Raw genomic sequence first — 53,629 nt, 5'->3', positions numbered from 1 at the left:
CCAGTGGATACCGTACGCACCAACGGTTCAAAGTGAATGAGGGATTGAACAGTATCCCACGCACGCATAGCGGCATTGGCACGCCCGAGCCATGGAAGACACTTATCCGGGTTGACTGAGAAGTCTCGTGGCCCTGGCATAGTGCGAATCAAGTCTTCTATTTCGAGCGCAAGCTGGTCGGGAGGTAGCTCAGTCATGTGAGGCATAACGTTTGAAGTAATCGGTGCCGGAGCGCGTAGCGCGGAGGGAACCCCAACAGCGCAGCTGTTGGGGCGTCCGGTTGACTGATAGAGGGGTTAGCTCCCATTCTTTGTTACCTTTATACATGCATCTCGCAGGCGTTTTAGCAAACCTTCTTCGGGCCTGGATTCGAACACAAAGCCTACTGAGGTGAATACCTGAGCACGTAATGTCCACAGTGCCGTGCGGTAGCTAGGCGTGAGCATGCCCTTTGCAAAATACTCCAACCACGGTTCTTCTCTTGCAGAGAGCGGAACGAACCACGATGCTTCTTGGCCATGTGTTAACTCAACTGGGAGCGGGCTACTCTGTATTGCTTCGTACATTTGAACAGCAGAGCGTTTTCGGAAAAGGCCAACTTTCCAACCAAGTTGGATGACGCGTATGGGGCGATCCCCGGTATTAACTATCCGAAAGACAGCAAACTCGGGGTAGGGTTTAGAGCTGCCTGGGCCAAGGACAATCCGGTGCCCAACCGAAACTCTTGCTGATGGTTTAGCAGCGCGATTCGCAATGTACAGAGCAACCGATGCTGCCGCAAAAGAACCCGCTGCAGCGAACCAGTTTGCAAAACCATTCAGCATGTCCCAGTAGGACTTGGAGTTTCCAAATAATGACGATTCGTCCATATAAGAGCTAACGTTCAAATTGAGGAGCCTCCGCTTCGCGGCGGTACTGCTCGAATGCAGGGTTAGGCTGATAATTCTGTGTCATTTTTTTCTCCACACTGCCCGGATCTTTGTCAGTTATGAGTAAGCCGCAGGATTTCAGTTTGTTTACTGCGCGCCCGCCCCACTCGACTTCACCACGCTCATCGCCCCCGCGATCAGCGTGCTGATGTCCGCCATGTTGGACGGCACGATCAGGGTGTTGCCGGTCTTGGCGATGCCGGCGAAGGCTTCGACGTATTTTTCGGCGACCTTGAGGTTCACCGCCTGCATGCCGCCGGGCAGTTCGACGGCGCGCGCGACGCGGGCGATGGCTTCGGCGTTGGCGGCGGCAATGGCCTTGATCGCTTCAGCCTCGCCCTGGGCGACGTTGATCGCCGCCTGCATCTCGCCTTCGGATTCCTGGATCGCCGCATTGCGCGCGCCGGTGGCGATGTTGATCTGCTCCTGCATGCGGCCTTCGCTGGATGCGATGAGCGCGCGCTTTTCGCGCTCGGCGGTGATCTGCCGCTGCATGGCGTGGAGAATCTCCTTCGGCGGGGTGAGGTCCTTGATCTCGTAGCGCAGCACCTTGACGCCCCAGTTGGTCGACGCTTCGTTCAGCGCCAGCACGACGCCGCGGTTGATGTCGTCGCGCTCTTCGAAGGTGCGGTCCATTTCCATGCGGCCGATCATCGAGCGCAGGGTGGTCTGCGCCAGCTGCGAGATGGCATCGATGTAGTCGCTCGCGCCGTAGGACGCCATCTTGGGGTCGGTGACCTGGAAGTAGAGGATGCCGTCGACCGCCAGCTGGGTGTTGTCGCGGGTGATGCAGACCTGGCTCGGCACGTCGAGCGGGATTTCCTTCAGCGAATGCTTGTAGGCGACAGTGTCGATGAAGGGGATGACCAGGTTGAGGCCGGGGCCGAGCACGGCGTGGAACTTGCCGAGGCGTTCGACCACCCAGGCGTTTTGCTGCGGGACGACGCGCACGCCCTTGGCGACGACGATAGCGATAACAATCAGAATGACGAGTGCGACAACGTCCATTTATTTTTCTCCCTTTGATTTAAGTATTGCGCTGTCCGGATTTCAGTTGCCCAGGATCAGCGTATTGCCCTTGACGGCACGAATGACCAGCGGGTGCGTGCTATCGACGCCGGCCGACTCGGCCTCGGCATCCCACAGTGCACCGCGGTATTTGACCTGCCCGCGACCGCCCTGCCAGGATTCGACCCATACGGTCTGGCCGATGTCCATGTTCTGTAAAGAGGATTCCGGATGTTCGGTGCTCCGTTTCCAGTGACGCAGTGCCAGGGTGCCCAGCGTGGCGATCACGCCTGCCGTCAGCAACTGTGTAAACAACCCGGCGCCGAGCCAGGCGGCCCCGCCCGCCGCCGCTGCGGCCAGGCCATACACCAGCAGGTAAAACGTGCCGCTGGTGAGCTCCACGCCCACCAGCACCGCCGCCAGAATCCACCACACCACATACGCCTGCATCTTATCTCCTCACAATCACGGGCCGGTTCGCCAGCTCGTCCGGATTATGCCCGGACGGCGGGAAATGCGCTGCCAGCAGCGCGCCGACCTGCTCGACCCCCGCCCGCGCGCCGCGCTCGAATTCGCCCTGCCTGAACGCGGCTTCCATCGTCTGCGCCACCGCCTCCCATGCGGCCGGGGCCACCCGCGCGGCGATGCCGCGATCGGCGACGATTTCGATGTCATGGTCGGCCAGCAGCAGATAGATCAGCACGCCGCTGTTGTGTTCGGTGTCCCATACGCGCAGGTTGGAGAACATCTCGATCGCGCGTTCGCGGCCGCGCATGCCGCGCCAGGCCAGGATGCCGGGCAGGCTGTTCTCGATGGCGAAGCGGACTTCGCCGCCGTGGGTGGTTTCGCTGGCACCGATTGCGGCCTCGATGGCGTCGAGGGTGGCCTGCGGAAACGCGCGCCGCCATGCCCACGGCGGCATGAATGCATGTTTGAGCCAACGTTTGAAATTCACCATGAGCCCGATGCGCCTCCGCCGCCGAATCCACCTCCGCCGCCGCCCCAGGAGCCGCCTCCCAATCCACCTCCCCTGCCGAATCCACCTCCGCCGCCGCTGGACCAGCCGCCGCCGGGGCGGAATCCCCCGGCCACCCCAGCGAACACGAACACGGCAATGAACAGCAACAGCGGGGTGAACCCCAGCAGCATCGCCCCCACTGCCCCGCTGCCGAGCGCGGCGACCCCGCCCGCGGCCGGGCGGCCCATCAGCAGGGAGAGCAGCCAGCCGGCGACCATGCCACCGATGATGAGGATGACGAGGGCGCCATCGTCCCCGTTGCTGCCCGCCTCGCTGGGCGGCGGCAACGGCTCGCCCTCGATCAGCCGCATCAGCTGCTGCACGCCGGCGTCGATGCCGCCGTAATAATCGTCCGCCTTGAAGTGGGGCGTAATGGTTTCGGCGATCACCCGCTTGGCAATCGCGTCGGGAATCGCGCCCTCCAGCCCGTAGCCGACTTCCAGCCGCAGCGTGCGGTCATCCTTGGCGATGATCAGGATCACGCCGTCGTCGATTTTCGCGCGGCCGATTTTCCACTGCTCGGCGACGCGGATGCCGAACTGGGCGATGTCCTCGGGCTGGGTGGTGGGGATGATGAGGACGGCAATCTGGCTGCCCTGTTGCGCTTCGAACGCGGCCAGCTTGCCGTCCAGCGCGGCGACCTGATCGACGCTGAGCGTGGCGGTCAGGTCGGTGACCCGGCGCGACAAGTCTGGCACTGCGACCTGGGCCCAGGCGGACAGCGCAAGACTCGCCAGCAAAAGGCCGAACGCGAACCGCGTCCGGAACAGCCTGTTCATCCGGGACTCAATAGCCGGGCGACAGACTGCCGGATGCGTCACCGCCGCTGGCCGGTGCAGCCGGCGCGGGAGCCGGTGCCGGGGCGGAGGTGCCAAAATCGACCTTGGGCGGCACGGCGATGGCCTGCTCGTTTTCCACCGTGAAGCTCGGCTTGGTCTTGTAGCCGAAAACCATCGCGGTGAGGTTGGACGGGAAGGAGCGCACCGTGACGTTGTAGGTTTTCACCGCGGCGATGTAGCGGTTGCGGGCGACGGTGATGCGGTTCTCGGTGCCTTCGAGCTGCGCCTGCAGGTCGCGGAACAGGCCGTCTGCCTTGAGCTGCGGATAGTTTTCGGCCACCAGCAAGAGGCGTGAGATGGCGCCGGTAAGTTCGCCCTGCGCGGCGATGAATTTCTGGAACGCGGCTTCGTCGTTGATCAGCGCGGGCGTCGCCTGGATCGCCCCGACGCGGGCGCGCGCCTCGGTCACACTGATGAGCACCTCTTTTTCATGGGCCGCGTAGCCCTTCACCACGTTGACCAGGTTCGGCACCAGGTCGGCGCGGCGCTGGTACTGGTTCAGCACCTCGGCCCAGGTGGCCTTGATGTCCTCGTCGGTGCTCTGCAGCGTGTTGTAGCCGCAACCGCTAAGGGTCAACGCCACGAATGTCGCGCTTACCCATTTGAATACATCGGGCCACTTGAACATGTCAGTCTCCTGTGATTATTGTATGAGCTTAGTTTACGCCACGCCCCAGGTGACAAACAGCGGGTCGGACTCGGTCAGCGTGTCGGCGTAGCGGTCGTCCTTGGGGCGCTTGAGGCCGCGCTCGACGTAGGTTTCCACCTTCTTGAAACCGGCCTGCTTGATCAGCATGCCGACCCAGGCCATGCGCTCCATCGGATGCAGCTCGGTCCACAGCTTGATGACCTTGGGCGGGAAGTAGCGGTGCGACAGCGTCACCACGAACATGCCGCCCGGCTTCAGCACCCGCCTGGCCTCGGCGACGATCTTGTGCGGCTGCGTCAGGTACTCGAACGACACCGTGCACACCACCGCGTCGAAGCTGGCGTCGGCAAACGGCAGCCTGGGATCGGCGTTGATGTCCTTGACGATGCGCTCGGCGAGCTGCGGATTGTCGGCCAGTTCCTCGGCGTTCAGCCCCAGTCCCACCGCGGATTGCACCGTGTCCGGCAGGTGCGAACGCCAGCCCGCCATCAGGTCGAGCACCCGCAAGGGGTACGCCGCCAGACGCTCACCCTCCGGGCGGTCTTGGCGCAGCACCCGCGCGTTCTCCGGCAGCACGGTGCGGTACAGCGCCTGGATGCGGCGCGCACACACGGCGTCGACGTGGGTGAGCTTGCGGGCGAGCGCGTAGAACTCGGTATCGGGGAACTCGTCCTCGCGGCTGAACGCGTCCGGCCCCTCGAAGTCGGTCGGCGTTTGCAGCTGCGTTTCCATGCCGCTCCATTCCAGCAGTTGCTCCACCTTGCCGACCGGCTCGGTCGAGACATCGCTCTTGCCGCTGTCAATGCTGAAGATGCGCCCCTGCAGCGGGTGGCTGAAGTTGGCGACAAAGCTTTCGTCGTTCAGCTTCATTACGCGGAACATCGGGCCCGGCGCGTCGGCGGCGTGAAGCAGCTGCGAGGGATAAAAGCGCCCCAGCTTGAGCGGTGCGATGTCGCTACGGAACGCCTCGTTCGGCACCTCGTGCTCGATTTTCGGCCCGACATCGACCTGGGCATCAACCGGCGGCGTGTCGCCCGGCATCCAGATCACCACCTGATGGCGGCCAAGGTCGGAGAAATAATTGACGCGAAAACGCAGCGCGGAATGCAGGAGTTTCATAGGGGTTCAGTTATCCGGATACAAAAGAATCTCACCACAGAGGCACAGAGATATGTCCCGCAGGGATGGTATCCCTTGGGACACAGAGGAAAGGCAAATAGATTGAACGGTTTTCTCCGTGTCTCTGTGGTGAAGGGTTTTACAAGTTCTGCATGGTGCGCCGCGCCAGGCACAAGTCCTCCCACGCGCGCGCCTTTTCGGTCGGCTTGCGCAGCAGGTAGGCAGGGTGATAGGTCACCACCAGCGGCACACCCTGGAATGCGTGCACCCGGCCACGCAGGTGGCCGACCGCTTCGTCGGTATCGAGCAGGCTTTGCGCGGCGACGCGTCCCAGCGCGAGGATGAGCTTGGGCTGGATGAGTTCGATCTGCGCCAGCAGATAGGGCCGGCAAGCTGCCACTTCGTCCGGCTCGGGATTACGATTGCCGGGCGGATGCGATTTCAGCACGTTGGTGAGGTAGACGTTATTGCCGCGTTTCAGGCCGATCGAGACCAGCATGGCGTCGAGCAGCTTGCCTGCCTGACCGACAAAAGGCTCGCCCTGCGCATCTTCCTCCACGCCCGGCGCCTCGCCGATGATCAGCCAGTCGGCGTTGCGGTCGCCCACGCCGAGCACACCCTGGGTGCGGGTGGCGGAGAGTTTGCAGGCGCTGCAATGGGCGACGGCTTCGGCGAGCGTGTCCCAGGTGTAAGCAGGAGCCGAGAGCGGAGAGCCGAGAGTGGAGAGGGGTGAGGCCGGCGTCTCGCGCAGGCGCCATGCCGGTCCGATGCCGAGTTCGTTGAAGACGTCGTCGCGGCTCAGCATGTCAGGTCTTTCTTCATGATGAGCGCGTCCTCGCGGCCGTCGCGCGCCGGGTAGTAGCCGCGCCGCGCCGCCAGGTCGACGAAGCCGCTGCTGTGATACAGCGCAATCGCGGGGGTGTTGGAGGTGCGCACTTCGAGAAACAGGCTTTCGGCCTTGTGGTCGCGGGCACACGTCAGGCAGTGGTCGAGCAGATCGCGCCCGAGGCCGTGGTGCCGCCAGATCGGTGCGATGGTGAGGTTGAGCAGATGCGCTTCGCCCGCCGCCGCCGTCATCGCGTAATACCCGATCACCTCGCCCTCGGCTTCGCGTACCCACATGCTGTAGCCGGCACTCATCGAATCGGCGAAATTGCCCAGGCTCCACGGGTATTCGTAACTCGCCAGCTCGATGCGGTGGATGCGCGGCAGGTCGGCTTCGGCCATCGGGCGCAGGCGGTGCGCGACCTCGTGGACCGGCGTGTCTGGCAGGGCGCTCATGCGGATTTCTTGGCGCGGCGCTCGTCCACCGTCAGTGCCACCTTGTCGCGCAGATAAATCGGCGCGGCGAGCGCAGCGTCCATGCCCTCGCCGCGTTCGAATGCCCGGGCGGCCAGCGGCGCCATCGCCGCGGCGTCGGGCATGAGGGTGTCGTCGATGTGCGCGAGTTGTGATGCCAGACGCGGGCGCAACACTGCGCCCAGCGCGGCAAAGCCATTGCCGGCGCCGACCCACTCGCCGCCAGACGGTACGGCGACCGATTCGGGCAACGCCAGTTGCGGTTCGCTGACGGCACGCCAGCCTGTGCCGTCGCGCTGATAGGCCGCCCAGTAGACCTCGGCCATGCGCGCATCGAGCACGGTCAATACCCGCTCGGCCCCGGTCTGCTCGGCGATCGATTCCAGCGTGGAGATGCCGACCACCGCCAGGTCGGCACCAAACGCCAGACCCTGCGTCACCGCACAGGCGATACGCAGCCCGGTAAAGGAGCCGGGGCCGGCACCGTAGCCGATGCCGTCGAGCTGGCGCAGGCTGATGTCCGATTCGCGCAGCAGTTCGTCCACCATCGGCAGCAGCAGGGAGCTATGCCGCTGTCCGGCCAGCACGCGCTGTGCCTGGATGCGGCCATCCAGCCACAGCGCGGCCGAGCAATATTCGGTGGAGGTATCGAGAACGAGCAATTTCATGAGTGTTCCGAATTGGACATTCGCGACTGGAACATTGCCCCGAAAAGACCTTCGCAGAATAAAAATGACGAAACCGTTTCCAGCCGCGACGGCGCGCGCAGCCGGGTCGGACACCCGGCAAGCGCGGCAACAAAGGATGGGGACGGTTTCGGCATTTTTATGTCGCTAATTTCCAATTCGGAAGACTGATATTTTACCGGTTGCCACGGTAGACGACGCGGTAAATCGCACCGGCATGGTCGTCCGACACCAGCAGGCTGCCGTCGGGCATCACCAGCACGTCGGCCGGACGGCCCCATGCAGACTCGTCCTGCAGCCAGCCGCTGACGAAGGGTTCGTGGCTCACCACGCGGTTGCCCTGCAGCCGCACCATGCTGACACGGTAGCCAACCTTGCTGCTGCGGTTCCACGAGCCGTGTTCAGCGATGAAGACCGCATTGCGGTAGCGCTCGGGAAATTGCGTGCCGGTGTAGAAGCGCATGCCCAGGCTGGCCACGTGCGCACCCAGGTTTTGCACCGGTGGCACAAACTCGGCACAGCGTCGAGTCTGGCCGAACTCGGGATCGGCGATCGTGCCGCCATGACAATACGGGTAACCGAAATGCTGGCCGGACCGGCTCAGGCGATTGAGTTCGTCCGGCGGCACATCATCGCCCATCAGGTCGCGGCCATTGTCGGTGAACCACAGCTCGCCGCTTTGCGGCTGCCAGTCGAAGCCCACGCTGTTGCGCACGCCGCGCGCGACCACCTCGACCTTGCCGCTCGTCACATCGAGCCGGGTAATGTTGGCGTAGCGATCCGGATCAGGCTCGCAGATGTTGCACGGCGCGCCCACCGGCACATACAGCTTGCCGTCGGGGCCGAAGGCGATGAATTTCCAGCCGTGATGGGTGTCGGTGGGATAGGCGCTGCTGACCACCTCGGGGCGCGGTGGTTTGTTCAGGCGCGCCTCGATATCGCGCAGCCGCAGGATGCGGCTCACCGCCGACACGTACAGGTCGCCGTCGCGGAACGCCACGCCCACCGGAAGATTGAGGCCATCGGCAATCACCACCGGCTTGCGCGCGCCCTTGAGCGGAATCGCATAGACCTTGCCAGCACGCATGCTGCCGACAAACAGGGTGTTTTTGCCAAGCGCCATCTGCCGCGCATTGGGCACGCGGGCAAACAGCTCGATCTCGAATCCGGGCGGCAGGCTGAGACTGGCAAGCGGCAAGGCATCCGCAGCCGCCTGCGCCAGCCAGCCGAACGCCATCAGGGTGAATACGATCAGTCGCTTCATGGCTTGCTCCTTTAGGGCTGCAAGGGAATCAGAATCTCGAAACGCACCCGCGACCACGGGTTGCGCACTTCGGCCAGCCGGACGATCCGGGCCACCAGTGTCTGGCCGCCATCCATGAAGCGCGCGACGTCGGCATTCTCGCGGCGCGGCACGTAGCCGATCTTGTGGCCCTGCCATTCCACCCGCACGGCCTTGGCATCATGGGTATTGTCCGGCTCGCGAACCAGGGTGAGCGCATCGCCCACCTGCATCTGCGGCCACAGCGTCTTGCCCGCGTGGTACTGGAACCCGGCCAGCGGCGAATCCTGCAGCAGGATGTGCGCAGCGACCTGGGCGTAGAGCGGTTGCGCCCACACCCAAACCAGACACAGCAACGCCAGCCGACGATTCATCCTAAAAATCCTCACCACAGAGGCACTGAGAAAAGTAAAAAACCAATGGCTTATCGATCGATCAACGAGCCTTCACCCATCAGGTGAGCGCACTGGCACACGCAGCTTGTTGTTTTTCCTCTGTGCTCTCTGTGCCTCTGTGGTTCAACTGCGGTTTTTAGCTTCATGCGATGGCCCGAATTTCAGGGTTAACGCAGCATTCTACTGAGAAAACCGCTGCCATATCCGCGCTGGCGGGCAGGTTTCAGGTTTACTTTTTTGACTCGACAAGCCCACTTCAGCTTGATGTAGGATGAATGCATTCTCAACCGCCCCCACCACCACGCCATGCCGAGAAAAGCTGCTGCCCAGACCAAGCTGTTCGTTTTGGATACCAACGTGCTGATGCACGACCCCACCAGCCTGTTCCGCTTCGAGGAGCACGACATCTACGTGCCGATCGCCACGCTGGAAGAACTCGACATGCACAAGAAGGGCATGACCGAAGTCTCGCGCAACGCCCGCCAGGCCAGCCGCTTTCTCGACGAGATGGTCTCTAAGCTCGACACCATCGAGGAAGGCGTGCCGCTCGCGCCGCACAGCCACAACGCCGCCAGCGGCAAGCTGTTCCTGCAGACCCAGGCGATCACCGGCGACATCCCGCTCTCCCTGCCGACTTCCAAGGTCGACAACCAGATTCTCGGCGTGGTGCTGTTCCTGGCGCGCCACCACCCCAAGCGTCAGGTCATCCTGGTGTCGAAAGACATCAACATGCGCATCAAGGCGCGCACGCTGGGGCTGCCGGCCGAGGACTACTTCAACGACAAGGTGCTGGAAGACACCGACCTGCTATATGCCGGCCTGCGCGAACTGCCCGCCGACTTCTGGGAGACCCACGGCAAGGGCATGGAGTCGTGGCAGGCCAACGGCCATACCTATTACCGCATCACGGGTCCGCTGGTGGCGAGCCTGCTGCCGAACGAATTCGTCTACCAGGAAGGCCCCAACCCGCTCTACGCCAAGGTATTGAAGGTCGAGGGCAAGCAGGCGGAAATGATCACGGTGCGCGACTTCAGCCACACCCGAAACAACGTGTGGGGCATCGTCGCGCGCAACCGCGAGCAGAACTTCGCGCTCAACGTGCTGATGGATCCCGAGATCGATTTCGTCACCCTGCTCGGCCAGGCCGGCACCGGCAAGACCCTGCTCACGCTCGCCGCCGCGCTGGCGCAGGTGCTGGACAAGAAGCTTTACAGCGAAATCATCATGACCCGCGTCACCGTGCCGGTGGGCGAGGACATCGGCTTCCTGCCCGGCACCGAAGAGGAGAAAATGACGCCGTGGATGGGCGCGCTGGAAGACAACCTCGACGTGCTGAACAAGAGCGACGACGAGGCCGGCGACTGGGGGCGCGCGGCGACGCAGGACCTGGTCCGCAGCCGGATCAAGGTCAAGTCACTGAACTTCATGCGCGGGCGCACCTTCCTCAACAAGTTCCTGATCATCGACGAAGCGCAAAACCTCACGCCCAAGCAGATGAAGACGCTGATCACGCGCGCCGGGCCCGGCACCAAGGTGGTGTGCCTGGGCAACATCTCGCAGATCGACACGCCCTACCTCACCGAGGGCAGCTCCGGCCTCACCTACGTGGTCGACCACTTCAAGGGCTGGCCGCACAATGGTCACGTTACGCTACAGCGGGGTGAACGTTCGCGTCTGGCAGACTATGCTGCAGAAGTACTGTAAGCCAAACATCTCTAAGAGACGCGCCATGACCACCCTGATTTCAACGCGCTGTATCATTCTGGCCGCCGGCCTCACCCTGGCCCTGCCCGCCCACGCCGTCGACTGGAACGAAATGCTGCGTGGCGTGCTTGGCAAGCCTGCCAGCCAGCCAGCCGCCAGCGGCGCCGATGCGCTCTCCAACGCCGACATCAATGCCGGACTGAAGGAGGCGCTCACCCGCGGGGCGGATGCCGCAGTCGCCCAGCTGGGGCAGAAGGACGGCTTCTTCGGTAACCCCGCGCTGAAAATCCCGCTGCCGCCCAGCCTGCAGAAGGCCGAAAAAGCCATGCGCATGCTCGGCATGGGGCGGCAGGCCGACGAGCTGGTGCTGTCGATGAACCGCGCCGCCGAAGCTGCCGTGCCGGAGGCTAAAACCCTGCTGGTCGATGCGGTGAGGGCAATGACGCTGGAAGACGCCCGCGGCATCCTGACCGGCGGCCAGACTTCGGCCACCGACTTCTTCCGCAGGAAAACCGAATCCACACTCACCGAACGCTTCGGCCCCATCGTCAAGGCGACCACCGACAAGGTCGGGCTGGCACAGCAGTACAACCAGTACGCCGGCGCGGCCGCGCAGTTCAACCTGATCGACAAGAAGCAGGCCAGCGTCGAGCAGTACGTCACCCAGCAGGCGCTCGACCGGCTCTACACCGTGATCGGCGAAAATGAAGCCGCAATCCGCGCCAACCCCATGCAGGCCGGCAGCGATCTGCTGAAAAAAGTGTTTGGTGCCGTCACCGGAAAATAGCCGTCACGCCGCGCATGAGAACCGCCCTTAGCGCCCTCCTCGCCGGACTGCTGCTCGCCCTGCCTGCGCAGGCCTGGGAAATCGGCGAATTCAAACATGGCATGAGCCGCACCGAGGTCGAACAGGCGCTCAAGACCTGGAATTTCGGCAAGACCCTGTCGGTCGGCATCGATGGCCTGCTTGTTTACGATCCCCCCGACCACCCCGCCGGCCGCCGCTTCCTGTTCACCTTCTGCAACGACAAGCTGGTGGCATTCGACCAGGAAGTCGAACCGGATTTCCGCCACTTCGTCATCATCGCGTCGAACTATTCGAACCTGTACGGCAATCCGCTCAAGGTCATTCCCTACACCAGCGTCATCGCCAACGGCGAAAAAAACCTGCTGGCGATGTTCTGGCGCAAAGGCGCCGACTACATGGGGGTCAAATACGTGCTGTATCCCACCAGCGAGCAACTCTCGATGACCTGGCAGATCAGCAATAACTGCTGGCAGGCGCCGCGCTAGTGGGGTGTTGCATGCTTGACGGCACAAATAAAATGGATGGTTTTTTGGTCAGAGCAAGGCGCAGCGATACTCAAAGTATCGCGAGGATTTGCAACGCGGCGCTGACCAAAAAGACGCCCTTTTATGTGCCGGATGGCGCGCGGGGGGGCCGGGTATCTTGATGAGAAGATTCGGACGCTGCGCCTGCGCATACAGTTGCACTGCCGCCTGAAGACTACCGGCCGTGTCATCCGCCAGCAAGGGCGACACCTCCAGCGACACCCAACCGTCAACCCCGCCAGTGGCGTCGTGAACCGGGCGAAACAGATCGGCGGCCTGGATCAGGTCCTCCAGCGCCAGTTCGAAAAAGAGTGCTTCGCCCGACTTGCCGGCAAGCGCCTTTTGGCGAATGGCATCATCGTAGAAATCAGCATCTTTGATGGCGTGCTCAAAGATAGTGGGATTGGAGGTCAGCCCTGTCACGGAAAGCTCGCTGATATAGCGGGCCAGTGTGCCGCTCGTCAGCAGCCCGCGTGTGATATTGTCGAGCCAGAGGCTTTGCCCGAGATGGTGCCGTTGTTGTGTGGCTTTCATCGTTCCTCCTATTTAGCGCGCTCAGCCTCGGGGGCGTCGAGCAAGGTCGGTAAATCATAGTTAACCAGTTCGCCAATGCGCTCGCTGAACCTCTCAAGTAAGTAATCTTAAGTGATTGATATGTATGAGTGTTATTTTTACTTACTTCGGCGCGATTTGCGGCTGCGGGCCGATTACTACGCTAACCATTCCCGTGACTACCAGTAACTCTCTACGCTGATATTCCCCGGTTCGCGTCGGCGATGTTTTTTAAGGCCGCGCTCGATAAGCAGTTGTTGTATCTCGTCCACCATTTGCGGATTACCACACAGCATGATCTGGCTTTGCGCTGCACTGAATTTGATGCCGGCGCGAGTTTCCAGTTGTCCATTTTCGATGGCTTGCGGAATGCGGCCGGGGAGGGCAAAATCGGTCGGCTCCCGACTGACAAACGGAATAAATACAAACTTGTCCGTATGCGTTTCCGCGAATTCACTGATTGTGTCTCGATACATTAGTTCGCTCACCAAACGCGCCGCATGCACCAACACGATACGCTCGAAGCGCTGCCATGGCTCCGCTGTTTTCAGGATGGAAAGAAATGGCCCGATGCCAGTGCCGCTGGCGATTAGCCACAGGTGGGAACCGCTTATTACTTCGCGCAGGATCAGAAAACCGCTGGCGTGAGGTGCGACAAGAATGGAATCCCCCGCATTCAAGGCAGCCAGCCGCTTGCTCAGTGGCCCGCCCGGTACCACGGAAAAGCAGAATTCGAGAGGTCGTTCGCCCGGTGCATTGACCAGCGAGTAAGGCCGGCCGACAGCTTCGGCCCCAACCTCCAGTCCGAGCTTGATGAATTGACCGGCTTCGAACGGCGCGATATCCGCATCAACCTGGAGCGAAACAAGCCGTTGACTCCAGGTTGTTTTGCCAACGACGTGACCTTCCACCCATTGCACCATGACAACTCCAATCCGATGACAACCAAATTTCACAGCCTGGTCAAATCTGCAAGAAATGCATAAATCAAGCATGCGCTACCCGGGTTTCTCTGACAGTGGGTAGCGACACTCATGATTCATTCTCTCGCCTATCGTTTAGTTCAGCGCCGGCATACTGTCGCGCCTCATCTCGAAAGTCGGCGCTGCGACTACGTAGGGCTCTGCGTCAGCCTGCTAGCGCTCCAGCAGATCAAATTTATCTTTCACCTTGGCCCATTCGTCCGCATCGAATGGAGGGGGTTTCTTCTCGATGATCGGCTGCCAGTTCCAGGCTCTTGCCAGCTCCACATTGAGCGCAATAAAGCGTACCTGGCCTTTCGGAACGTCCTCGTCAGCAAAAATCGCATCCACTGGGCATTCCACAACACACAACGTGCAGTCGATGCAATCATCCGGGTCAATGGTCAGGAAATTGGCGGCGAAGCGCTGCCGGCATTGCTCCGAGCAGAAGGCATAGTGAAGCCCCTCGTATATTGTTTCGAACTGCGCCGGGGCGACCTCCATCCCGCAGACCGGATCCTTGACCGTGGCACTCATCGATTCTCCTTGGCTAACGCCGTTCGCCTCATCCCAATAAACCCTGGTAACGCACGCCGGTATTCAGATTCAGGTCCGCCCGGATCTGCTTCGAAGGCTGCGCCGTCAGGCGCTTGCTGATCTCGCTATCGGGGTCTTTCAGGTCCCCGAACAGAATCGCCTGGTGCCCCTCACGCAGGCAGGCCTCGGCACAGGCGGTGATGCCGTCGCCGCGATCCACCTTGTGAACGCACAGGGTGCAGGACTCGACCGTACCCTTGCCCCGCGGCGCGTAGGGTTTCTGGTCATGGGCATCTTCGTGCAGGAACGAGCGCGCCTTGTAGGGACAGGCCATCATGCAGTAGCGGCAGCCGATGCAGGTGTGCTTGTTCACGAGCACGATGCCGTCGGCGCGCCGGAAGGACGCCCCGGTCGGACAAACGTCCACGCAGGGCGGAAATTCGCAGTGCTGACACATGACCGGGAATGCTTGCGTGTGCCCGTACTGCTCATCCGTGACGGTCACCTTGCGAATCCACTGCGCATCGGTCCTGGGCCGCCCGTGGCCGTAGACGCCGTTTTCCACGAAACAGGCATCGACACAGGCGGTGCAGCCGTCAGCGCACTGGTTTACATCAATCAACAGCCCCCAGCGTTGCAGGCTGGAGGCCGCTTCCTCGGGGGCGCGCGCCCGGGCGAGTTCGATCAAACGCAAACCGGGCCCCAGGGCGGTGGCGGCTGCGGCCGCACCGGCTAGGCCCAGAAAATCACGTCGGTTCAGGCTCATGGTGTTGGCTCCTTGGCAGCATTGTCGGTAACAGGCGCTTGATGGAGATTTTCTTGCGCCGCTTTTCTTGCGCCGCGATTCATCGGATGTACGCCTCCGTCGCGTAGCGGCGCATCATGCGGTGGCTGTTGAAGTACGACGCATTCTTGCTGATCGCGCCCTTCATCACTTTGATCCAGCCGCCGGGGTCACCGCTGTAGCCGTAGTAAAGCGGCAACACCACCTGTTCGAGCTTGTCGTACAGGGCGCGCGCGTCGCCGTCGTCCGCGCCCACGGCATTGCCGATCGCCCAGCCGGTCACGCCCTCGATGCAGCCCTCGACCCACCAGCCGTCGAGCACGCTCAGATTCGGCACGCCGTTGAACGCCGCCTTCATGCCGCTGGTGCCGGAGGCCTCGAACGGACGCAGCGGTGTGTTGAGCCAGAGGTCGACGCCGGCCACCAGCGCCTGGGCGATATCCATGTCGTAGTCGGGCAGATAGACAACCGGCACAACGCCTTCGAGTGCGCGCGCCTGGGCGTGCAACTGTTCGATCAGCCGTTTGCCGCCCTCGTCGTGCGGATGGGCCTTGCCGGCGAGCACGATCTGGAACGCGTGCTGCCGGGCGACGGCCTTCAGGCGTTCGAGGTCGGCGAACAACAGGTCGGGACGCTTGTACGCGGTCATGCGCCGCGCGAACCCGAGGATCGGCACCTCCGGTTGCAAGGCAACACCGGTACGCGCGCGCACCTGCTCGATGAGCGTTTGCTTGGCCTGCAGATGTGCATCCCAGATGGCGTCGTCGGGGATGCAGCAGTCGACGCGCACGAGCTGCTCGGGCTCGTGACACCAGCTCGGAAGGTAATGGTCGTAGAGCTTGCGGAAGGGCTCGCTGGTCCAGGTGAACGGGGGTACGCCGTTGGTGACGGCGTGCACGCGGTAGCCGGGGAACATCGTATTCGAGATTTCGGCATGGCGCTTGGCCACGCCGTTCACGTATTCGCTCAGGTTAAGCGCGAGCCGCGTCATGTTGAGGCTATCCTCGCCCGCGAGATGCTTGAGCGTCGCAAGTTCGACGGTGGTGCCGAGCATGCGCTGCGCCAGCGCGTAGGAGAAACGGTCGTGGCCGGCCTCGACCGGCGTATGCGTGGTGAAGTTGCACAGCGCGCGCACCCGCGGGAGGTCGTAGGGCAGTTCACCGGGACGCAGGTCCCCGGGCGGATAAGCATAACGCCGCAGCAGTTCGAGGCCGAGCAGCGCGGAATGCCCTTCGTTCATGTGGTACTGGCGGATTCTGAAACCGAGTGCCTGCAGCAGGCGCACCCCGCCGATGCCGAGCACGATTTCCTGCTTGAACCGGTAGACGTCGTCGCCGCCGTATAGGTAATGGGTGATCTCGCGGTCCTCGGGCTGGTTCTCGTCCAGATCGGTGTCGAGCAGCAGCACCGGCTGGCGCCCGCCCAGGTAGCCATCGAGCACATATAGCCACGCGCCGATCCATACCGCCCGACCTTCGATATTTACGGCGATCTTGGCATCCAGGGGCTTGGCCCACTTGCGTGGCTCCCACACGGCCGCTTGCTCGACCTGCCGGCCCTGGGCGTCGATCGCCTGGCGGAAATAGCCGGCACGGCTCACCAGGCTCACCGCCACCAGCGGCAGCACGAGGTCGGCGGCCGAACGCACGGTATCGCCGGCCAGCACGCCCAAACCGCCGGAGTAGGTCGGGATCTCGTTGCGCAGCGCGATCTCCATGGAAAAATAGGCGATGCGTGGTTCGTGGATGAAATCATCAAGCATGATCCCCCGGGGGATCGCAAGTTCTTCGTCGCTGCGTCGCTCCCCGCTCAGCGCGCTCACGCGGTCCCCCTTGGCACTATAGGCCATTGCCATGCGGGCTCTTTGCGACCTCGGATAGCCCCGTGGTTTCGTTCATGACCGGACTTCCTGAAGCCCGAATGCCTCATGGTCGCCATTACGCCCGACAGGCCTAACAGGCCGGCCTCCTCGTTAAGCAAGCGTTCGAGCCGGTCGAGCGACAGGCCTTCGGCGCGCGCGGTTTCCGCTCCGAACAGCGCGCGCCCGAAGCCGCTGGCCGCACCGGCTTCATGGCTCGGCCTCCACACGCACGATTCCTGGCTGCGCGGCGATGTTGTCGAGCGCGTAAGCCAGTTCGCCCGGGGCCTCGGCGTGCACGGTAAAGAGCGGCTGACCCTGCTCAACGACCGTACCGAGCGGGACATGCAGTTCGAGTCCCGCGGCCGGGGCGCGCGGCGCGCCGGCGAGTTTCGCCACGCGCGCCAGCCAGCGATTGTCGATTCCCGTCACGCGCCCGCACTGCGCGGCCGTCACCGCGTGCGTATGCGCCGCTACCGGCGGCTCGCGCAGACCGCCCTGGGCCGCGCAGATGGCCTCGAATTTTTTCCATGCGCGGCCGTCATCCAGGAATTCCCGCGCCAGGTGCACGCCCGCGCCCGGCGCAACCCCCGGCGCGAATTCAAGCACTGCGCCCGCGATCCGCAGCGCGCGCTCGCGCAGGTCCACCGGCGCGTCGGCTTCGCGGCGCAGTACCGCGAGTACGTCGCGCGCCTCGAGCGCCGGGCCGATGCCGCGGCCCACGGGTTGAGCACCGTCGGTGACGACCGTCTGCACGGTGAGGCCGATGATGCGGCCAATTTCCACCAGGCGATGGCTCAGCGTCTGCGCAGCGTCGCGGCTGCGCACCTTGGCGGTATCGCCCACCGGGATATCGATGACGACATGGCTCGATCCGGCCGCCGCCTTCTCCGACAGTACCGAGGCGACCAGCTGGCCCTCGCTGTCGAGATCCAGCCGGTCGCCGGCGCAGGCGGCGAGGAAGGCCGAGAGGTGAATGTCCGCATAGCGCCCCGCGGCAACGTCGCGCATGATCGCGCGCATGTCGGCGTCGCCGAGCCGCTTGCCGTACACCTTGGCGCGCACCCGGCTCAGCGACTCCAGCACCGGCGGGTGGGACAGGGCCACCGCATCGCCTGCGCGCGCACCCAGGAGCCGCCACGCCGCCTCCGAGAGGCCCGCCTCGTCCGGCGCCAGCAGATCGCCGGTGACGACATTCAGCGTAGCGATGATGGAATGGTTGTTGAGAGTCACCTGCACGCGCGACTGCGCCTCGAAGCCCTCGGCGCGGCACACGTGACAATCGCTGCGCATATAGATCACGGGCTCCTGGTAGGTGTCGATGCCCAGGCGCTTGAGGCGCAGCGCGTGGAACGACGTTCGATGCACGTTATCGTTCATAAGCACCACCTCACCTGCGTCATGGATCATGGTCTATTCCTTTGGAGATCGTGCCCTGGTTTTAGCCCGTAGTATCCCGGTGCTGGACGTCTGGCCTCGGAAAAAACGCCGGCACGCGCGCCGCGTAGCGCGCATATGCCTCGCCGAACTCGGCCGCCACCTCGCGCGCCTCGCGCCGCGCCAGGCGCACGTACATGAACACCAGCACCGGGAACATGGCGAGCGTCAGGATCGTCGGCCACTGCACCAGAAAACCCAGCATGATGAGCACGAACCCCGCGTACTGCGGATGACGGATATAGGCATAAGGCCCGGTTACCGCCAGGGTGTGGCTGGTTTGTGCCGCGAACAGCACCTTCCAGGCCGAGGATAGCAGCCAAAAACCGCCGCCGATGAAGACGAAGCTCAGCAGGTGAAACGGGCCGAAGTGCGGGTTGGCGCGCCAGCCGAACAAGATTTCCAGCAGATGGCCGGCATCGTGCGACAAGAAATCCACGCCCGGATAGCGGCTCTGCAACCAGCCGGAGAGCAGATAAATCGTCAGCGGAAAACCGTACATCTCGGTGAACAGCGCAACGAGGAATGCCGAGAATGCGCCGAACGAGCGCCAGTCGCGCGTCGTTACCGGCTTGGAGAAGCTGAACGCGAACAGGATGAATACGGCGGAGTTGACCAGTACCAACAGCCATAAGCCATACGCGGGCGCAGTGCCGTTCATGTCTTGTCTCCTGCGCTGTCATGGGAATGCCGGTGCTCGCCCTTGCCGCCATGACCGCGATGCATGAAAAAATGCAGCGGCAGACAGGCAAGCAGCAGCAGGAAGGGCAGGGCACCGAACAGGTGGGCACGGTGCTCGGTCAGCAGAAAAAAAGCTGCGATGGCGAAAAAAGCCAGCACGGCCAGGTTGACCTGGACAGTGCCAGCCTGGCGATGCGGAACGGAATCATGGCGTTTCATGGCGTCACCTTTTCGCATAGAAGTCAGGCGCGCGCATGCTGGTAGTCGAATTCGGTTTCGATTACGTCCGCCACCCCGGGCAATTCGATCCGCACCTGGATGCGGTAAGGGTTGTTGGTGGCCGGCATGTTGAAGTAATTGCCATAGGTGATCGTGTCCACGATGAGCATGGGTTCGAGTTTTTTCTGCGTCCCGGCGCGGTTGATTTCATATACTCGCGCACTCACTTTCGCGCCGCCGATGCGCTTGCCGCTGGCGGCGTCGAACAAACTCACCAGCACGTGATACTGGTGCTTGCCGGCCGGCACGCCACCGTGCATTTCCGCTTCGATGTGGGGTTTGGGGTGGCCCAGAATCATCTCGGCCGGAATCACGCCGAGATAAATGGCCACGCCATGCACCACCTTGTGCGTGGCGCTATCGGCCGCGAATGCGGTGCTCGCCAGTAAAGTGGCGATGCTTACCACGGCTATGCGCAACAGCACTTTGAGATAACTGGTCTTAGCTTCGGCCGGACTATCATCCTTAACGCTCGCTTCGCTCACGTTAGCCTTCACTGAAACTCCGCTTCGCTCCGTTTTCATGATGTTTTCTCCTCAGGTTTGATTGCAGTCCAAAACGCCAGAATGCCGGCGCGCCGGCCATTGCCTTGCACCGGATCGAAACCCGCTTCCCGGAAATAGTCCGGGAGTGTTCCGTGGAAGTTGTCTGCGGTCGTGGGCATGAACAAGAACGGCCAGGCCACCAGCCACCACAAGGGATTCGCGGGGCGGTAGAAATCCGCCACGATGAAGCGGCCGCCCGGCTTGAGCACGCGATACACCTCGCGCAAGCCCTGCCGTTTCAAGTCGGGCGGCAGGTGGTGCAGCATGAGGCTGGCCAGGACGACATCGAAACGTGCGTTCTCGAAAGGCAATTGTTCGATCGCGGCGACCTTGAATGCGGCGCGGCTGCCGAGCCGTTGCGCGTTTTCCTTCGCTACGCGAATCATGTCCTGTCCAGGGTCGATGCCGACAGCCGAGGCCGCCGGACCGGCGGCCTCGCCCGCGCGGCGCGTGAGCACCCCGGTGCCGCAGCCCACATCGAGGATGGCTTCGCCCGCCCGTATCGCAGCCACTTGCAGCGTTTGGCCGCGGAAGCCTTGGCCCAGGCCAACCGCGCGGCAATACACGTCGTAGAACGGCGCGGCCCAATTCATGGTCATGCCGCGGGTATGCACCGCCGGTTCGTCCGATTTTTGGCGGATGATGAACAAGCCCCACAGTAACAGCGCTGGGCACACCAGCAGGAATGCGGCAAGCAGGGCGCTCCACCAGGTGAGTCCAAACAACATGAACACCGCCGCCGCGAGTGCTATCGCGAGCCAGGGGCAGAGCCAGGACCAGCGATTCATGGCTGCTCCTTCAAAACGGGCGTGTTGTCGTGCGGCCGGATTTCGCACACCGCCGGCGCGACGATTCTGCGCGCGATGAGAAAGATCGACAGCAGCAGCAGCGCAATGCTCAGCAGCCCCAGCTCCCCGCCGCGCAAGGGCAGCAGCGCCAGCGCGCCCGTTGCGCCGAAAAAGGACAGGATGGTGATGAGGAGAAAGGAGCCGCAGGCGGCGCACCCCGCCGCGATCGCCCCGCTCGCGGCGCCGCCCAGGCCGGCCGCGATTTCTCCGCGCGGCAGTTGCGCGCGCCGGCGCCGCAGGAAATAAGCAATCATGGCGATATCGACGCCGAACAGCAGCGGAACCGCCACTGCGGAAAACGCGGCGACCGCGTCGAAGTTGGTGAAGAGCCCGCCGAGCAGGCTCGCCAGCAGTTGCGCCTTGACCGCGAACGCCGCCTCCGGCGTGGCGAACACCGCCCCGAGCAGGCGGTAGTTGGGCAGCCACAACTGCGCGACGAAGGCGGCAAGACCGATCAGCGCCGCCAGCCCGAGATACGCCGGCCGCGCGAATACCTCTTTGGCGGCGTCGACGATGGTGCGGATGAGATGCGGCTTGTTCATGGCGCTCATTTTCGCTGCTGCAAGGCGATGTCGACCACCAGTTTCACCGTGGCGTACGGCTGCGCGCCGAGGATGGCGAAGAGGCGCCCGTTCGGCGCGATCACCACGGTGTACGGCGTGCCCGTCGCACCCGCGACGAGCGCGTCGTCCACGTCCTCAGCCACGCGCTGGGCGTGTTTGCCGCTTTGCAAGCAGGACTCGAATTGCGCGCGGTTGAGGCCGACGTGCGCCGCGATGCGCGGCAGCTCCGCCGGGTCGAGCTTGTCGTTGGAGGGCGTGATTTCGTACAAGCGGTCGAGATAGGTCCAGAACTTATCGTTGCCGCCCAACTCCGCGGCGCACTCGGTGGCTTCCGCCTCCTTGCGCGCCTTGGGATGGATGGCGTCAATGGGGAAATGGCGGAACACCCAAGCGACCTTGCCCGGATATTCCGCCACGATGCGTTGCAGCGTCGGGTGGAAACGTTTGCACAAAGGGCATTCGGTGTCGCCGAACTCGACGATCTTGACCGGCGCGTTCGGATCGCCGCGAATATGGTCGCGCGACGTGACCGGCCGGATGAATTCGGCGCTGCCCGGCGCTGCCGCCGGCTGGTTCGCCTGGGCGGCGGCGTTGCCCGCGGCCAGCGTACCGCCGACCAGGAGGGCGGCCGCGGCCCAGCCGAGAAGCGATAAGATTAAACGGTGGAACATTTTCTCTCACCCCGTTCTTGTGGCCCTGGCCTGCCGACGCGCTCCGACTTCAACGCCGCGGCCTTGTCCACCGTCATATTACATACCCGGCCACTCCGCATCCCAGCCACGGGAGCCAGTCTCGCCGGCGCATCATCCGCGCTCCGCCGCAATGGCTATTGCGCGCCCCCTTCGCGCAGCGCTTCGATAATCCGGTTTTCTATCTTGCGCCCGATCTCCTTGGCTTTCGGGTGTGGGTCCTTGGCCAGCAGATAAGTTGGACGGACGGTAATGATGTTTACCACGCCCGGTTTGTTTTTCATGGTGTAGGCCGAGAGCTTGAACGGGCAGAGGATGGACCAGTCCATGTTGAGATTGAATACCTCCTGGTTGAACACCAGCGAGCAGAAATGGACGGAAGTCGCGTCCTTGAACCCGATGGTGTTCCATTTATCCTCGCCGAAAATCTGCTTGTTGTTTTCCAGTCCCTTGGCAAGATTTTCCTCGCCGGTAATGAGGAACTGCTTGGCCTCCAGGCTGGCTTTAAGATTGGCCAGCACTGTCGCGAACTCGCCCTTGACCTGGTGCTTCCAAAACGCGGGGTTCTCCGCCGCGCGTACTGTCAGCGGGAACAGCGCAGCCAGAATCGTGAACACCGCCACCATCCGAATCGGAATCGCTTTCATGTGCGTCTCCTCCAAAAGGTTGTTGAACAACCGTGCCCACAGGCTCGGCTGGGGGGAGTGAAATACTTTCAACTCCCTGTTCAAACCATAGACGACAATCCATCCCCTGACCATGTATGGGCCAAAACCCTTGCGCCCAGTGGCGCGACCATTACTGGCGACCGTGTTGCTGCGCTACCGTCAACCAGGGGCACAGCCCAGACCGCCGGTTCATCATGCCGCCTCCACTTGCGCCAATTTCGCGCGCTTCAGCAGCGCCGAATTGACGATCACCGACAGTGAACTCAAGGCCATCGCCGCAGCCGCGATGATCGGGTTCAAAAATCCCAGGGCCGCCACCGGGATACCGATGCTGTTGTAGATGAAGGCCCAGAACAGGTTCTGCTTGATCTTGCGCATGGTGGCGCGCGACAGGCGAATGGCCAGCACCACGTCGCGCACGTCGTTCTTGATCAGGATGATGCCGCCGGTCTCCTTCGCCACATCGGAGCCGGAACCGATGGCGATGCCAATGTCAGCCACCGCCAGCGCCGGCGCGTCGTTGACGCCGTCGCCCACCATGGCGACCGACTTGCCTTGTTGCTGCAGCTCCTGAATGATGCGCGCCTTGTCGCCCGGCAGCACTTCCGCGATCACTTGCGCGATGCCGAGTTGCGCGGCGATGGCGTGCGCGGTGCGCTGGTTGTCGCCGGTCAGCAGAATCACCTCGATGCCTTCTTGCTGCAGCGCGGACACCGCCTCCTGCGCCTCCGGTTTCAGCGTGTCAGCGACGGCGATGATACCGCGCAGCGCGCCGTCCCAGCCCACCAGCATGGCAGTCTTGCCTTCCGTTTCCAGGCGTGCCATGGCGACTTCGACAGCAGATACATCAATGTTCTCGCGCGCGAACAGGCGGCGGTTTCCCATCAGCACTTGCCGGCCCTCGGCCTGGCCGAGAATACCGTGGCCGGGAATCGCTTCAAAACCTGCCACCTCGGACAGCGTCATTTCTCGATGTTTCGCGGCTCTTACGATGGCCTCACCCAAGGGATGCTCGGAACCGGCCTCGACTGCGGCGGCGAGGCGCAAGATGTCGGCTTCAGTCGCATCGCCGAGCGCAACGATATCAGTGACGTTGGGCTCGCCCCGGGTCAGCGTGCCGGTCTTGTCGAATACCACAGTGGTGAGCTTTTCCGCGCGCTCCAGCACTTCGGCGCCACGGATCAATATCCCGGCCTCGGCCCCCTTGCCCACGCCTACCATCAGTGCTGCCGGGGTGGCGACGCCCAGCGCGCACGGGCAGGAAATAATCAGCACCGCGATGAAGGCGAGCAGTCCTTGCGGGAAGTTGCCGACTGCCCACCAACCGAAAAAGGCCAGGAAAGCGACTGCCACCACCGCCGGGACGAAATAGGCGGTCACCTTATCGGCAAGGCGCTGCACGGCTGCGGTGCTGGCCTGCGCGTCTTCCACCATTTTGATGATCTGGGCCAGCGCCGTCTCGGCCCCCACCCGCGTCGTCTTGAAACGGAACAAGCCGGTGCGATTGATGGTGCCGCCGATCACAGCAGCGCCCGCTGCCTTTTCCACCGGCATGGATTCGCCGGTGAGCATCGATTCGTCCACCGAGGAGCTGCCCTCCAGCACTTGGCCGTCGGTGGGAATTTTCTCGCCGGGGCGCACCACCACGGTCTCATCCACCATCACCGACTCGGCCGGCACTTCCATCTCGACGCCCTCGCGGATGACGCGTGCGACAGCGGGCCGGAGGTCGAGCAGTTTCCTCACCGCGGCCGAGGAGCGTTTCTTGATGATCTCCTCCATGTATTTTCCCATCAGCACGAAAGCGATGATGACGGCGGAGACTTCGAAGTACACCGCGCGCTCATCCACCTCGACCGGCAACACTTCGGGGAAAAACACCACCGCCACGCTATAGAAATAGGCCACCGAGGTGCCCATCGCGATCAGGAAATCCATGTTGATGCGGCGGCTGCGGATGGCGTTCCACGCGCCCTTATAGAAGCTCCAGCCGCCGATGAACTGCACCGGCGTCACCAGAATAAACAGCCACATGCCCCAAGTGAACCACGGCAGCGCCGAAACCGGCGCCCAGCTGACGATGGTGGCGCCGGTGGCCAGCGTCAGGAACGCCCCGGCACGCAGGATGGCGAGCACCAGCACGCCGGTGAGCGCGATCATGACGCGCGTCTTCATCGATTTGAGTTCTTGCTCGGGCGACTCGAAAGTGCGCTGGCAGCCAGTACTGCAAAAATAATAGGCACGGCCGGCGCGCTCCGATTTCAGGGCGGTGGCCTTGTCCACCATCATGCCGCAAATGGGGTCCTTGGCCATGGCCTTGCCTGTTTTCGGCGCTGGAGCTGCGGACGGCTCATGGCCATGATCGTGGCCGTGAGCCGCCTCCGTTGCGGTTTTGCCGCTAGCGGCGTAGTGAGCCGGATGGGCTTCGAATTCATGTTGGCAGCGGGGCGAGCAGAAATAATAGGTTTTGCCCGCATGCACGACACTACCCGCCGCCGCGCGCTCGTCCACCGTCATTCCGCATACCGGATCCGTTGCCATGATCGTTCCCTTCGCCTTTACATTTGGGCGGTTAGCCATGCTGGCCTACGTAGACATCAGGCTCAACGGCGGCGAGCCGCTGGACCGCATCCAGCAAGGTTCGCCCTGTACAGCGAGGACGTCTGCGTCCCGGCTGATTCAACCAGGCCATATCATGGTGGCGCGCCCATCCACCCATAACCGTGCCAGGCGCGTACTATGTCCTGGCGCTGGCTATCGGTCAGCAGGCCATCGATTTTTTGCTGCAGGTTAATCGCCGCGTCGAGTTGCTGGCGCTGCAGATCAAGCGCGGTCCGCGAGGCGGTACGAATCGCGTTCCAGTCGCGCTTCCCGGTTGCATACAGATCGCTTAGCCGGGCCTGCGCTTCCCAGCGCTGCTGCATCAGGCTGCGATTGCGTTCCGCCGAGTCGCGCCACAGCTGGCTGATCTTTTGTTCCTGCTCCGGCGTCAAGTTGGGCAGCTGCCAGGGCATCGTGGCGGAACCGCCACCCGGCATGCCGAACTCCATGCCTGCGCCCATCCCCTGCATCCCCACGCAATACTGGCCCGTCATCGCGTAAGGCATACCCATGCCCCAACCCTGGCCTGACGCCGCGCCCCCCATCAGGCCCGGCCCCATGGCGTAGCCGCCGAAAGCGCCGTCCGATCGATGATGGCTGTCCCAGACTCCCATCCGGCCCCGGCCCTGCCACGGCCCATAGTCCATGCCGCCCGATCCCGAGCCCAAGGCAAGGAATCCCGTCACGACGATGAGAATTGCCCATAAGGCAACCCAGAATCCATTCTTTCGATTCATCGCTTTTCCTTTCTCACGACATGCAACGATGCCCGTGCGGTATTCATGCCACACGGGTGACTTGGCTACTGCGTCAAATCGCGCTTACGTTTCTGAAAGTCCTGATCGTCGATGTCGCCGCGCGCATAACGCTCCTTGAGGATGTCCAGTGCCTTGCTGCCACCACTGATTCGGCCACCCGCCTCGGAAGACGTACCCATCCATTTCACCAGCGCAACAATGCCGACGACGATGAGTACCCACCACAAAATCATGAATATCCAGCCGAAGCCACCGGCCATGCCGTAACCGCTCATCATCGCTTTGTCTCCTCTTAACTGTACGCAAAACCCGGCTGAAACTGCGCCGCCGGACGCACCCCGTTCACTTCTTCTTGGGCGTGGTGTTGGGTGACATCTCGTCCATCTGCTTGCGCATCTGATCCATGCGCTTCTGGGTGTCGGCGTCCATCATCATGCCCTTGCCCATCATGCCGGACATATCGTCCATCATGGTCGCCATCATGCGCATGCGCTCGCCCATCTGCTTTTGTTGCGCCGCGCTCAGGTTGCCTTTGGACATTTCCCCGGACATGCCCATCACCTGATCGGCCATGTCGTTCGTCATCGTGGACATCTGCTGCGTCCCGGAACCCGGGCCACCCTTTTTAGCGTCCATCATGCCCGAGCCCATTTGGGCGTTGGCCGGAAGCGCCAGCGCGAAAACACTGGCCGCGACCAGGGAAGACAACAACGCGGATAAAGTGAAATGCTGTTTCATGTTCATGATTCTTCCTTTCGGTTTTAGAAAATGACCAACCATACGCTCCCAGTGGGAGACACTTAGCGGGATCCCGAAAGCGCAATCATCGAACTTTCGGGGTCTCCACCAACCACTTCGCCGGCGCATCCGATTCTCAGGATCGCTACGGCAGCACCGCCATCTGGTGCCCCTCGCCCGCCGGCAGCTTAATGGTGCCGGTGAGCTTCAAGCTTTTCTGGTCCACCACCCAGATCACGGGATCGCTGCGGCTGGAAACATACACCTTGCCGGTACCGCGGATGGTGTTCAGGTGGTACGGCGCGGGTGACAGCGCGAGCACGCGCTGCGTGCCGCTGCGCGGATCGAGCGCCACCAGCTTGTTGTCGCTGACGCTGCTCACGAACAGCGTCTTGCCGTCGTCGCCGAGGTCGAGACCGTGCAGGTTCGCGCCGATCTTGTGGGCGCCGACGACCTTGCCACTCTCCACCGACACCGCCGAGACCGTGCCGGCGCGCGGGTTGAGCGCGTACAGGGTCTGCTCGTCGGCCGACAGCACCACGTGCTCGGGCACTGGTCCGCCGTCGAGCGTGCGCGTCACGCGCCACGTGGCGAGATCGATCTGGCTCACGCTGCCGTTGCCACTGTTGCTCACATAGGCGCGCTTGCCGTCGCGCGTGATGGCGGTGTAGTTCGGCGCCGGCCCGGTTTCGACGGTTTTGATCACCTGGTTGGACTGCAGGTCCACCACGCTGATGCCGCCGCGCGTCGGATGCGTCGAGATCACGTAACGGCCGTCGGGCGTGATCGCCTGATGGTGCGTCCAGCCGGACACCGGGATGGTGAGCATCACGTGGCCGTGGCCGGGGTGCACCAGGAACAGCCTGCTGTTGGGTGCGTTCGACGGACTGTCCGCCGGCAGCGGTGTCTCCAGCATGCTGCCGGCGACGAGATATTCGCCGTCCGGCGTCGCCACCAGGCCGTGCGGGTTGTCGACGCCCGGGTAGCTTTTGGTGATGCGGCTGGTCGCGGCGTCCACCGCGATCACCTGGTTGCCGCTGCCGAGCGCGATGTACACGGTCGGCGCGGCCATGGCCGACGCCGCGCCGAGGAACAGCGCGGCGGTCGTGGCCCGTGCAATGGAAAATGCTGTTTTCATGTCAACGTTCTCCCGTTTCGTTGTCTTCGTTCAGGAACCGGACGACCGCGATGCGGCACATGCGCCGCGTCATTTGCCGGACTTGCCGAACAGGTACTTGATCAGCACGGCTGATCACGAGGATGAGCACGATCCAGAACAGGATGCCCATCCAGCCGAACTCTTCGTTCTTCGTTCCCCATGATGCGCGCCCTCAGTTACTCTTGAAGAGCGCCCGCAGTTCATCTTCGGTTGGCTGGCGGCGGAACACCACTTCCTCATCTACGACAAGGTTGGGGGAGTGCCGGATGTTATATCGTTGCACGATTTCCGGATGGTCCTCTACAAACAACACTTCGTAGACGATAGCCAAATCTTTGAGCTCGCGTTCAAGGTTGTGGCGGTGGCTGCAACCGCGTGTAGCAATAATCCTGACGTTCATGACTTGATCTCCTATAGGGTAAGGACTTCACTTATCCGACTTGCTCGTCATCGTCGATTCCCTGATTGCCGCTGTCGAGCGTATGTAGACCATGGGTACTGCGATGGCTATCGATGCGGCGAGCGTAATGGCAAACAAGCTACCGATCGTTGTTCGGTGCCGCTTCATCAATCGCCGGACTTGCCGAACAGGTACTTGATCAGCGCGGCAAGCGCGAGGATGAGTACGATCCAGAACAGGATGCCCATCCAGCCCATGCCCCAACCCCAACCATTCATGCCGTCATTCCACATTTTCCCACCCCCATACCGTAGTCGAAGTGCACATCACGAAAAGCGCGACGCCCCAGAGTGGCAACCAGTCGACACTTTTCAGGGTATCCATATCCTGATGCCACCTCACCGCAGTTTTTTGCTCCAGAACCCCCACGCGATTCCATAGAGCGCGCCGAGCACAAAACCGGCGGCGGTGAACAGCACGAATCCCGCCAGGAAAGCGATGGGGCTGCCGGAGATCGGCCACGGGCTGGCCGGCGCAAGCGCGGCGAGCAGCCCGAAGGGTGGAAACAGCGCATCGAAAATGGCGCAGAGGATATATGTCACACCCAGAGTCGTCGCCAGCGAAAACGCATGCACTTTCCAGGAATCAGTCATGCCACACCCCCTTAAATTTATTGGTTCCATAGAAGTGCCATTTGCCTGGACACCTGGCAGCGGCCCCGCCGCCGGCTCCAGATATTGGCCTGCAGATTCATTGCAGGCCAAGCGGTCACGGCCTCACTCCGCCAGATCGGCACGCCGTTTCAGAAACTCATCACGGTCGATTTCGCCGCGTGCATAGCGTGCTTCCAGGATGTCCAGGGCGGTACGCTCGGGTTTCCCATTCCGGCCGCGGATGCCGTAGAGAATGACAAGTGCGACCAGCAGGATCGGAACAAGCCAGATCAGGATCATCCACCCCCCCATGCCGAAATGTTCAAAACCATACATATCCCGCCCCTTTTGTCTGGAATACCTGACAACGCACCACGCACTTACGCGCCGACGGGTTGCCCCGCCGGTGCACTTTCTCCTGCTTGTTTATAGCTCAGTTATTGAGCGCCGAACCATAGGCGCCCCCATTCCCTTTGCCGGACGCATGGCTATCGCCGGGCTTGTGGGGAACAGCCGCTCGCCCGCCTGAATATTGAGCAGGATCGAACCGTATGCGTCGCCTTCACCCCTTTCCGGGTCATGCCTGTCCCCCTCAACGTGGGGGAAATGACTGGCATGCACGTTGGTAATGCTCTGTTTCTGATCTGGGTCATTGTCCTGGTGATAAGCCCAGGCCGGGGCAACCAGCAGGACCAGGGTAGTGAACGTAATGATGGCTTTCATGACTTGCTCCTTCTCTTCAGTTAAGTAAACACGACGGCCATCACCTGTCCGGTTTTACTGGCCGCCCTGGGGTTTGCCCATATTGGTCTGCATCATCATCTGCATCATGTCCATGCGCTTTTCCATCATCTCCATGCGCTTGGCCATCATGTCGTCGCCGCCCGACATGCCCATGCCGCCCTGGCCCCCCATCATGCCCATGCCGCCGCCCATCATTCCATCTTTCATCATCGGACAGTCCATCATGCCGCCGCCGGTCATGCTTTTTCCCGCCATCATGTTTTCCTGCATGGTCTGCATATGCTCCTGCATCAGCTTCTGGCGCTGGGCCGGGTCTTTGGACTTTGCCATCTGTTCCAACTGACTTTGCATTCGCTTGGTATTGGCCTGCATCTTTTGAATCGTCTGATCGGCGGCGGGCGCTATCGCGCCGGCTTTTTGATCGGGGTGGTGCGCCTCAACCGCGAGTACGGGCTGCATAGCCAGAGCGGACAGCATCAGGGCGGCAAATAGTGTGTGGCGTTTCATGGTTGACTCCTTTGCGTGGGAAAAATGAATGAGTATTACGGTTTGACGATTTCGAGTGTGGTCACGGTGAACACGCCATTCACCCGGTCTGCGAGGAACCGTATGTTGTCGCCCGGTTTGACCTGGTCGAGCCAGTTGGCATCCTGGACCCGGAAAACCATGGTCATGCCGGGCATCTCCAGGTTTGCCAGGGGGCCATGCTTGAGGGTGAGCTTGCCTTGGGTCTTGTCGACTTTTTTCACCAGACCTTCGGCAAGCGTAGAGGAATGATCTGCAGCCGCGACATGGCGTGCGTGCTGCATATCGGCCCAGGCAGGCAGTCCGAGGGTCAGGCTCAAACCAAGCGCCAAGGCATTCAGCATAGGTCTCATCTTCATTCCTTTCAATATTGGGCGTAGGTCCGGGTGGACCCGTCCTGGTTCACGAGAAAAACGTCATAGGGATCCATGCGTCCGCCAGCTTCCATGCCGGGCGAACCGACCGGCATGGCCGGTACGACCAGCCCGCGGGCACGCGGTTTATCCTTGAGCAGGCGCGTGATTTCCTTCGCCGGGACGTGGCCTTCGATCACGTACCCGTTGACCTCCGCGGTATGGCAGGAGCCGTAGCCGGGCGGTACGCCGAGGCGGACTTTGTGCTGCGTCACGTTGTCTGTGTCGTGACTTCTGACAGTAAATCCATTCGTTTTGAGGTGGTCGATCCACTTATTGCAGCACCCGCATGTCGGGCTCTTGTAGACATCGATCACCGGGGTTGTCGGGGCGGCCCAGGATGCCTGGGCAAGACCAAGGACGAGAAGGCTGGCAACAAATTTCTTCATACGGGGCCTTTGTTCAGGATTAGGGTCAGTATGGAATGGGGTTCGCACATCAACCTGACAGATGGATTACATTTGTGTCATCTTCGATCCAGATAGGGATGCTGCCGTCACTCGACCATCACCTTGCCCATCATGCCGGCCTCCATATGGCCGGGCACCAGGCAGGCAAAGTCCACTGTCCCCGGCTTATCGAACTGCCAGACGATGCCGCCGCGCTGGCCGGCCTTCAGCGTGATCATGTTGGGCTCGGCATGCTGCATGCCGGGCATCTTGCGCATCATTTCAGCGTGCGCCTTGAGCTCGTCCAGACTGCCGATCACCATTTCATGCGGAATCTTGCCGGCATTCTTGACGAAGAAGCGGACGGTCTCGCCGGCCTTGACGCTGATATTGTCCGGCGTGAATCGCATGGCGTCGTCCATGGTGACTTCAATGGTGCGGCTCACTTTGGCCGGGTCGCCCGGCTTGCCCGTCATCGACGCAGGTGCTGCCTTCTCCATGGCGGACATGTCATGGCCGCCTGGCATCATCTGGTGGCCATCCATGCCGTGCCCGCCGGCGTGGTCCCCCGCCGCCAGGGCAACAGCCGGCAGCACGCCAAGAATCAGAATTGACAGTGTCTTCAGTTTCATAATGTTGCTCCTAATGGGTTGAGTGATTCGATCGTCGTTGCAATACATCAGAACCAGAAACGCACGCCGGCAACCCAGCGTGTTTCATCTGTTTTTTCGCCTGCGATACGGGCCAGGTCGGCGGTCTTGCCGAATTTTCCGGCGCGCTCCACGCCAACATAGGGTGCGAACTGGCGCGTGAATTCGTATCTCAGGCGCAGGCCCGCCGCACCGCCGGAAAGGCCACTGCCAATGCCCAGGGCCTCGTCACTTTTGCCATAGACGTTGATTTCAAGACGCGGCTGCAGGATCAGACGTTGCGTGAGCAGCAACTCGTACTCCGCACCCAGGCGTAGCGCAGTTCTTCCGTTGTCGCCGACATAGGCGGCTGCATCGACTTCGAACCAGTAGGGTGCGAGACCCTGAACGCCGAAGGCCAGCCAGCTGCGATCCGGCCCCACGCCGCTGTCGTATCGCATACCCAGTTGCGTATCCCAGAAAGTGGCGATGGCATGGCCCCATAGCAATTCGGTCCGGGCCTCTTGCAATTTACCCTGGGCAACCTCGCCCTCGGCCTTGACGACCAGGCGGTCGTAATCCCGGCCGAACCAGGCTTGGGCATCATAGGACGTGCTATTGCCATCACGGGTGTAGCTTCGTTCCAGCCGATCGATAAGGAGCGCGCCGAAGTTGTGCTCGTCGGACAGGCGCAGGACTCGTGGCCCGGGGAGTGCATACGGCCCCGATTCAAGCGTGTAACCGCCCGAATAGGCATGCGGGTCACGCGCATCGGGCGGAGCCGATCCACCCTGCATGTCCATTTCGCCATGATCCATGCCGGTCGTACCCTGCTGCGCTACAGACTGGCTGCCGTGATCCATGCCCAGCATTTCAGCGGCGGTTTCCGTCTTTTCCGGTTTCATACCGGGCATCGCACTGGAATCCATACCGCTGTGGTCCATTGCTGGCATCGCATCCTGGGCCGCCTTGGGCTTGACTGCGTCAGGAGACGTAACATCCTGATGCTGAGCATGATCCATCGTCTCGGCGGCCGGACGGGTCTGCGCCCAGGCGGGCGTCATGCCCAGGCCGATGATCGCCATTGCCAGAACGTTCATTCGCTTGTTTGTCATCTTCATATTCCTCTCGATTCCGTCGGCGCTTACGCCACCACCACTTCGCGGAACATGCCCGCATCCATGTGCAGCATCAGATGGCAATGCCAGGCCCAGCGTCCCAGTGCATCGGCGGTGACGAGGAAGCTGATGCGTTGCGCCGGCTGCACGGGAATGGTGTGGCGGCGTGTCTGGAAGCCCCCACCGTCTTGCTCCAGTTCGCTCCACATCCCATGCAGGTGCATGGGATGGGTCATCATGGTGTCGTTGTGGAGAATGACCCGCAGCCGTTCGCCATAGCGGAAGTGCACCGGGGTGGACCGGCCGAACTCAAGACCGTCGAGCGACCACGCGTAGCGCTCCATGTTGCCGGTTAGATGAAGTTCGACCTCGCGCTCGGGTCCACGCGGATCGAGCGGGCCATCGACGGTGCGAAGATCGGACAGCGTCAACACGCGGCGCCCATTGTTGCGCAGGCCAATCCCGGGGTCGTCCAGATTGGTGCGCGCCATGTCCACCCGCATATCGGTGCTGGGGCCGTACTCGGTTTTCGCGTGGCGCGCCTGCGTACTCGGCCTGGCCTGTTTGCCATCCATGGCCATCCCGGCGGGCATGGCGTGCTTGCTGTGGTCCATCGCCATGCCGCCGTGGTTCATGCCGCTCATGCCAGCCGTCCCATTCATGCCGCCGGAACTGCCGTGATCCATGCCGGCCATGCCGGCCATCCCGCCCATGCCCCCCATCGCGCCCATCATGTCGGTCATGGTCAGCCATTCAGCAGGATCAACTTCGGGCACGGGCGCATCGAGTCCCGCGCGAACGGCCAGGGTGCCGCGTGCGAAGCCCGTGCGATCCATCGCCTGGGCAAACACCGTGTAGGCCTCGTCCGTCGGCACCACCATCACATCGTAGGTTTCACCCGGCCCAAATCTGAATTCGTCGACCGTGACCGGCTCGATGTTCTGGCCGTCCGCCTGCACCACGGTGAGCTTGAGCCCCGGAATCCGCACGTCATAAAAGGTATTGGCCGCGCCGTTGATAAAGCGCAGCCGAACCCGCTCGCCAGGACGGAACAGCCCGGTCCAGTTGCCGGCGGGTGTCGTGCCATTCATCAGATAAGTGAGCGTCGCGGCCGAGAGATCGGCCAGGTCGGTCGGACTCATGCGCATTTCGTTCCACATCTTGCGCGTGTCGATCGCGGCCTTGAGGCCATTGCGCGACACGTCGCGGAAGAAGTCCGCCGCAGTAGGCTGATTAAAGTTGTAGTAATCGCCCTGCACCTTCAATTTGGACAAGACACGCATCGGATTTTCATCGGTCCAGTCCGACAGCTGGATCACGTAGTCGCGGTCGGCCCGATTCGTCTCGCCAGCGGCCGGCTCGATGACGATGGCGCCGTACATCCCGGTCTGTTCCTGCATGCCGGAATGCGAGTGGTACCAGTAGGTGCCGCTCTGCTCGACCTTGAACCGGTAGGTGAAGGTTTCTCCCGGCGCGATGCCCTTGAAGCTGATGCCCGGCACGCCGTCCATCTGGAACGGCAGGATGATGCCGTGCCAGTGAATGGACGTATCCTCGCGCAGCCTGTTGGTCACGCGGATCGTGACCGTATCACCTTCGCGCCAGCGCAGCGTGGGCGCCGGGATCGAGCCATTGATGGTGGTGGCCATGCGCGGTTTGCCGGTGAAATTGACCGGCGATTCGGCGATGACAAGATCGAACTCGGTGCCGCTGAGCATCGGTGCGCCGCGGTTGACCGCTTCAGTGCCGCTTGCCCAGCCCGGCTTGACGACCGACGACAGGCCGAGCAGAACGCCACCCGCCGCAAGCCCCTGAACGAACCGGCGACGCGGCAAATCCGGAACCGGCAAATAAAGAGAAGAATAAGGTTTCATGCGGGACTGCCCTCCATAAAATATGATGTTCTGCCTGAATCAATCGGTCTTTGCCGGGGCGAACCAGTTTTGCTGTCGGTCTGCACCCATGCGCCGTGTTCTTTGCACGCCTGACGACATCCTGCATTTTTGCTGCGGACATGAAGCTGACAGGCAGATTACAAATCTGCAATGTGCGCCTCGGCAACGCGCGCTGTGGCAGGATGTGTGCATCCAGCCGAGTATTCCCACCATGGAAATATTGATCGTCGAAGACGAACCCAAGACGGGCGCATATCTGAAGCAGGGCCTCACCGAGGCCGGTTTCATTACGGACCTGGCGCGCGAGGGATGGAACCGGGCCACTTCTGACGAATACCGTTTTATTCCTGCGCCCGGACAGGAAGCCTACGCAATTATTTTTAGTGAGAAGGGGCGGTTGAGGAAGAGGATGGCGCCTTCTGCATGGGGGTGAAACGGCCCTGTAGCGCCGTCTGGCCGGCCAATGCGATGGAAACTACGGCTTTCATATCTGGCGCAAGCTCGAATTTGCCCGAGCCTTTCATCTGGTTATCGCCAGCAGGCATGAGCTTCACACTGGCCTTGCTCTTGCCGGAAAGCAGCGTTGCGGTTCCCGTTGCGCCGCGCGTATCAAATTTTTTGCCGCCGTGGTCCGTGACATAGACGCTCACCTCGTTGGCTTTCACCACCAGTTCATAGTGGTACTGCTGCACCATGCGCAACTGGCCGCCGTGCGGTGCGGGTTGGGTGTCGAGATATTCGTCGGTATGGGCAAACGCACCTTGCGAGAAGAGCATAGTCAAGGCGAGGACGGAAGGTTTCAGGTATTTCATTTTGTGGCTCCTTGGATAAGGTTAAAAAATAGCTGCTATTTTTGATTCTTCTGATTTCGCTCATTTATTGAGCCAGATCAGAAGTTTTCCTTGCTGCCTTGTGCCAGCAGTTTCATCATCGGTTTTTCGCCCCACAGGTAAAACATCACCGGTGTAAGCAAAGTGTCCAGTAGCGTGGAGCTCACCAGCCCGCCGAAAATCACCACCGCCACCGGATGCAGAATCTCCTTGCCCGGATCGCCGCCGGACAGCATCAGCGGAATCAGGGCGAAGGCTGCCACCAGCGCGGTCATCAACACCGGCGTCAGGCGTTCCAGACTGCCGCGGATGATCATTTTCTTGCCGAATACCTCGCCTTCGTGCGCCACCAGGTTGATGTAATGACTGATCTTCAGGATGCCGTTGCGCGTGCTGATGCCGGCCAGGGTGATGAAGCCGATCAGGCTTGCCACCGACAGCGCGCCGCCGGAGAGCCAGAGCGCAATGACGCTGCCCACCAATGCCAGCGGAATATTGCCCATGATCATCAGCGACAGCACGGTGGATTTGTAGCGGCTGTACAAGACCAGGAAGATCATGGCCAATGACACCAGCGACAGCCCCGAAATCAGTTGGCTGGCTTCTTCCTGCGCCTGGAACTGGCCTTCCAGCTTGGTGAAATAGCCTTCCGGCAGCGGATATTTCGCGAGCTCGGCGCGGATGTCGCGGATGATCTGCGCCATGTCGGTGCCGTCACTGTTGCCCATCAGCACCATGCGGCGGCGGCTGTTTTCGCGCAGGATCTGGTTGGGGCCATCGCTGTCCTCGATTTCCGCGATGAGGCGCAGCGGGATGCGTCCGCTCGGCGTTTCCACCAAGAGCTTGCTCAAGCCTTGCGCGCTGCGGTCGGTATCTGCAAGGCGGATCACCACATCGAAGCGGCGGTTGCCTTCGATCACCTGCGCCGCGGTGGCGCCGTTGGAAAGCGTCTCCAGGGCGGTGTTGATGGCCGCCGGGGTGACGCCATACTGCCCGGCCTTGGCGTAATCGACACGGATTTGCAGTTGCGGGATGCGCACCTGTTTTTCCAGTTGCAAATCCACCAGGCCGGGGATGTTGGCGAGCCGGGTTTGCAACTCCGCCGCCAGGCCGCGCAGCGTGTCCACGTCGTCGCCGAAAATTTTCAGCACGATCTGCGCGCGTACTCCGGACAGCATGTGGTCGAGCCGGTGCGAAATGGGCTGGCCGGTGTTGACCGAGGCGGGAAGCGGTGCGAGGCGGTCGCGAATATCCTGCAAAACGGCCTCGCGGGAGCGGGCGGATTTTTTCAGGTCCGCGTCGATCTCGCTGTAATGCACGCCTTCCGCATGCTCGTCCAGCTCGGCGCGGCCGGTGCGCCGCCCCACCTGGGTCACTTCCGGCACTTGCAGTATCAGCTGTTCCGCCAGGGTGCCGATGCGGTTGGCTTCCGGCAAGGAGGTGCCCGGATTCATGACGGCCGTGATGGTGAGCGTGCCTTCGTTAAACGCAGGCAGGAAGGAACGGGCGAAGAACGGCACGGCGGCTGCCGCGAGCGCCACTGCGAGCAACCCTCCGCCGAGCACCAGCTTGCTGTGGTCAAACGACCATTGCAGCAGGCCCGTATCCCACTGCTTGAGCTTTTTGACGACCGGGCTGTCGTCGTGCTCCAGGCGCTTCATTTTCGGCAGCAGGTAATAGCACAGCACCGGCGTCAACGTTACCGACACCAGCATGCTGGCGAGGATGGACACGATGTAGGCGACACCCAGCGGCGCGAACAGCTTGCCCTCGATGCCGGAAAGGACGAACAGCGGCACGAACACCAGCACGATGATGAGGGTGGCATAGACGATGGCGGAACGCACTTCCAGCGTGGCGGCGGCGATGACTTCCAGCACGGATGTCTTGCCGCCTTCCGCCCGATTCTGCTTCAAACGCCGAAATACGTTCTCCACCCCCACCACCGCATCGTCCACCAGTTCGCCGATGGCAATCGCCAGCCCCCCCAGCGTCATGGTGTTGATCGACAGCCCGAAGTATTTGAACACCAGCACTGTGATCAGGATGGAGACGGGAATCGCGGTGAGCGAAATGAAGGTGGTTCGGAAATTGAGCAGAAACAGGAACAGCACCACCGCCACCATGATGGCGCCGTCGCGCAAGGCCTCTTCCACGTTGCTCACCGAGCTTTCGATGAAATTCGCCTGCTTGAACAGAATATCTTTCGCCGCGATCCCGGCGGGCATGTTCTTGTTCAGCTCCGCGAGCGCCGCCTCGATTTCGCGCGTGAGTTTTACCGTGTCCGCTCCAGGCTGCTTCTGCACCGACAGGATCACCGCGGGCTTGCCCATGAAGCTCGCGTCGCCGCGCTTCAGGCGGGCAGCGAAGTCCACCTTGGCGACTTGCTTGAGCAGAATCGGTGTCCCTTCACGGTAGTCGATCACCAGGTCCTGCAAATTTTCCAGTTTGGTGGTGCGCCCGATATTGCGGATCAAATATTCTTGCGCCTGGGACTCCAGGAAACCGCCGCTGGTGTTGGTAGCGAAATTCGCCAGCGCCTTTTCCATTTGTTCCAGGGTGATACCCAGGCGGTCGAGGTTGACCGGATCGGGCGTCACCCGGTATTGCTTCACCTCGCCGCCGATGGGAATCACCTGCGATACGCCCGTGATCGTGAGCAGCCGCGGACGCACCACCCAGTCCGCCAGTTCGCGCACCTGCATCGGGCTCGCCTTGTCGGGGTCGGCGGTCATCGCGATCAACATGATCTCGCCCATGATGGAACTGATCGGCCCCATCTGTGGCGTGATGCCGGCGGGAATTTGCTCTTTCACCAGGGAGAGGCGCTCCGCGATCTGCTGGCGGTTGCGGTAAATGTCGGTGCCCCAGTCGAACTCCACGTATACGATGGAAAGACCGATGCCGGAAACCGAGCGTACCCGCGTCACCCCCGGTATGCCGTTCATCGCCGTCTCGACGGGGAAACTGATGAGTTGCTCCACTTCCTCCGGCGCCATGCCTGCGGCCTCGGTCATCAGCGTCACGGTGGGTTTGTTGAGGTCTGGAAACACGTCCACCGGCAGTTGCTTCAGGGTGAGCATGCCGTACACCAGCAGCAGGAGCGACGCCGCGACGACAAACAGGCGCTGGCTCAGGCTGGATTGAATGATTGCTTTAAACATGTCTGCCCCTAGCGTATCTGTGTCAGCAATGCCGCGCCCTGCGTCACCACCCGGTCGCCATCCTGCAGCCCCTCCAGCACCGCGATCGTATTGGCGTCCACCGCTTGCACTTTCACCTTTTTCGGCACGAAGCGTTCGGCTGAGGCATGCACCCACACGATCGTTTCCCCGCTGCTGTTTTTCATGACGCTGCCTTGCGGCACGGGGATGCCGCGGATGGCTTGCCTGGTTTGCACAAACACCTTAACCGGTTGGCCCACACTTAATATTGGTAGAGGTGGTTTGACAGCGAACTGCATGGGCAGCGCCTGTTCGCGCAGTTGATAGCTTTGGCCGATGAACGCCAGCGTCAGCGGCTGATTGCCCGCGGTCATGCCGGCGGCGCCCGCCACTTGGCCGGACAGCGCGGTATCGTAGGCGATGGCTTCCACCCAGAGCCTGGCCGGGTCGACGATTTCAAACAATACTTCGCGCGCTTCCACCACTTGGCCCGCGACCACACCGGCCTGGCTGATCACGCCGGAAACCGGCGCACGCAGGGCTTCGCGCTGGAACAAACTGTCCGCCACCGCCGCACGGCGCGCCCTGAGGCTTGCCGCTTCGGCCCGCGCCGCGTCGATTTCCTTTTGCGGCAGGCTGCCCACCAGTTGCTCCAAGCGCTTTGCGCGCCGTTCGGCAAGCCCCAGATTGCTCGCCAGTTCGGCCAGTTGCGCCTGCTGATTACCCTTCTCGATGCTGCTGGCGGCGGGTTCGATGTAAGCCAGGATTTGCCCCTTGCTCACCTTCATGCCCATGGCGGGAAAGCCCCCGCCGGGCGCGGCAATCCGCCCGGATTGGCTGGACTGCACGCGCCCGCTGAAATTCGGGTCGACACTGATATGGCCGTTGAGCTCCACCGTTTTGGCGATGTCGCGCGGCTCGCCCAGCACGGTGCGGATGCCGAGCAGCCGCTGCACGGGCTTGGGCGCGAAAATGCTGCCGTCCGGCAGCCGCACGGGAGCAGCACCTGCGGCAGGGTTGCCGCTGTTTGCCGGGCCTGCTGGCACCCCACTCACCACCGGGGTTTTGGGTTTCTCGCTATGATCCTCGTCGCCGTGGGCGAAGCCGGGATTGCTGTGTCCGCCGAGCAGGAAAGCCGCAAACACGGGCAACACCAGGGCTGCTGCACCCTTGCGGCGGCGCATGCGTTTGAACAGCACAAGCAGCGCGATGACCCCTGCGATGCCGACCGCCGCCCATTTTCCGTAGGCAAGCCAGGAACGCCCGTCGGTTTCCGGCTTCAAGTCGGATACTAGCAAGGTGCCTATCAGCAAATCCTGCAGGCCGTTTGCTTCCACGCTCACCACAATTTCATGCTTGCCGGGCTGCTTCAGCCAATCCGCAGCGGCTGTGTAACTGCCGTCCTTTGTAGCCAGCATCTGAAGCTTGCGCCCATTGCTTTCCAGTTCGATTTTCGCGTTGAGAATAGGCTCGTTGGTGGCGTAACGGTCGGCATAGAGGGTGAGTTTGCCGTCACCGAGTATGCCCAACAGCTCCACGTCCGGCGATTTCAATTCCAGCCGCTCCCCGCTTGTGGCAGTTGCGGCAACCGGCACGCTCACCTCGGGGCCGTGGCTGTGGTCATCGCCGCCGCCGGCAAAGGCGAACAGCGGCACAAGTGAAAACAGCAACGCCAGCGCCCATGCCCTAAAATTAGGCAGTAAATTGAATAGGTTCACGGTAAGACTCCTTGGGCTTGATTGAGGCGGGCGCGGGACAGCGCCTGCGCGATTTCTTGTTGGTTGTAAGCCTGCTCCGCCTCAAAGGCTGCCGTTCTGGCGCGTAACAAGGTGAACAGGCCGGATTCGCCGAGGCTGAATGATTTCTGGATCAGATCGAGGTTTTCCCCTGAGGCAGTGCGTTGCTGCCGCGTCAGATCCAGTAATTGATCGGCGGCTTGCAAGGCCTGATCGGCTTGCTGTCGCTGGTATTCCAGCGTAAGCCGGGTGCGGGTATATTCGCTTTGCGCGCTGGTGAGGGCGGTTTGGGCGGCGCTCGTGAGCGGCAGGTTGCGTGCATCGGTAGCCAAAGGCAAGCGCAACGCGAGCGCCACGGTGCTGGCGTAGGGATCGTTCAGGTTGCCGCGCGCCCGGCGCGTGCTGAGTTCAAGCTCCGGATTGTCGCGGCGCGATTGGCTGGCCACACGCACCTGCGCCTGCGCAACCTCGATCGCTAGTCGCGCTTCTTCCATTAAGGGATGGTCGTCCGACAACGGCTTCGATTGCGCGCTTTCTGCGCTGTCGTCCGGTAATACGGTGGTGCCGGTGAGCGTGGCATAGGCTTGCTGTGCCTGGAGCAGCCGGTTGCGGTTTTGCAAAACGGCGGCCTGGGCGGTGCGCCATTCATTTTGCGCCAGATTCAAATCGGTCTTGGCTAACTCCCCTGCCCGTACCCGCTTGGCGACATCCTCCGCGAGCTTTTTCGCGGTAAGTGTGCGCGCTTCATCGAGCCGGATTTGCGCCTCCACCTGGCGCACCTGCCAAATGGCTTCGCGCAGTTCCCCGGCCAGTCTCAAACGCAGTGCAAGGATGTTGGCTTCCAGGCCGCCCCGGCCGGCTTTAGCCTGGCGTTGCCGCGCGTCGCGCTGGCCAGGCAGCCAGATGGGCAAAGCAATACCGGCCTCCCACTCGCGCACGCCAGCATTGCTGTTCAACTGGTCGTTGCGGTGGCCCAGGATGACGACGGGGGCACCGGGCACCAGGCTGTTCGCAGCGACGCCTTGGGCAATACTTTCCGCGCGCTTGGCCTCCAGCGTTTGCGCTTGGGGGTTCTTTTCCCAGGCTTGATCCAGCGCTGTGCGCAGACTGGCAGCGTAAACGGGTTGTATGAGCAGCAAGCCAACAAAAATCAACAGGGTGTGACGCATGATGTCCTCGAATGTTCAGGTTAAGTCGTAAGGGAACCCGGAAGCCTGGCGAATGTAGCCCCACAGTTGTCGTCATGGTTGCCCTCGTTCACCAATACGGCACCCAGGCGACGCTCGTTTGACTGCATCCTGCAAGGTCGCGCCCAACATGAATCTGACAAGTGGATTACAAATCTGTAATGCGCGCATCCACAAGGCGCGAGCTGTGGCAGGATGCTTCCATCCAGCCCGGTATTCCAGCCATGAAAATCCTGATCGTTGAAGACGAACCCAAAACAGGGGACTACCTGAAGCAAGGTCTTACCGAGGCCGGTTTCGTCACGGATCTGGCGCGCGATGGCTGGGACGGGCTGGAACTCGCCAAGGCGGGCCACTACGACCTGATGATTCTGGATGTGATGTTGCCGGGGCTGAATGGCTGGCAGGTGCTCGAAGGCGTGCGCCGGGCTGGACTCGACATGCCGGTGCTGTTTCTCACCGCGCGCGATCAGGTGGAAGACCGCGTCAAGGGGCTGGAATTGGGGGCCGACGATTACCTGGTGAAACCCTTCGCCTTTGCAGAACTGCTGGCCCGGGTGCGCAGCCTGGTGCGCCGCGGGCATGCCGGTCTGGAACCCGCCGTCCTCAAGGCGGCCGACCTGGAGCTGGACCTGCTGCGGCGAAGGGCCATGCGGGCGGGCCGCAAGATCGAACTGACGGCCAAGGAGTTCACTCTGCTGGAACTGTTTCTGCGCCGCAAGGGAGAAGTACTGCCCCGCAGCCTGATCGCCTCGCAGGTCTGGGACATGAATTTCGACTCCGATACCAACGTCATCGATGTGGCGGTGCGCCGGCTGCGGCTCAAGATCGACGAGGGCTTTGAGTCCAAGCTCATCCACACCGTGCGGGGGATGGGTTACGTGCTGGAAACCCTCCCGGAAAACGCGAAACCATGAAACCCCTGTCACTGACAGCCCGGATCAGCCTGCTTTTCGCGGTGGCCGCATCCCTGGTCCTGCTGACGACGGGCTATTTTCTGACGCAAGTGGTGGAGACTCATTTTGAGCAGGAGGATCGGTTCGAACTCAATGGCAAGCTGGAGCTCATCCAGAGCCTGTTCAGGCATGCCTCAAGCAGTCAAGAGCTGGACCATCTGCCCCAGCAACTGGACAACGCCCTAGTTGGGCATCATGGGCTCGCCGTCGTCGTGACGGAGGCAACGGGGAATATCTGGTTCGCCACGTCGGGCGCGGATTTCCCACGCACGCTGCTGCAAGCCTGCCAAACCAAACCAGCAGCGTGTAAGTACGGGACCTTGCATCAGTGGAAGCAAAACGGCGTAAGCCACCGGGGCATGGCCGTATCGATCACCGCAGGCAGTGGCAAGCCATACACCGTAGCTGTGGCGCAGGACATCAAGCACCACGAGCTTTTCATGGACACGTTCCGCTCGGTGCTGGGAATCGCCATCGCTTTGGCCGCCCTGGCCACCGCCGGCCTGGGCTGGATGGCCACCCGCTGGGGCCTCTCCCCCTTGCGTCAGGTCACCCACATGGTGGCCGGCATGTCCGCCGAACACCTGGCAGACCGCCTGCCGGCGACCGGCCTGCCGACGGAACTCAAGCCTCTCGCCGATGCCTTCAACGCCATGCTGGCCCGCCTGGACGATTCCTTCCGGCGGCTCTCCGAGTTCTCTTCCGACATTGCGCACGAACTGCGCACCCCCATTTCCAACCTCATGACCCAGACCCAGGTCGCGCTTTCCAGCGCGCGCGACAAGAACGAATACAAGGAAGTGCTCTACTCGAGCCTGGAAGAATATGAGCGCATGGCCCAGATGGTTGGCGACATGCTCTACCTTGCCCAGGCCGACAACTGCCTGCTCAAGCCGGGCGTGGAAAAAGTCAATCTGGCCAATGAAATACAGGATTTGTTTGATTACTTTGAAGCCTGGGCGGAAGAGCGCGCCGTTACGCTGGCCCAGACGGGATCGGCTACCGTATCCGGCGACCGGCTGATGTTGCGGCGCGCGCTCAGCAACCTCATATCGAACGCCATCCGGCACACGCCGAGAGGCCAAATCGTGCAGGTATCCCTGGCCGGGCCAGGGGATAAAGCCACCGTTTCTGTCGAGAACCCGGGCAGGGAAATCCCGGCAGAACACCTCCCCCGACTGTTCGACCGTTTCTACCGTATCGACCCCTCGCGTCAACGCCAGGGCGATGGCGCGGGACTCGGGCTTGCCATCGTCAAGTCCATCGTTGACGCGCATGGCGGCATAATTGCCGTGACGTCCGATGAGCAGAAAACGCGCTTCCAACTCACATTGCCTGCGTTGGCGGAATGATGTGAACGCCCGCATATGACCGCCCTCCTGGACGCGGCGATCAAGCCGTGTAGTGCTTTGTAAATAGCGGATATGGGTCGCGTGCGGCTTTTTGTATCGGGCAAGGTGCGACAACGAGCCATCGTCGCTCTATAGCGAGGCGGCGCAACGCTGCCAGGTGCAAAAAAACGCCGCGAACAAGTCCGAATATTTGCGACGCACTACACCGGGGGCTTGCGTATCCGTTGCGGCGCACCCTGGGCACAGTGCCCCAGCGCAATCACCAGCGCGGGCGTTTCGCCTGGCGGAACGGCCAGGACAGAAGCGAGATTTTCCGCGTCGAATCCCCCGATCGGACAACTGCCGAGCCCCAGGTGTGCCGCCTGCAACAGCATGTGCGCTGCGGCAAAATTGCACTGGCCCTGCGCCCAGTTCCCCACCGATTCGGCACAGTAGAACGCGCGATAAGCTTCATCGATCGGTGCCAGGTCCTGGCCGCGCGCTTCCGCCTCCAAACGCGCGCGCACGTAATCCGAATCCGGATCGAGTGCCGCGACCAGCGCCACGATCACGATGAATGCGGCAGCCGTCGCCGCGGTCGGCTGGTCGTAACAAGCTCGCGCCACAGCTGCCCGGCCCGCTTCATCCTGAACGGTGATGAAACGCCACGGCTCCAGGCCAAAGGCCGAAGGCGCCAGCCGGCCCGCTTCCAGCAGCAAGGCCAGCGTGTTTGCAGAGACGGCTTGCCCCACAACAAACTGGTGGCAGGCATAGCGTTGTTGAATTGCGTCGAGCAGGGCAGTCATCTGGGGGCGCCTTGGATGAGCGACCCTTCCACCATAGTGCATCACCCCGGATTGCGTCGCTCAAGCCGGCAGCAACGAAAGCCATGCCCCAACCGGGGCGTCTTTACACCAACAGGCCCTGGCGCGCGAACAGCCACAGCTGCTGCCACGTCAGTTCCTTTACCCGCTGCAGCTGCACCTCCAGCCCGGATTGCGCCAGCGTGGCCTGCATGGTTGCCGCGAGTTCATCGACTGTTTGGCTGCCATCCATCGCACTCAACAGCATGCGTCCGGCCGGGTCCAGGTCCATTGCCACATGGCGCTCGCCGCTCACCACCCAGCCCGGCGAACGCGCCTGCTGTTGCGCCAGGGCATTCGCGCACGGACGCTCGCCCGGCTCGGCGGCAAATGACCCGGCCCAAACGGTCGGCATCACGCCATGGGCCATCGTCAGCTGAAACAGCGCTTGGCGGAACACGGCTTCATCCATCTGCGCGCCGGCTTCGTGTTCGGCCAGCACTTCGCGGGCGGCAGACAGCAGCGCCGCGTAGTCGAGTGCGCCGGGATAGGCGGCCGACAAGGCCATGGCCGCCGCTTTCATTGCCGGCTGCGCAATCGGAAAGGTATTGCCCGCCGGGTTGACGAAACCCTGTTCGGTGGCGGCCTCCAGATCGATTTCTTCGTCGCTGCGCAAGTCAGCATGGAACGACAGCCCGCTCAAGGCCTCGGCCTGCGGCGGCTGGGCGCAGGGGGCGTCGTCGCACGCAATCAGCGCGCGACGAAAGCGGATGGCGAACGCATCGTCGAGCGCGGCTTCGGCGTCCAGCCAGCGCCCGGCCATGCCCTCGGGCATCAGGCCCCAGGCGTTTTCGAGTTCGACCACGGCGCGGCGCGGACCGGCCTCGCCAACATAGCGCAGGCCATGCGTATCGAGTTGGGCGGCGAATTCGGCAAACGCCATCGGCGCATTGAGATCGGCGAGGTATTCGTGGAACAGGTAGGACGGCGCAGCCGACTTGAGATAGGCGATTTCCTTCAGCAAGACCGGATCGCGCCATTCGGCTTGCAGTTCGTCCAGCACGCGCAGCGCCTGTTGAAAACGCGCGGGCGCCGGAAGGTTGGCCGCGGTGCGCTCGATCAGCGCGGTGCGCAGCGGCTGCAGGGCTTGCCAGCCGGCCGCGACGTTGAAGCTGATGTAGGCAATCCCCTGCGGTGAAAGATGACGGCGACAGACATCGAGCAGCGCCTGCCGCACCGACGGCGGCACCCAGGAATACACACCGTGCGCGATGATGTAATCGAATTCGCCCAGATCGCCCGGCAGCGCGGCGAGATCGCCATGCTGGATACGCACGTTGGGCAGCCCCAGCGCCTGGATGAAAGCGGCGCCCGTCTCGGCCTGCACGCGCGACAACTCCACCCCCACACAGTCTGACCCGGGCCAGCGCCACGCCAGCGGAATCAGGTTGCCGCCCTGCGCGCAGCCCAGTTCGAGGATGCGCGCGCGGGACGGATCGGGTGCGTCAAAGCCATGCAGCCTGGCAACCGCAGCCAGAAAATCCGGCTGGGTTTCGGGCAGCGGCAGGCTGTCGTAGGGGAGTTCGTCGTAGCTGGCGAGGGTATCCATGACGGCAATTGTCCCAGCGAATGGGAGGCCGTGGTTGTAAAGCCGACAAGTCGGCAGCCATCACGCACTGGCGCCGCCATGGCAGGGATTCGTGCAGTTGAAAATACCATGGCCCGTATTGCGCAGCACGCTGCGCAATACGGGCCATGGTATTGGGTGAATCGAAATCCCTCAGGCAAATCCAGAAGCACGAATCAGGACGGATTCACCACGGCTCGACGAGCCGCGCGATGACGAAAAAAACTAGTGTCCGCGCGTCCCCGGCTTGCCCGCAAACAAGGCGGCTGGCGGACGCGGCTTGCGCGGCTGGGCAGCGGTGCTCGGCGCGGCGGCGCGGCTGGCTGCGGGCTTGGCACTGCCTGCTGCGGAGCGGCCCTGCGGCGCACGGCCGGACGCGTTGCGATTGCCCGCGCCCTGCCCTTGACGCGGGCCACTACGGCCTTGCGGCGGACGCGGCGGACGCTCGTCGGACATCAGATCGGCCTTGGCCGGCGGAACGAAGCCGGGTTCGATTTCGACGCGCACGATCGCGCGCTTGATCAGCTTTTCGATGTCGCGCAGGTAGCTCATTTCCTCGTCATCCACCAGCGACAGCGCCGAGCCGGTGGTGCCGGCGCGGCCGGTGCGGCCGATGCGGTGGACGTAGTCTTCCGGCACGTTGGGCAGTTCGAAGTTCACCACCTGCGGCAACTGGTCGATGTCGATGCCGCGGGCGGCGATGTCGGTCGCCACCAGCACGCGCACGCTGCCGTCCTTGAAGCTCGCCAGCGCCTTGGTGCGCGCCGACTGGCTCTTGTTGCCGTGGATCGCGGCGGCGCCGATGCCGTCCTTCACCAGCTTCTCGGCGAGCTTGTTGGCGCCGTGCTTGGTGCGGGTGAACACCAGCACCTGCTGCCAGTCATGGTGCTTGATCAGGTGCGCCAGCAAATCGCGCTTGTGCGCCTGCGGCACCCGGTGCATCGACTGCTCGATGATCTCCACCGTGGTGTTGCGACGCGCGACTTCGACGCTCTTCGGGTTGTTCAGCAGGCCGTTGGCCAGGGTGCGGATCTCGTCGGAGAAAGTCGCCGAGAACAGCAGGGTCTGGCGCTGCTTGGGCAGCACGGCGAGCACTTTCTTGATGTCGCGGATGAAGCCCATATCAAGCATGCGGTCGGCTTCGTCGAGCACCAGGATTTCGACGCCGGACAGGTCCACCGTCTTCTGCCCCATGTGATCGAGCAGACGGCCCGGCGTCGACACCAGGATGTCGACGCGCGACTTCAGCGCCTTGAACTGCGGGTTGATGTTGACGCCGCCGAACATCACCATCGAGGTGAGCGACAGGTATTTGCCGTAGGTTTTGACCGATTCCTCGACCTGCGCGGCGAGTTCGCGCGTCGGCACCAGAATCAGGCAGCGCGGACGGCCCGGCTTGGAGGCCTGCACTGCGCGCGTCGACAGTTGATGCAGGATCGGCAGCGTGAAGCCGGCGGTCTTGCCGGTGCCGGTCTGCGCGGCGGCGAGCAGATCGCCGCCCGCCAGCACCTGCGGAATTGCCTGTGCCTGAATCGGGGTGGGCGTGGTGTAGCCGGCATCGGCAATCGCACGCATGATGGGTTCGGCCAGGCCAAGCTCGTTAAAGCCTGGGCCGGCAAGGGTTGTTTCAGTAGTCATGTAGGTTTTCCTGCGACGGCCTGTTGCGCTTGTGGCAACACCAATCGAGGCAGACGAATAGGGGATCGTGAGATCGGGGTAAGAGAACCGCGCATCGATTGGCAGGATGCGGGAGGCCGCACTATACCGGCGATGCTCCGGGGCGGCAACGCTTTTCTCTGCGACACAGGCTCAAGCGAAGTCAGGCGAGCCCCCCCGTCCATGTCCGAGCGGGCGGCCCGCACGCCGCCGCCTGACCATGCCGCCTAAATGAACAGGCAGATGTCCGTTTCGCCCGCAAACTCGAAAAACGTCGCCGCGCCGCCGTACTCGATACCATCCATGAACTCGCGCTGGTCGAAGCCGAACAGCTCGACCGTCATCTGGCAGCCGATCATCTTCACATCGGCCTCGACGCATAGTTCGCGCAGCTCGGGAATCGAAGCCACACCGTTGTTGGCAATCGTCTGTTTCATCAGCGAGGTGGCAAGATTTTCATACCCCGGCACCAGCGACTGCAACGCATTCGGGATATTCCAGTTGATCCCCTTGAACCAGCGAGGGCCGAACGGCATTTTCATCGGCATGCCGGGGTTGCCCAGCGGGCTAACCTTGAGCCCGGACAAATCCTTTTTCAGCAGTTGCAGGCCGTAGAAGGTGAAAAACATCTGCACCTCGTAACCCAGCGCGGCGGCGGTGGAGGCGAGGATGAAGGGCGGATAAGCCCAGTCCAGCGTGCCTTTGGTGGCGATGATCGCCATTTTCTTGGTTTCCATGATGTCCCTCCTGTTCCTTGGGTGGATGACGACTCAATGCTTGCGCATCAGGAAGATGAACTGCCCCCCGTTTTCGGCGGTGGACAACAGTTCGTTGCCGGTCTGCTTGGCAAACGCCTGCATGTCCTTGACCGAGCCAGGGTCGGTGGAACTCACTTTCAAAATCTGCCCGCTTTCCAGTTCACCCAGGGATTTTTTGGTGCGCAAAATAGGCAACGGACAGTTGAGGCCGCGTGCATCCAGTTCTTTATCGAAGTTCATGCTGATCTCCTAAAAAACGGCTGATTCTTTTACGCGCCCAGCCGTGTATTGCGCGTTTGTCGTATGTCAGCGATCAATCCGTCCACGTCCGGCCGGCAAACATGGCGTCTACCGGGGTATGGAACAGGTGGTTGGCGTAATTGCTCAGGGTTTTCACTGCAATCGCCAATACGACTTCCAGAATCTGGCGTTCGCTGTAACCCGCGGCGAGGAAGGCGCTCACGTCAGTCTTGCCGGGCAGTCCACGCTTCGTCACCATGGCGCGGGTGAAGTCATGCAGGGCGGCCAGCCTGGCATCCGGGATCGGCCGGCCATCGCGGATGGCATTGGTAACGGCGTCAGCAACACCGGACATCTTGTCGGCGATGAAACTGTGCGCAGCGACACAATAGGTGCAACCGTTTTCGCGGCTGACCGCCAGCAGCACCACCTCCTGCTCGGCCGGCGTAAAGCCGGACAAGGCCCGAAATCGCTCATAGCCATGCACATAGGTATCGAGCAGCCCGGGCGAGTTGGCCATCACGCCATACATGTTGGGTACGAAGCCAAAACCGGCCTGCGCAGCACGCATCCGGTCGGCGGCGATCATGTCGGCATTGGCTTCGGTGAGGGGTGGGAGGGACAGTTTGTATTCCGCTTGCATCATGACTCCTTGATTAGTGGACCTGACGGTCCATTATTGGTCGAACAAAAGGTCGAATCCTTACTGCAACGCCTTCAAAGTCAGTTCGATGATCCCTTTAAGGCTCTCTTCGCCTGCACCGGCCTTGATCATCGTCTTCAGGCCGCTCATGCTGCTGACCAGATACGTGGCCAGCATTACTGCATTGCGCTCCGGCGGGATATCGCCTTCTTGCTGGGCACGCTCGACCGCAGCCAGCAATACGCCATGAAAGCGGTTCAGGCCATGCGACACCGCCTCGGCAATCTGTGGGTTGCGGCGGGCGAATTCGTTGGCGGTATTCAATACCAGGCATCCACGCACCTCGCACACCCCGCGCGCCTCATCCAGTACGCCCTCCAGAAACTGCCGGACAAATCCCAGTCCGCTGGGTGAAGCCAGCAAGGCATCACGCAGGGCCCCGATCATGTAATCGCCGTAACGCGCCATGCAGCGCTCGAACAAGGCCTGCTTGCCGCCAAACGCCTGGTACAGGCTGCTCTTGGATATCTGCATGGCTTCGAGCAGATCCTGCATCGAAGTATTTTCATAGCCATTGCGCCAGAAAACCTGCATCGCCGCATCGAGCGCGGCGTCAGGATCGAATTCGAGCGGTCGACCAGGAGATGGCTTCATATTTTTATATATGAACCGGTTGGTTCACAATGTCAACCGCAAAGGCTCAATCCTTTGCTCCTGAACATGATCTATTTCCAAGTACCAGTCCGAATACGACGCTCCGCGCCCCTGGGGTATTGATGCCAGGCAAACCTCTGTAGCTGCGTCCGCTATTGGATCGCGGCTGCCCTGGCAGGCGGAATCAGCCAGGCAAGCATCAGTGTGGTTATGGCAAGACGTGACATACGTTTCTCTCCTGTTTTGACAATCCAATTGGTCGATTCAACAACCCGATCCTGACAACCACCCCATCAACATTTTTCAAACCGGGAATCCATGGGGTGCCGGGTATGGCGCGTGTAAGGAAACAAACAGAAAACCGACTCTATTATTATGTACCGTCTGGTTCATTATTCTGCATAGTTTTATTTCGACAGTCACACGATCAGGAGACAGCATTGAGCGACACGACCAGCGAAAGTCCGGAAACATGGCTCGAACAGCATGGCAGCGCGCTGTATCGCTTTGCAATGCTGCGCCTGCGCGACGCCAACAAGGCGGAGGAAGTGGTACAGGACACGCTGGTCGCCGCCCTGCAGGCGCACGCGCGATTCAACGGCGGGGCGTCGGTGCGGACCTGGCTCATCGGCATCCTCAAGCACAAGATCATGGATCAGTTTCGTCACGAAGCACGCGAAGCGCCCCTGGAATCTCCCGATCTTGTATCAGCCGACAACGACTTGTTTGCCGATGAGGATTTCTTCGACGCCAACGGCAGTTGGCGTGAAAAAGTCTCCGATTGGGGCAATCCTGAAGATTCGCTGGCGCGCAGTCAGTTGATCGCCATCCTGCAACGCTGCCTGGATGCGCTTCCCGAACGCCTCGGGAGATTGTTCATGCTGCGCGAGGTCATGGAGGAGTCCACCGAAACCATCTGTCAGGAAATGGAAATCTCGCCGACGAACGTGTGGACGATGCTGTATCGGGCCCGCATGGGGCTCCGGCAGTGTCTCGACCAGAACGGAGCCGGGCGCGCCCGGAACTAATGCGATGTTGACATGCAAGGACGCAAGCCACCTGGTCTCGCAAGGCCAGGATCGACCTTTGAGTTTTCGCGAACGCTGGGGACTGCGCATCCACCTGTGGATGTGCGTCAACTGCCGACGTTTCGAACGCCAGATTGCACTGATGCGGCGCTTGCTGCGTCTGTCAGACCGGCGTGCCGAAGCCAAAGCCACGGACCAGGCGCTTTCGGCCGAGGCGCGTGAGCGCATCAACCGGGCGCTTGCCGAACAGCAGCGTCAACACAGCAAGCCATCCGCCTGATCGGGAATATCGCCGTAAACGCACCGCGGCCACGCTTTTGAAACCGGCTGCACGGGCAAACCACTGACTCAAACTTTAGGAGAACCATCATGAACTCAAGCAAAATCACCCTCACCCTCGCATTGACCGCCGCCATCGGCGCAGCCGGCATCGCTCACGCTGCCGGCAACCCGTTTGCCCTGAACGCGCTCTCGCAAGGCTACATGGTCGCCGCCGCCGACAAGGCCCAGGACGGCAAGTGCGGCGCCAGTAAGAATGCCAAGGTCCAAGATGGACAATGTGGCGGTGCCAAAGATGCCAAGGCCAAGGACACCAAGGCCAAGGATGGCAAGTGCGGCGAAGGCAAATGCGGCGCCACTAAAAAGGACGCCATGGCCAAGGATGGCAATAAGTAAGTGATGACCATGGCCTGGAGTTAATGCTTCAGGCCATTTTTCACTCCGCTTCCCCTTCAACCATTAGGCTTTCACCATGAATTCAATCATTCATCTTTATGCGGGGCTCACCGGTCTACTCAATCAGGCCGGCAGCTACCTTGGCCTGCTGGGCTTGCGATTGCTGCTGGCCTGGGAGTTCTGGGAATCCGGTGTCGAGAAATTCAACGGCGACAACTGGTTCGCGGATATTTATAGCGCCTTTCCCTTCCCGTTCAACCTGGTACCGGTTGACATCTCGTGGTTCATGTCCACCTGGTTCGAGCTGATCGGTGCCATTGCGCTGGTGATCGGTCTGGGCACCCGCTTCTTCAGCCTGTCGCTCATCATTCTGACGATCGTCGCCTGGGCCAGCGTGCACGCGGGCAACGGCTACAACGTGTGCGACAACGGGTTCAAGCTGCCGTTGATGTACCTGGTGATGTTCATGCCGCTATTACTGAGCGGGCCCGGCAAGCTAAGCCTGGACCACTGGCTGGCGCGCCGATTCATGGCGCACTGAAGTTTGCGACTCATGCCGCAAACCACTGCTGCTTGGTGCAGCCCACTGCGCGCGCAACAGACACGACCCCTGATCGTTCAAGGGTCGTGCTCCGGGTCGTCATCACCCTCAACGGTCAAGATTTCTACCAACCGCTTTTCAGCGACGGCTTACTGCGATGCACCGACGTCATACAAGATCGAGCCGTACAGATCGCCCTCCCCTTTCTCCAGGCCGGACGTGCCAACGACAAACCCCGTTTCGTCAATATCAGGGTTGGGGAAAGCACTGTTTGGCGCGCCAAAAACCTATAGGCGTGGCCGCGTGTCCGAGAGCGAGAGGCTGGTGCCAACATAGCCAGGACGCTCCATCTCATGCAAAACGCCGTCTTCCGTATCAGGGTCGATCCACTGATCGACAGCGAAGTCGAGCAGGCCGGCACACGCCGCCAGGCGTGGCCCGATCAGCGCGATGTCTACCGCGACCTGTGCTCTCTCAACGTTCCCGGATACCAGGCCGATCCGGTGCCGATGATCGGCCTCGGCCAGACCCGGGTGGGCCTGAACGTGAGGGCGGTAGGCTATCCAGGCGGCGCGCCTGCCGTCAGCGAAGGCAGGATCATCGGCCTGCACACCTGTGAATGCGACGGCGGCAAGGTGATCCAGACTTCGGCGCCATTCGACCGCGGCGCCAGCGGCGGCGGCCTGTTCGACCAGGAAGGCCGTCGGCATCCTCTCCTTCAAGTCGACAAACGGCGGCAATTTCCACTTCGCCCTGCCAGTGGGCTGGCTGCGGCACATGGCGGATCACCCGATCAAAGCCGTCGGCGACGGCAGCACTTTCTGGGAAAAACCCGGCACAGAAAGCAGCTACTTCCTTGCCGCCTGCGACCTCGGCGCGAACAAGCGCTGGCGTCCGCTGTCCCGTCTGGCCAGCGAATGGTGCACGCAGGAGCCCAACAATCCAGAAGCCTAGTTCTACTGTGTTATTAAACATTCATGACCTGATTTGCTGATCTCCCGCAGCATGGACATTGCAGCAAGCCTTTTGCGATGGCAGCTGCGAGGCGGAAGCGCAATGTGGGGATCGAATTCTGGACGTGGCGTTGCATCGGTCGTGGCCCCGCGCGGGCGGAA

General features: G+C 62.0%; 63 protein-coding genes and 2 pseudogenes. 13 read left to right on the top strand and 52 right to left on the bottom strand.

The genetic code is table 11. The features are described 5' to 3' along the window. Nucleotides 1–296: 296 nt before the first annotated feature. The 10 genes from ABW22_RS17375 to tsaB form a co-directional block, all read right to left on the bottom strand. Nucleotides 297–869 (bottom strand): hypothetical protein, encoded by a 573-nt coding sequence (locus ABW22_RS17375; protein ID WP_157648634.1) that lies wholly within the window; start codon nt 867–869, stop codon nt 297–299. Nucleotides 870–1,016: 147 nt separating this feature from the next. Next, nucleotides 1,017–1,937, bottom strand: coding sequence for an SPFH domain-containing protein (locus ABW22_RS12620; protein ID WP_059757220.1), 921 nt, complete (start codon nt 1,935–1,937; stop codon nt 1,017–1,019). Between the two features lie 42 nt (nt 1,938–1,979). Beyond that, on the bottom strand, nt 1,980–2,387 hold the full coding sequence (locus ABW22_RS12615; protein ID WP_059757217.1) for an NfeD family protein: 408 nt from the start codon (nt 2,385–2,387) through the stop codon (nt 1,980–1,982). A gap of 1 nt (nt 2,388) precedes the next feature. After that, nucleotides 2,389–2,895 carry a TPM domain-containing protein gene (locus tag ABW22_RS12610; protein WP_088178788.1) on the bottom strand — a complete coding sequence of 169 codons (507 nt, stop codon included), beginning with the start codon at nt 2,893–2,895 and terminating at the stop codon, nt 2,389–2,391. Beyond that, nucleotides 2,889–3,734, bottom strand: coding sequence for a TPM domain-containing protein (locus tag ABW22_RS12605; RefSeq protein WP_059757213.1), 846 nt, complete (start codon nt 3,732–3,734; stop codon nt 2,889–2,891). The genes ABW22_RS12610 and ABW22_RS12605 overlap by 7 nt, the downstream gene beginning before the upstream one ends. A gap of 7 nt (nt 3,735–3,741) precedes the next feature. After that, a complete protein-coding gene (locus ABW22_RS12600; protein ID WP_059757211.1) occupies nt 3,742–4,422 on the bottom strand; it encodes a LemA family protein in 681 nt (226 codons plus the stop codon). A 33-nt stretch (nt 4,423–4,455) separates the two neighbouring features. Beyond that, nucleotides 4,456–5,562, bottom strand: a complete 1,107-nt coding sequence (locus ABW22_RS12595; RefSeq protein WP_059757208.1) for a class I SAM-dependent methyltransferase — start codon at nt 5,560–5,562, stop codon at nt 4,456–4,458. A gap of 139 nt (nt 5,563–5,701) precedes the next feature. Next, nucleotides 5,702–6,367, bottom strand: coding sequence for a uracil-DNA glycosylase (locus tag ABW22_RS12590; RefSeq protein ID WP_059757205.1), 666 nt, complete (start codon nt 6,365–6,367; stop codon nt 5,702–5,704). Then, the gene (gene rimI / locus ABW22_RS12585) at nt 6,361–6,843 is read right to left on the bottom strand and encodes a ribosomal protein S18-alanine N-acetyltransferase (protein ID WP_059757202.1); all 483 of its coding nucleotides are present in this window, start codon (nt 6,841–6,843) and stop codon (nt 6,361–6,363) included. The genes ABW22_RS12590 and rimI overlap by 7 nt, the downstream gene beginning before the upstream one ends. After that, nucleotides 6,840–7,529: a tRNA (adenosine(37)-N6)-threonylcarbamoyltransferase complex dimerization subunit type 1 TsaB gene (gene tsaB, locus ABW22_RS12580; protein ID WP_059757200.1), complete on the bottom strand. Its 690-nt coding sequence runs from the start codon at nt 7,527–7,529 to the stop codon at nt 6,840–6,842. Before tsaB ends, rimI begins: the two co-directional genes overlap by 4 nt. Before the next feature lie 12 nt (nt 7,530–7,541). Here tsaB and ABW22_RS17370 point away from each other — a divergent pair, with 12 nt between their 5' ends. Beyond that, nucleotides 7,542–7,718: a hypothetical protein gene (locus ABW22_RS17370; protein WP_157648633.1), complete on the top strand. Its 177-nt coding sequence runs from the start codon at nt 7,542–7,544 to the stop codon at nt 7,716–7,718. A gap of 4 nt (nt 7,719–7,722) precedes the next feature. Here the strand turns inward: ABW22_RS17370 and ABW22_RS12575 are convergent, their stop codons facing one another. Further along, entirely contained in the window at nt 7,723–8,811 is a 1,089-nt protein-coding gene (locus ABW22_RS12575; protein WP_088178787.1) for a PQQ-dependent sugar dehydrogenase, read from the bottom strand. 11 nt (nt 8,812–8,822) lie between these two features. After that, the gene (locus ABW22_RS12570) at nt 8,823–9,203 is read right to left on the bottom strand and encodes an HIRAN domain-containing protein (protein WP_059757198.1); all 381 of its coding nucleotides are present in this window, start codon (nt 9,201–9,203) and stop codon (nt 8,823–8,825) included. A gap of 327 nt (nt 9,204–9,530) precedes the next feature. On the opposite strand from ABW22_RS12570, the gene ABW22_RS12565 reads away from it, so the two are divergent. Genes ABW22_RS12565 through ABW22_RS12555 form a run of 3 tightly spaced genes read left to right on the top strand, consistent with a single transcriptional unit; the run spans nt 9,531 to nt 12,221 of the window. Beyond that, on the top strand, nt 9,531–10,928 hold the full coding sequence (locus ABW22_RS12565) for a PhoH family protein (protein WP_059757196.1): 1,398 nt from the start codon (nt 9,531–9,533) through the stop codon (nt 10,926–10,928). 25 nt (nt 10,929–10,953) lie between these two features. Further along, complete coding sequence (locus tag ABW22_RS12560) at nt 10,954–11,715, top strand: DUF4197 domain-containing protein (protein WP_059757193.1); 762 nt, start codon at nt 10,954–10,956, stop codon at nt 11,713–11,715. A gap of 14 nt (nt 11,716–11,729) precedes the next feature. Beyond that, a complete protein-coding gene (locus ABW22_RS12555; protein WP_059757190.1) occupies nt 11,730–12,221 on the top strand; it encodes a hypothetical protein in 492 nt (163 codons plus the stop codon). 48 nt (nt 12,222–12,269) lie between these two features. Here the strand turns inward: ABW22_RS12555 and ABW22_RS12550 are convergent, their stop codons facing one another. The 29 genes from ABW22_RS12550 to ABW22_RS12415 form a co-directional block, all read right to left on the bottom strand. Next, the gene (locus tag ABW22_RS12550; protein ID WP_237763343.1) at nt 12,270–12,794 is read right to left on the bottom strand and encodes a transaldolase family protein; all 525 of its coding nucleotides are present in this window, start codon (nt 12,792–12,794) and stop codon (nt 12,270–12,272) included. 197 nt (nt 12,795–12,991) lie between these two features. After that, complete coding sequence (locus tag ABW22_RS12545) at nt 12,992–13,735, bottom strand: ferredoxin--NADP reductase (protein WP_059757187.1); 744 nt, start codon at nt 13,733–13,735, stop codon at nt 12,992–12,994. Between the two features lie 213 nt (nt 13,736–13,948). Further along, entirely contained in the window at nt 13,949–14,311 is a 363-nt protein-coding gene (locus ABW22_RS12540; protein ID WP_059757184.1) for a DUF3470 domain-containing protein, read from the bottom strand. Nucleotides 14,312–14,339: 28 nt separating this feature from the next. Next, nucleotides 14,340–15,077, bottom strand: a complete 738-nt coding sequence (dsrO, locus tag ABW22_RS12535) for a sulfate reduction electron transfer complex DsrMKJOP subunit DsrO (RefSeq protein WP_059757182.1) — start codon at nt 15,075–15,077, stop codon at nt 14,340–14,342. Nucleotides 15,078–15,156: 79 nt separating this feature from the next. Further along, on the bottom strand, nt 15,157–16,950 hold the full coding sequence (gene glgP / locus ABW22_RS12530; protein ID WP_237763342.1) for an alpha-glucan family phosphorylase: 1,794 nt from the start codon (nt 16,948–16,950) through the stop codon (nt 15,157–15,159). Between the two features lie 213 nt (nt 16,951–17,163). Continuing rightward, a complete protein-coding gene (locus ABW22_RS12525; RefSeq protein WP_059757179.1) occupies nt 17,164–18,363 on the bottom strand; it encodes a hypothetical protein in 1,200 nt (399 codons plus the stop codon). Nucleotides 18,364–18,394: 31 nt separating this feature from the next. Then, on the bottom strand, nt 18,395–19,051 hold the full coding sequence (locus ABW22_RS12520; RefSeq protein ID WP_059757177.1) for a methyltransferase family protein: 657 nt from the start codon (nt 19,049–19,051) through the stop codon (nt 18,395–18,397). Next, nucleotides 19,048–19,290: a DUF2933 domain-containing protein gene (locus ABW22_RS12515; RefSeq protein WP_059757174.1), complete on the bottom strand. Its 243-nt coding sequence runs from the start codon at nt 19,288–19,290 to the stop codon at nt 19,048–19,050. Before ABW22_RS12515 ends, ABW22_RS12520 begins: the two co-directional genes overlap by 4 nt. Before the next feature lie 23 nt (nt 19,291–19,313). Continuing rightward, nucleotides 19,314–19,874 (bottom strand): hypothetical protein, encoded by a 561-nt coding sequence (locus ABW22_RS12510; protein WP_157648632.1) that lies wholly within the window; start codon nt 19,872–19,874, stop codon nt 19,314–19,316. Beyond that, entirely contained in the window at nt 19,871–20,683 is an 813-nt protein-coding gene (locus tag ABW22_RS12505; RefSeq protein WP_202813952.1) for a class I SAM-dependent methyltransferase, read from the bottom strand. The genes ABW22_RS12510 and ABW22_RS12505 overlap by 4 nt, the downstream gene beginning before the upstream one ends. After that, a complete protein-coding gene (locus ABW22_RS12500) occupies nt 20,680–21,294 on the bottom strand; it encodes a hypothetical protein (protein WP_059757168.1) in 615 nt (204 codons plus the stop codon). Before ABW22_RS12500 ends, ABW22_RS12505 begins: the two co-directional genes overlap by 4 nt. Then, nucleotides 21,291–21,977 (bottom strand): DsbA family protein, encoded by a 687-nt coding sequence (locus ABW22_RS12495; RefSeq protein WP_059757166.1) that lies wholly within the window; start codon nt 21,975–21,977, stop codon nt 21,291–21,293. The genes ABW22_RS12500 and ABW22_RS12495 overlap by 4 nt, the downstream gene beginning before the upstream one ends. Before the next feature lie 155 nt (nt 21,978–22,132). Further along, nucleotides 22,133–22,642, bottom strand: coding sequence for a hypothetical protein (locus ABW22_RS12490; protein ID WP_157648631.1), 510 nt, complete (start codon nt 22,640–22,642; stop codon nt 22,133–22,135). 213 nt (nt 22,643–22,855) lie between these two features. Beyond that, entirely contained in the window at nt 22,856–25,204 is a 2,349-nt protein-coding gene (locus ABW22_RS12485) for a heavy metal translocating P-type ATPase (RefSeq protein WP_059757161.1), read from the bottom strand. A gap of 152 nt (nt 25,205–25,356) precedes the next feature. Continuing rightward, nucleotides 25,357–26,001 carry a Spy/CpxP family protein refolding chaperone gene (locus tag ABW22_RS12480; RefSeq protein WP_059757159.1) on the bottom strand — a complete coding sequence of 215 codons (645 nt, stop codon included), beginning with the start codon at nt 25,999–26,001 and terminating at the stop codon, nt 25,357–25,359. Between the two features lie 65 nt (nt 26,002–26,066). Further along, the gene (locus ABW22_RS12475) at nt 26,067–26,297 is read right to left on the bottom strand and encodes an SHOCT domain-containing protein (protein WP_059757680.1); all 231 of its coding nucleotides are present in this window, start codon (nt 26,295–26,297) and stop codon (nt 26,067–26,069) included. 67 nt (nt 26,298–26,364) lie between these two features. Further along, nucleotides 26,365–26,766 carry a hypothetical protein gene (locus ABW22_RS12470; RefSeq protein WP_059757157.1) on the bottom strand — a complete coding sequence of 134 codons (402 nt, stop codon included), beginning with the start codon at nt 26,764–26,766 and terminating at the stop codon, nt 26,365–26,367. Nucleotides 26,767–26,905: 139 nt separating this feature from the next. After that, nucleotides 26,906–27,898 (bottom strand): YncE family protein, encoded by a 993-nt coding sequence (locus tag ABW22_RS12465; RefSeq protein WP_059757156.1) that lies wholly within the window; start codon nt 27,896–27,898, stop codon nt 26,906–26,908. 1 nt (nt 27,899) lies between these two features. Further along, nucleotides 27,900–28,049, bottom strand: coding sequence for a hypothetical protein (locus ABW22_RS17365; RefSeq protein WP_157648630.1), 150 nt, complete (start codon nt 28,047–28,049; stop codon nt 27,900–27,902). Between the two features lie 42 nt (nt 28,050–28,091). Next, nucleotides 28,092–28,319: a thioredoxin family protein gene (locus ABW22_RS12460; protein WP_059757153.1), complete on the bottom strand. Its 228-nt coding sequence runs from the start codon at nt 28,317–28,319 to the stop codon at nt 28,092–28,094. Nucleotides 28,320–28,717: 398 nt separating this feature from the next. Next, complete coding sequence (locus ABW22_RS12455; protein ID WP_059757151.1) at nt 28,718–28,972, bottom strand: hypothetical protein; 255 nt, start codon at nt 28,970–28,972, stop codon at nt 28,718–28,720. Between the two features lie 123 nt (nt 28,973–29,095). Beyond that, complete coding sequence (locus ABW22_RS12450) at nt 29,096–29,272, bottom strand: SHOCT domain-containing protein (RefSeq protein WP_237763341.1); 177 nt, start codon at nt 29,270–29,272, stop codon at nt 29,096–29,098. A 126-nt stretch (nt 29,273–29,398) separates the two neighbouring features. Continuing rightward, nucleotides 29,399–29,695, bottom strand: coding sequence for a hypothetical protein (locus ABW22_RS12445; protein ID WP_059757145.1), 297 nt, complete (start codon nt 29,693–29,695; stop codon nt 29,399–29,401). Nucleotides 29,696–29,749: 54 nt separating this feature from the next. Next, the gene (locus tag ABW22_RS12440; protein ID WP_059757143.1) at nt 29,750–30,223 is read right to left on the bottom strand and encodes a hypothetical protein; all 474 of its coding nucleotides are present in this window, start codon (nt 30,221–30,223) and stop codon (nt 29,750–29,752) included. 35 nt (nt 30,224–30,258) lie between these two features. Further along, entirely contained in the window at nt 30,259–30,594 is a 336-nt protein-coding gene (locus ABW22_RS12435) for a copper-binding protein (RefSeq protein WP_059757676.1), read from the bottom strand. A gap of 11 nt (nt 30,595–30,605) precedes the next feature. Next, nucleotides 30,606–31,043 carry a DUF411 domain-containing protein gene (locus tag ABW22_RS12430; protein ID WP_059757140.1) on the bottom strand — a complete coding sequence of 146 codons (438 nt, stop codon included), beginning with the start codon at nt 31,041–31,043 and terminating at the stop codon, nt 30,606–30,608. Nucleotides 31,044–31,150: 107 nt separating this feature from the next. After that, complete coding sequence (locus ABW22_RS12425) at nt 31,151–31,675, bottom strand: cupredoxin domain-containing protein (protein WP_059757138.1); 525 nt, start codon at nt 31,673–31,675, stop codon at nt 31,151–31,153. Nucleotides 31,676–31,722: 47 nt separating this feature from the next. Then, nucleotides 31,723–32,793, bottom strand: a complete 1,071-nt coding sequence (locus ABW22_RS12420; RefSeq protein WP_237763340.1) for a copper resistance protein B — start codon at nt 32,791–32,793, stop codon at nt 31,723–31,725. A gap of 23 nt (nt 32,794–32,816) precedes the next feature. Beyond that, complete coding sequence (locus ABW22_RS12415; RefSeq protein ID WP_059757135.1) at nt 32,817–34,664, bottom strand: copper resistance system multicopper oxidase; 1,848 nt, start codon at nt 34,662–34,664, stop codon at nt 32,817–32,819. 232 nt (nt 34,665–34,896) lie between these two features. Here ABW22_RS12415 and ABW22_RS17360 point away from each other — a divergent pair. Next, nucleotides 34,897–34,998 (top strand): annotated as a pseudogene (locus ABW22_RS17360) (DNA-binding response regulator); the annotation flags it as partial. Between the two features lie 67 nt (nt 34,999–35,065). Here the strand turns inward: ABW22_RS17360 and ABW22_RS12410 are convergent. From ABW22_RS12410 to ABW22_RS12395, 4 genes are all read right to left on the bottom strand, one after another. Then, entirely contained in the window at nt 35,066–35,497 is a 432-nt protein-coding gene (locus ABW22_RS12410; protein WP_059757132.1) for a hypothetical protein, read from the bottom strand. 77 nt (nt 35,498–35,574) lie between these two features. Next, nucleotides 35,575–38,679 carry an efflux RND transporter permease subunit gene (locus ABW22_RS12405; RefSeq protein WP_059757129.1) on the bottom strand — a complete coding sequence of 1,035 codons (3,105 nt, stop codon included), beginning with the start codon at nt 38,677–38,679 and terminating at the stop codon, nt 35,575–35,577. A gap of 8 nt (nt 38,680–38,687) precedes the next feature. After that, nucleotides 38,688–40,397, bottom strand: coding sequence for an efflux RND transporter periplasmic adaptor subunit (locus ABW22_RS12400; RefSeq protein ID WP_237763339.1), 1,710 nt, complete (start codon nt 40,395–40,397; stop codon nt 38,688–38,690). After that, nucleotides 40,394–41,584, bottom strand: a complete 1,191-nt coding sequence (locus ABW22_RS12395) for a TolC family protein (protein WP_059757127.1) — start codon at nt 41,582–41,584, stop codon at nt 40,394–40,396. Before ABW22_RS12395 ends, ABW22_RS12400 begins: the two co-directional genes overlap by 4 nt. Before the next feature lie 242 nt (nt 41,585–41,826). On the opposite strand from ABW22_RS12395, the gene ABW22_RS12390 reads away from it, so the two are divergent. After that, nucleotides 41,827–42,519 (top strand): heavy metal response regulator transcription factor, encoded by a 693-nt coding sequence (locus tag ABW22_RS12390; RefSeq protein WP_059757668.1) that lies wholly within the window; start codon nt 41,827–41,829, stop codon nt 42,517–42,519. Continuing rightward, complete coding sequence (locus tag ABW22_RS12385; RefSeq protein WP_059757124.1) at nt 42,516–43,910, top strand: heavy metal sensor histidine kinase; 1,395 nt, start codon at nt 42,516–42,518, stop codon at nt 43,908–43,910. Before ABW22_RS12390 ends, ABW22_RS12385 begins: the two co-directional genes overlap by 4 nt. 200 nt (nt 43,911–44,110) lie before the next feature. Here ABW22_RS12385 and ABW22_RS12380 read toward each other — a convergent pair whose 3' ends face one another. From ABW22_RS12380 to ABW22_RS12350, 7 genes are all read right to left on the bottom strand, one after another. Continuing rightward, nucleotides 44,111–44,695, bottom strand: coding sequence for an NAD(P)H-dependent oxidoreductase (locus ABW22_RS12380; RefSeq protein WP_082708801.1), 585 nt, complete (start codon nt 44,693–44,695; stop codon nt 44,111–44,113). A gap of 103 nt (nt 44,696–44,798) precedes the next feature. Continuing rightward, nucleotides 44,799–46,301: a class I SAM-dependent methyltransferase gene (locus ABW22_RS12375; RefSeq protein WP_059757117.1), complete on the bottom strand. Its 1,503-nt coding sequence runs from the start codon at nt 46,299–46,301 to the stop codon at nt 44,799–44,801. Between the two features lie 243 nt (nt 46,302–46,544). Beyond that, nucleotides 46,545–47,957: a DEAD/DEAH box helicase gene (locus ABW22_RS12370; RefSeq protein ID WP_059757115.1), complete on the bottom strand. Its 1,413-nt coding sequence runs from the start codon at nt 47,955–47,957 to the stop codon at nt 46,545–46,547. A gap of 245 nt (nt 47,958–48,202) precedes the next feature. Next, nucleotides 48,203–48,712, bottom strand: coding sequence for a sulfur carrier protein DsrE2 (gene dsrE2 / locus ABW22_RS12365; protein ID WP_059757113.1), 510 nt, complete (start codon nt 48,710–48,712; stop codon nt 48,203–48,205). Nucleotides 48,713–48,745: 33 nt separating this feature from the next. Then, the gene (locus ABW22_RS12360; protein ID WP_059757110.1) at nt 48,746–48,973 is read right to left on the bottom strand and encodes a sulfurtransferase TusA family protein; all 228 of its coding nucleotides are present in this window, start codon (nt 48,971–48,973) and stop codon (nt 48,746–48,748) included. Nucleotides 48,974–49,046: 73 nt separating this feature from the next. Beyond that, nucleotides 49,047–49,616: a carboxymuconolactone decarboxylase family protein gene (locus ABW22_RS12355; protein WP_059757664.1), complete on the bottom strand. Its 570-nt coding sequence runs from the start codon at nt 49,614–49,616 to the stop codon at nt 49,047–49,049. Between the two features lie 60 nt (nt 49,617–49,676). Then, nucleotides 49,677–50,270: a TetR/AcrR family transcriptional regulator gene (locus tag ABW22_RS12350; protein WP_059757108.1), complete on the bottom strand. Its 594-nt coding sequence runs from the start codon at nt 50,268–50,270 to the stop codon at nt 49,677–49,679. A gap of 440 nt (nt 50,271–50,710) precedes the next feature. Here ABW22_RS12350 and ABW22_RS12345 point away from each other — a divergent pair, with 440 nt between their 5' ends. The 6 genes and pseudogenes from ABW22_RS12345 to ABW22_RS18105 all read left to right on the top strand — a co-directional run bounded on the left by ABW22_RS12345 (nt 50,711) and on the right by ABW22_RS18105 (nt 53,468). Further along, nucleotides 50,711–51,298 carry a sigma-70 family RNA polymerase sigma factor gene (locus ABW22_RS12345; protein ID WP_059757105.1) on the top strand — a complete coding sequence of 196 codons (588 nt, stop codon included), beginning with the start codon at nt 50,711–50,713 and terminating at the stop codon, nt 51,296–51,298. A gap of 4 nt (nt 51,299–51,302) precedes the next feature. Beyond that, nucleotides 51,303–51,578 (top strand): zf-HC2 domain-containing protein, encoded by a 276-nt coding sequence (locus tag ABW22_RS12340; RefSeq protein ID WP_082708797.1) that lies wholly within the window; start codon nt 51,303–51,305, stop codon nt 51,576–51,578. A gap of 89 nt (nt 51,579–51,667) precedes the next feature. Next, the gene (locus ABW22_RS12335; RefSeq protein ID WP_059757098.1) at nt 51,668–51,973 is read left to right on the top strand and encodes a hypothetical protein; all 306 of its coding nucleotides are present in this window, start codon (nt 51,668–51,670) and stop codon (nt 51,971–51,973) included. A gap of 76 nt (nt 51,974–52,049) precedes the next feature. After that, nucleotides 52,050–52,514 carry a DoxX family protein gene (locus ABW22_RS12330; RefSeq protein ID WP_059757097.1) on the top strand — a complete coding sequence of 155 codons (465 nt, stop codon included), beginning with the start codon at nt 52,050–52,052 and terminating at the stop codon, nt 52,512–52,514. Nucleotides 52,515–52,867: 353 nt separating this feature from the next. Further along, a pseudogene (locus tag ABW22_RS18440) lies at nt 52,868–53,158 on the top strand (hypothetical protein); the annotation flags it as partial. Nucleotides 53,159–53,291: 133 nt separating this feature from the next. Further along, nucleotides 53,292–53,468, top strand: a complete 177-nt coding sequence (locus ABW22_RS18105) for a hypothetical protein (protein ID WP_237763337.1) — start codon at nt 53,292–53,294, stop codon at nt 53,466–53,468. Nucleotides 53,469–53,629 lie beyond the last annotated feature (161 nt).

The sequence above is a fragment of the Thiobacillus denitrificans genome, assembly GCF_001530125.1.
Taxonomy (GTDB): domain Bacteria; phylum Pseudomonadota; class Gammaproteobacteria; order Burkholderiales; family Thiobacillaceae; genus Thiobacillus; species Thiobacillus denitrificans_C.
The sequence above is the reverse complement of the archived record's forward strand: the minus strand, read 5'-3'. Positions and strand labels throughout refer to the sequence as shown.

What these genes read in the sequence shown, in the direction of transcription:
- ABW22_RS17375 (WP_157648634.1), bottom strand. Translation starts at nt 869, where the DNA reads ATGGACGAATCGTCATTATTTGGAAACTCCAAGTCCTACTGGGACATG.
- ABW22_RS12620 (WP_059757220.1), bottom strand. Translation starts at nt 1,937, where the DNA reads ATGGACGTTGTCGCACTCGTCATTCTGATTGTTATCGCTATCGTCGTC.
- ABW22_RS12615 (WP_059757217.1), bottom strand. Translation starts at nt 2,387, where the DNA reads ATGCAGGCGTATGTGGTGTGGTGGATTCTGGCGGCGGTGCTGGTGGGC.
- ABW22_RS12610 (WP_088178788.1), bottom strand. Translation starts at nt 2,895, where the DNA reads ATGGTGAATTTCAAACGTTGGCTCAAACATGCATTCATGCCGCCGTGG.
- ABW22_RS12605 (WP_059757213.1), bottom strand. Translation starts at nt 3,734, where the DNA reads ATGAACAGGCTGTTCCGGACGCGGTTCGCGTTCGGCCTTTTGCTGGCG.
- ABW22_RS12600 (WP_059757211.1), bottom strand. Translation starts at nt 4,422, where the DNA reads ATGTTCAAGTGGCCCGATGTATTCAAATGGGTAAGCGCGACATTCGTG.
- ABW22_RS12595 (WP_059757208.1), bottom strand. Translation starts at nt 5,562, where the DNA reads ATGAAACTCCTGCATTCCGCGCTGCGTTTTCGCGTCAATTATTTCTCC.
- ABW22_RS12590 (WP_059757205.1), bottom strand. Translation starts at nt 6,367, where the DNA reads ATGCTGAGCCGCGACGACGTCTTCAACGAACTCGGCATCGGACCGGCA.
- rimI (WP_059757202.1), bottom strand. Translation starts at nt 6,843, where the DNA reads ATGAGCGCCCTGCCAGACACGCCGGTCCACGAGGTCGCGCACCGCCTG.
- tsaB (WP_059757200.1), bottom strand. Translation starts at nt 7,529, where the DNA reads ATGAAATTGCTCGTTCTCGATACCTCCACCGAATATTGCTCGGCCGCG.
- ABW22_RS12575 (WP_088178787.1), bottom strand. Translation starts at nt 8,811, where the DNA reads ATGAAGCGACTGATCGTATTCACCCTGATGGCGTTCGGCTGGCTGGCG.
- ABW22_RS12570 (WP_059757198.1), bottom strand. Translation starts at nt 9,203, where the DNA reads ATGAATCGTCGGCTGGCGTTGCTGTGTCTGGTTTGGGTGTGGGCGCAA.
- ABW22_RS12565 (WP_059757196.1), top strand. Translation starts at nt 9,531, where the DNA reads ATGCCGAGAAAAGCTGCTGCCCAGACCAAGCTGTTCGTTTTGGATACC.
- ABW22_RS12560 (WP_059757193.1), top strand. Translation starts at nt 10,954, where the DNA reads ATGACCACCCTGATTTCAACGCGCTGTATCATTCTGGCCGCCGGCCTC.
- ABW22_RS12555 (WP_059757190.1), top strand. Translation starts at nt 11,730, where the DNA reads ATGAGAACCGCCCTTAGCGCCCTCCTCGCCGGACTGCTGCTCGCCCTG.
- ABW22_RS12550 (WP_237763343.1), bottom strand. Translation starts at nt 12,794, where the DNA reads ATGAAAGCCACACAACAACGGCACCATCTCGGGCAAAGCCTCTGGCTC.
- ABW22_RS12545 (WP_059757187.1), bottom strand. Translation starts at nt 13,735, where the DNA reads ATGGTGCAATGGGTGGAAGGTCACGTCGTTGGCAAAACAACCTGGAGT.
- ABW22_RS12540 (WP_059757184.1), bottom strand. Translation starts at nt 14,311, where the DNA reads ATGAGTGCCACGGTCAAGGATCCGGTCTGCGGGATGGAGGTCGCCCCG.
- dsrO (WP_059757182.1), bottom strand. Translation starts at nt 15,077, where the DNA reads ATGAGCCTGAACCGACGTGATTTTCTGGGCCTAGCCGGTGCGGCCGCA.
- glgP (WP_237763342.1), bottom strand. Translation starts at nt 16,950, where the DNA reads ATGGCAATGGCCTATAGTGCCAAGGGGGACCGCGTGAGCGCGCTGAGC.
- ABW22_RS12525 (WP_059757179.1), bottom strand. Translation starts at nt 18,363, where the DNA reads ATGATCCATGACGCAGGTGAGGTGGTGCTTATGAACGATAACGTGCAT.
- ABW22_RS12520 (WP_059757177.1), bottom strand. Translation starts at nt 19,051, where the DNA reads ATGAACGGCACTGCGCCCGCGTATGGCTTATGGCTGTTGGTACTGGTC.
- ABW22_RS12515 (WP_059757174.1), bottom strand. Translation starts at nt 19,290, where the DNA reads ATGAAACGCCATGATTCCGTTCCGCATCGCCAGGCTGGCACTGTCCAG.
- ABW22_RS12510 (WP_157648632.1), bottom strand. Translation starts at nt 19,874, where the DNA reads ATGAAAACGGAGCGAAGCGGAGTTTCAGTGAAGGCTAACGTGAGCGAA.
- ABW22_RS12505 (WP_202813952.1), bottom strand. Translation starts at nt 20,683, where the DNA reads ATGAATCGCTGGTCCTGGCTCTGCCCCTGGCTCGCGATAGCACTCGCG.
- ABW22_RS12500 (WP_059757168.1), bottom strand. Translation starts at nt 21,294, where the DNA reads ATGAGCGCCATGAACAAGCCGCATCTCATCCGCACCATCGTCGACGCC.
- ABW22_RS12495 (WP_059757166.1), bottom strand. Translation starts at nt 21,977, where the DNA reads ATGTTCCACCGTTTAATCTTATCGCTTCTCGGCTGGGCCGCGGCCGCC.
- ABW22_RS12490 (WP_157648631.1), bottom strand. Translation starts at nt 22,642, where the DNA reads ATGAAAGCGATTCCGATTCGGATGGTGGCGGTGTTCACGATTCTGGCT.
- ABW22_RS12485 (WP_059757161.1), bottom strand. Translation starts at nt 25,204, where the DNA reads ATGGCAACGGATCCGGTATGCGGAATGACGGTGGACGAGCGCGCGGCG.
- ABW22_RS12480 (WP_059757159.1), bottom strand. Translation starts at nt 26,001, where the DNA reads ATGAATCGAAAGAATGGATTCTGGGTTGCCTTATGGGCAATTCTCATC.
- ABW22_RS12475 (WP_059757680.1), bottom strand. Translation starts at nt 26,297, where the DNA reads ATGAGCGGTTACGGCATGGCCGGTGGCTTCGGCTGGATATTCATGATT.
- ABW22_RS12470 (WP_059757157.1), bottom strand. Translation starts at nt 26,766, where the DNA reads ATGAACATGAAACAGCATTTCACTTTATCCGCGTTGTTGTCTTCCCTG.
- ABW22_RS12465 (WP_059757156.1), bottom strand. Translation starts at nt 27,898, where the DNA reads ATGAAAACAGCATTTTCCATTGCACGGGCCACGACCGCCGCGCTGTTC.
- ABW22_RS17365 (WP_157648630.1), bottom strand. Translation starts at nt 28,049, where the DNA reads ATGGGCATCCTGTTCTGGATCGTGCTCATCCTCGTGATCAGCCGTGCT.
- ABW22_RS12460 (WP_059757153.1), bottom strand. Translation starts at nt 28,319, where the DNA reads ATGAACGTCAGGATTATTGCTACACGCGGTTGCAGCCACCGCCACAAC.
- ABW22_RS12455 (WP_059757151.1), bottom strand. Translation starts at nt 28,972, where the DNA reads ATGACTGATTCCTGGAAAGTGCATGCGTTTTCGCTGGCGACGACTCTG.
- ABW22_RS12450 (WP_237763341.1), bottom strand. Translation starts at nt 29,272, where the DNA reads ATGATCCTGATCTGGCTTGTTCCGATCCTGCTGGTCGCACTTGTCATT.
- ABW22_RS12445 (WP_059757145.1), bottom strand. Translation starts at nt 29,695, where the DNA reads ATGAAAGCCATCATTACGTTCACTACCCTGGTCCTGCTGGTTGCCCCG.
- ABW22_RS12440 (WP_059757143.1), bottom strand. Translation starts at nt 30,223, where the DNA reads ATGAAACGCCACACACTATTTGCCGCCCTGATGCTGTCCGCTCTGGCT.
- ABW22_RS12435 (WP_059757676.1), bottom strand. Translation starts at nt 30,594, where the DNA reads ATGAGACCTATGCTGAATGCCTTGGCGCTTGGTTTGAGCCTGACCCTC.
- ABW22_RS12430 (WP_059757140.1), bottom strand. Translation starts at nt 31,043, where the DNA reads ATGAAGAAATTTGTTGCCAGCCTTCTCGTCCTTGGTCTTGCCCAGGCA.
- ABW22_RS12425 (WP_059757138.1), bottom strand. Translation starts at nt 31,675, where the DNA reads ATGAAACTGAAGACACTGTCAATTCTGATTCTTGGCGTGCTGCCGGCT.
- ABW22_RS12420 (WP_237763340.1), bottom strand. Translation starts at nt 32,793, where the DNA reads ATGAAGATGACAAACAAGCGAATGAACGTTCTGGCAATGGCGATCATC.
- ABW22_RS12415 (WP_059757135.1), bottom strand. Translation starts at nt 34,664, where the DNA reads ATGAAACCTTATTCTTCTCTTTATTTGCCGGTTCCGGATTTGCCGCGT.
- ABW22_RS12410 (WP_059757132.1), bottom strand. Translation starts at nt 35,497, where the DNA reads ATGAAATACCTGAAACCTTCCGTCCTCGCCTTGACTATGCTCTTCTCG.
- ABW22_RS12405 (WP_059757129.1), bottom strand. Translation starts at nt 38,679, where the DNA reads ATGTTTAAAGCAATCATTCAATCCAGCCTGAGCCAGCGCCTGTTTGTC.
- ABW22_RS12395 (WP_059757127.1), bottom strand. Translation starts at nt 41,584, where the DNA reads ATGCGTCACACCCTGTTGATTTTTGTTGGCTTGCTGCTCATACAACCC.
- ABW22_RS12390 (WP_059757668.1), top strand. Translation starts at nt 41,827, where the DNA reads ATGAAAATCCTGATCGTTGAAGACGAACCCAAAACAGGGGACTACCTG.
- ABW22_RS12385 (WP_059757124.1), top strand. Translation starts at nt 42,516, where the DNA reads ATGAAACCCCTGTCACTGACAGCCCGGATCAGCCTGCTTTTCGCGGTG.
- ABW22_RS12380 (WP_082708801.1), bottom strand. Translation starts at nt 44,695, where the DNA reads ATGACTGCCCTGCTCGACGCAATTCAACAACGCTATGCCTGCCACCAG.
- ABW22_RS12375 (WP_059757117.1), bottom strand. Translation starts at nt 46,301, where the DNA reads ATGGATACCCTCGCCAGCTACGACGAACTCCCCTACGACAGCCTGCCG.
- ABW22_RS12370 (WP_059757115.1), bottom strand. Translation starts at nt 47,957, where the DNA reads ATGACTACTGAAACAACCCTTGCCGGCCCAGGCTTTAACGAGCTTGGC.
- dsrE2 (WP_059757113.1), bottom strand. Translation starts at nt 48,712, where the DNA reads ATGGAAACCAAGAAAATGGCGATCATCGCCACCAAAGGCACGCTGGAC.
- ABW22_RS12360 (WP_059757110.1), bottom strand. Translation starts at nt 48,973, where the DNA reads ATGAACTTCGATAAAGAACTGGATGCACGCGGCCTCAACTGTCCGTTG.
- ABW22_RS12355 (WP_059757664.1), bottom strand. Translation starts at nt 49,616, where the DNA reads ATGCAAGCGGAATACAAACTGTCCCTCCCACCCCTCACCGAAGCCAAT.
- ABW22_RS12350 (WP_059757108.1), bottom strand. Translation starts at nt 50,270, where the DNA reads ATGAAGCCATCTCCTGGTCGACCGCTCGAATTCGATCCTGACGCCGCG.
- ABW22_RS12340 (WP_082708797.1), top strand. Translation starts at nt 51,303, where the DNA reads ATGTTGACATGCAAGGACGCAAGCCACCTGGTCTCGCAAGGCCAGGAT.
- ABW22_RS12335 (WP_059757098.1), top strand. Translation starts at nt 51,668, where the DNA reads ATGAACTCAAGCAAAATCACCCTCACCCTCGCATTGACCGCCGCCATC.
- ABW22_RS12330 (WP_059757097.1), top strand. Translation starts at nt 52,050, where the DNA reads ATGAATTCAATCATTCATCTTTATGCGGGGCTCACCGGTCTACTCAAT.
- ABW22_RS18105 (WP_237763337.1), top strand. Translation starts at nt 53,292, where the DNA reads ATGGCGGATCACCCGATCAAAGCCGTCGGCGACGGCAGCACTTTCTGG.